This window comes from Oerskovia rustica (assembly GCF_014836555.1).
In the GTDB taxonomy this organism is placed as follows: Bacteria; Actinomycetota; Actinomycetes; order Actinomycetales; family Cellulomonadaceae; genus Oerskovia; species Oerskovia rustica.
Window position 1 is genome coordinate 7,051 of sequence record NZ_JACSQQ010000007.1, and the last position, 55,375, is coordinate 62,425.

Sequence of the window (55,375 nt, forward strand, 5' to 3'; positions counted from 1 at the left end):
CGCCCCCCCCCGCCACCCGGAACACGGGGACGTCAGGCGGTGCGGGAGACGTCCAGGAAGGACAGGCCCGTGACGGGGAGGGGCTTGAACCCGTCGAGCGCCGAGTCCTCCCACGCGCTGGGCAGCTTGCGGTGCAGCAGCGGGTACAGCGGGACCTCGTCGGAGAGGATGTCGTACACCTCGCCCCAGGTCTTCTTCTGCTTGGCGGCGTCCGGCTCGGCGGCGCCCTGGTCGAGCAGGCGCGTGACCTCCGCGAACTCGGGCGTGCTCGCCCAGCGGTAGCGCTTGACCGGCCAGACCGAGCCCGAGTACCACCAGCGCAGCAGCAGGTCGGGGTCGTTGCCGAAGACCGACGGGTCGCCGGGGGCCACCATGACCTCGAGCCCGCCGTCGTCGACCTTCTTGTACTGCCCGCCGGACTGGCCGATGTCCAGGGTCGTGGAGATCCCCACCGCGTCGAGGTCCTCCTTGATGAGCGGGGCGACGTCCTTGACCCAGCTCGTGTCGGTCGTCAGCAGCGTGATCGCCAGGCTGCTCACGCCCGCGTCGGCGAGGAGCTTCTTGGCCTTGGCGGGGTCGTGCGAGTAGACCGTCGAGGCCTTGACGTACGACGGGTGCTCCTTGTGCAGGAAGCTGGTCGCCGCGGTCGCGTTGCCGAGCAGGCCCGTGCTGATGATCTTGTCCATGTCGAGCGCGTGGAAGAACGCCTGACGCACGCGCTTGTCGGTGAACGGCGCCTTGGAGCAGTCGAACATCATGAACAGCAGGCCGAACGACTGGACGGACTCGACGGTCACGGCGTTCGCGAGCCGGTCGGCGTCGAGGTAGGGCACGTCCTCGATGGCCTGGACGCGGCCCGACTCGACCGCGGTCACGCGGGCGGCGGCGTCGGAGAGCAGGTTCCACGTCATGGCCTTGGCGAGCGCCGGGCGGGAGCCGTTGTAGGCGTCGAAGCGCTCGAACGTGATCTTGTCGTCGACCGTCGCGCTCGTGAGCTTGTACGGGCCAGAGCCCACGGGCAGCGAGTCGTAGGCCTTGGGGTCGGCCTCGACGATCGCCTTCGGGACGATCTTGACGACCGAGACGCGGTCGACGAACAGCCCGAACGGGTAGTTGAGCGTGAACGTGACGGTCTTGTCGTCCTTGGCGGCGACCGAGGCGAGGAACGGCAGGAACTGCGAGTAGAGCGAGGCGTTCGCCGGGTCGAGGACGCGGTTGAAGCTGAACACCACGTCGTCGGTCGTGACGGGGGAGCCGTCGTGGAACGTCGCGCCGTCGCGCAGCGTGACCTCCCAGGTGGTCTCGTCGATCTTCTTGGGCAGCTCCTTGCCGAGCGCGGCGTAGGGCGTGCGGGCTGCGGGGTCGAGCTCGACGAGGCCCTCGAGGACGTGCCAGTTGGCGGCCATGGTCACGGCGCCGGACGTCGTCATGGGGTCGAAGCCGGTCGACAGGGCGTAGGAGATGCCCGCCTCGATCGTGCCGTCGAGGTTGGGCTTGGCCCCGCCACCGGCGGGGGTGGTCTGCGGGTCGGCCGAGGTGGACGCGGGTCCGCCGCAGGCAGCGATCGTGCCTGCGATCACCGCTCCTGCGCCGATCACGCCGGCGAGCTTGAGGAAGCTCCGGCGAGAGGTGTCGGTCGCGTTCGTGCTAGTCGCCATCGAGGTAGCCATGAACTCTCCAGATATAGGACGTCTGATGTCTGACGCTGGTAGGGTTGAACCGTAGAGGCAATTTCTGAGGAGGTCAAGGCGCATGACAGCTACCGAGCCCGGGGGACATCTGGGCTTCGGAGGTCAGGGGGTGCGTCCCCCGACGACTACCGAACAGATCAAGGAATACATCCTGCGGGCACATCTGCGGCCCGGAGACCTGCTGCCGACCGAGGCCGAGCTCTGCTCGCTCCTCGGGGTCAGCAGGTCGAACGTCCGTGAGGCGATCAGGACGCTCGCGGCCCTCGACATCGTCGAGGTGCGGCACGGCTACGGCACCTACGTGGGCCAGCTCTCGCTCAAGCCGCTCGTCGAGGGACTCGTGTTCCGCGGGGTGCTGATCCCGGGCGACGACTTCTCGGCGCTGCGCGAGGTGGTCGAGGTGCGTCAGGCGCTCGACCTGTCGATGGCCGAGCAGATCGTCACCGAGATGGCCGGGACGTCGAACCCCGACCTCGAGAACCTCGTCGCCGCGATGGAGCGCAAGGCGCAGAAGGGTGAGGACTTCTTCGAGGAGGACCGGGAGTTCCACTCGCACCTGCTCGCGCACCTCGACAACTTCCTCGTCGCGCAGCTCGGCACCGCGTTCTGGGACGTGCACCAGGTGGTCTCGCCCAAGCTGGGCCTGCCGGCGCCCGAGCAGATCGACCTCACGGCGAAGGCGCACGGGGCGATGCTGCGGGCGGCCGAGGCGGGGGACGCCGACGCCTACCGGGCCGCGGTCGTCGCGCACTACGCACCGCTCCAGGACGCGCTCCGTCACGTTGCCGCCACGGTCGAGGCCGAGCGGGCCGCGGCCGCGACGGTGACGGGGCGGGGCGAACGTCCCGTCGCGGCCGTCGAGGCGGGCACGGCGTGAGGCGCGCGGTGCTGGCGCCGGGGTCGCGGGCCGTCCTGATCGGCGACTCGATCACGGACGCCGGGCGGCTCGCGGAGGGGGAGTTCGGTCTCGGGCACGGCTATGCGTCCCGGGTCGCCGGCGTGTGCGGGCGTCACGGCGTCGAGGTGCTCAACCGTGGCGTGAGCGGTCACCGGGTCGTGGACCTCCGAGCCAGGTGGGACGCGGACGTCCTCGCGCTCGAGCCCGACCTCGTGTCGATCAAGATCGGGATCAACGACACGTGGCGCCGGTACGACGCCGGGGACGTGACGAGCGCCGAGGCGTTCGAGGCCGGCTACCGCGACCTGCTCGACCGCACGAGGGTCGGTGCGCCGCGGGCGTCGATCGTCCTGGTCGAGCCCTTCCTGGTGCCGGTCCGCGCGGAGCAGTGGGGCTGGCGCGAGGACCTCGACCCCAAGATCCAGGTCGTGCGGCGGCTCGCGGGGGAGTATGGGCTGCCGCTCGTGGCGACCGACGGGCCGTTCGCGCAGGCCGTCGCGACGAGCGGGCTCGGCCCGCAGGCCTGGGCGTACGACGGTGTGCACCCCACCCCGGCGGGTCACGACCTGCTCGCGGAGGCGTGGACCGGCGTGGTGCGGCTGGGGTGAGGCTGTCGCCCGGCCCCCGGGACGTCGTCGTGCCGCGGTCGGGAGAGGCGCCTCCTGCACCCGGACGTGTGCAGTGCGCAACACGGCCGGCGTCCGGTCTGGCGAAGGCGCGGCCGAGGGGGGACACTGGTCCGTGAGTGTCCCTGGGGCACTCCCTGACCGTCGTCTTCCCGGACGCGCCCACGCTACGGACCGTGGGACCGGGACGAGGTACGGGATTTCCCCGCGCTGCTCGCAGGGCGGGGGGACCGCATGAGGTGTGCGGGAGGAAAGGGGCGTCGGTTGCCACTGGGGGCGGCCGACGCCTCCCGCACGTCCGGGGTCGTCCGGCGCGGTCGGTCACGGTCCGGATCCTGCGCGGTGCCCGACGGCGTCGCACCGGTTCGCGCACCTGGCAGCGGTCGGGCGGGCGCGACGGGAGTCAGCGCCGGGTGCGCAGCGTGACCATCTCGTCGATCAGGCCGAGGAGCTCGTCGATCGAGCCGGCCCGGTCCTGGCTCGCGGCCGAGGGGGCCTCGCCGCTCGCGAAGTGCTCGCTGGCCTGGGCGTACAGGCCGTCGCCGATGAGCATGATCGCCCGGGTGAGGACGGGGTCGCCGACGACCTCGAGCACTGCGCCGGTCCAGGCGTCGTGGGCGTCGTCGAGCGCGGCACGGGCCTGCGGGTAGCTGCCCTGGGCCAGCCGTGAGACGGCGACGTAGACGAGCTCGAAGCCGCTGTCCGAGTCGGCGGACGTCCGGATGAAGTAGTCGACGGGGCCGGCCGGCCACGAGCGCATGGTCTCGACGTCCGCAGCGGTCAGCTCGCGCAGGAGCCCCATGAGCCCTTCGGCGAGCGCGATCTTGGAACCGAAGTGATAGAGCAGGCCACCCTTGGAGACGCCGGCCTCCGCGGCGACGGCGTCGAGCGTGGCCGCGCGTTCTCCCTGAGTGACGAGAAGGGTGGCGAATGCCTCGAGGACCTTGGCGCGAGCGGCAGGGGGCGGCGGCATCTTGAAAGTGTACCGTCCGGTCGGTTACTGTACCGTCTGGACGGTTGGCAGTCCGGCGCCACAGCGCCGCCCCGACCGTCCTCGTACGTGAAAGGACTGCTCCCGTGACTCTCGTCCAGGACAACCGGACGCCCCGGGACCCGAACGGCCCCCAGGGCGCCTCGACCAACCCCGCGACCTCCGGTACGCCGCTGACCCGCAACCGCCGGTGGATCGCGCTCGCCGTGCTCATGCTCCCCGTGCTGCTCGTCTCGATCGACAACACGGTCCTCACCTTCGCGCTGCCGCAGATCTCCGAGGCGCTGCGCCCCACGGGGACCCAGCTCCTGTGGATGATCGACATCTACCCGCTCGTGCTCGCCGGGCTGCTCGTCTCGATGGGCTCGTTCGCCGACCGCATCGGGCGGCGCAGGCTGCTGCTGGTCGGAGCCGTCGGCTTCGCCGCGATCTCGGTCGTCGCGGCCTACGCGCCCAGCGCCGAGGCGCTCGTCGCGTCGCGCGCCGGGCTCGGGTTCTTCGGCGCCATGATCATGCCGCCGACGCTCTCGCTGCTGCGCAACATCTTCACCGACCGCGAGGAGCGCCGGCTCGCGATCGCGATCTGGGCCGCGGGCTTCGCGGCCGGCAACGCGATCGGCCCGATCGCGGGCGGCTTCCTGCTCGAGCACTCGTGGTGGGGCTCGGTCTTCCTGCTCGCCGTCCCCGTGCTGCTGCTCCTCCTGGTCCTGGCACCGATCTTCGTGCCCGAGTCGAAGGACGCGAACCCCGGCCGGGTCGACGTCCTGTCGATCGTGCTCTCGATGGCGACCATGGCGCCGATCGTGCTCGGCATCAAGACGCTCGCCAAGTCCGGGCCCAGCGCGCTCGCCGTGGGTGCGCTCGTCCTCGGGGTCGTCGCCGGGTGGGTGTTCGTGCGTCGCCAGCTCGGGCGGCCCGACCCCATGATCGACGTGCGCCTGTTCCGCCGGGGCGAGTTCTCGGGAGCGGTCGTGATCAACCTGCTGTCCGTGTTCTCGCTCGTGGGTTTCCTGTTCTTCGTGTCGCAGGACGTCCAGCTCGTGATCGGACTGAGCCCCATGAAGGCCGGCTACGCGCTGCTGCCGGGGCTGGCCGCGATGATCGTCGCGGGCCTGCTCGTCGTGCGGGTCGTGCGCCGGGTCCGACCGTCGTACGTGGTCGCGGTCGCGCTGCTGTTCGCCGCGGCGGGCTACGCGATCGTGGCCCTGAGCGCGGGTGCGAGCACGCTCATGGTGCTCGTCGTCGCGTTCGTGGTCCTCGCGATCGGGATCGGCGCGGCCGAGACCGTGTCGAACGATCTGATCGTCTCGGCCGTCCCGGCCGACAAGGCCGGGGCCGCCTCGGCGATCTCGGAGACCGCGTACGAGGTCGGCGCCGTGCTGGGCACGGCCGTCCTCGGCAGCATCCTCACGGCGTCCTACCACCGCAACGTCGTCGTGCCCGACGGCGTACCGGTCGCGGACGCGACCGCAGCCGCCGAGACCCTCGGGGGCGCGACGCAGGTCGCCGAGACACTGCCGGCCGACCAGGCCCAGGCTCTGCTGGCCTCGGCGCACGAGGCCTTCGGCAGCGGCGTGGGGACGACGTCGTGGATCGGTTTCGGCCTCATGCTCGTGGCGGCCACGATCGCCCTCGTGGCGCTGCGCTCCGCGCGGGCGTGACATTCACCCGGATGCCGGCGAGCGTGCCCGCTGGCATCCGGGTGGCGGATCGGGAAGGGTGAGAGGTGATGAATCGCCCCCGTATCACCCCGCCCCGCTGGGTCCGACGCACGCTGGTCGGGCTCGCGCTCCTCGTCCCCTGCGTCGTCTTCGGCGTGACCACCGCGACGGCCGACCTCAGCCTGGGTCCTCACGAGGCGCGGTACGAGGTGACGACCGACAGCCTCGTCGTGGTCGACCTGGGGCCGCTCGGCACGCTCGAGATCGACTCGCCGCTGCCGGCCGGGCTGGGAGCCCGGATCACGGTCCAGGAGATCCCTGCGGACCTCACGGCGTTCGACCAGGCCACCACGATCGCCGCGCTCAGCCAGGACCTGCAGGGGTACCTGCAGTTCTTCAGCGGCCCGCAGACCACGATCGACCAGGTCGCCCGTGCGCTCGTGGTCGACGCGCTGGCCCGCACGGGCCTGGCGGTGCTCGTCGTCGCAGCGGGCGGTGCCGGTCTCTACCTCCTGCTCGGTCGCGGCCGACGCGTCGAGATATCCGACGCCCTCGCCCCGCGGACCTGGGAGCTCACCGCGGGCGTCCTCGTCGTCTCGCTCGTCGTCGGCGTGGTCTCGGCGTCGGGCGAGGAGACCGCGCAGACGGACTCGCGTCCCGCGTCCGCGGTCTTCGAAGGCACCCCGCTCGAGGGTGCCCGGATCACGGGGCGGCTCGCCGGCGTCGTCGACACCTACGGCGGCCAGCTCCTGAACGCCTACCGTGACAACGAGAAGTTCTACGCGGGGGCGAACGACGCGCTCGTGGCCGCGTGGGACGAGCGGGACGCGCTCGAGGAGGCTGCGGCCGCCCAGGCGGAGGCCGAGGCGCAGGCCGCGCGGGACGCGGCTGCCGAGCCCCCGGCGGAAGGGGGCCTCGGGGTGGACGGCCTCCCGGACGACCCTGCCGGCGCGGAGGGCGAGGGTGCGGACCCGACCGGGGAGACGCCGTCGGGCAGCGCAGCCGAAGCGACCGCCGGGGAGACCGACGACCCGGCACGCCGCGCCGGCACCCCCGGGCCGACCGAGGCGCCGTCCGCGACCCCCGAGGACGAGCTCGTCTCGATGCTGGTCGTCTCCGACCTGCACTGCAACACCGGCATGACCCCGCTCATCAAGACCGCGGGTGTCCGGTCGGGGGCGGACATCGTTCTCAACGCGGGCGACACGACCATGAACGGGACGAGCGTCGAGCAGTTCTGCGTGAACTCCTTCATCTCCGCCGTGCCCGACGGCGCCACGATGGTCGTCGCGGACGGGAACCACGACAGCGTCGAGACCTCGGCGCAGGAGCGCCGGCGAGGGGTCAAGATCCTCGACGGCGACGTGATCGAGGTCGACGGCGTCCGCATCCTCGGCGACCGCGACGCGCTCGAGACGCGGATCGGGGCGGGCTCCAAGGCGTCCCGGCCCGAGACCCCGACCGAGCAGGCGGAGCGGCTCGCCGAGACCGCGTGCTCGGCGAAGGACGGCGTCGACCTGCTCCTGATCCACACCCCGCGCATCGGGAACGAGTCGCTCGAGTCGGGGTGCGTCCCGCTCCAGGTCTCGGGCCACACGCACCGGCGCAAGGGGCCCGAGCAGTTCGGGCTCGGCATCCGCTACGTCAACGCGAGCACCGCGGGTGCAGAGTCCGGCGAGCCGACGGTCGGGCCCCTCAAGGGAGTCGCCGAGATGACGGTCCTGCGCTTCGACCCGGTCGCCCGGGAGTTCGTCGACTGGCAGCTCGTGCAGGTCTTCCCCGACGGCAGCGCCCAGGTCTCGGCGCGCGAGCCGTTCCCCGTGCCGGCGACCGAGGAGGTCCTCGAGGGGGTCGACGGCACCGAGGGCACCGACGGGGACGTCGTCCCCGACGGCACCGAGGAGGGGGACGGGTCGGGCGACGGGAGCGGGGGTGAGGGCGCCGGGGAGCCCGAGCAGGACCAGGGCGCCGTCGTGCCGGACGCCCTGATCGTCGGTGCCGGGTCCTCGGCGAGCGGGAGGAGGTGAGGGACCCGTGAGCGATCCCGCCGGACCGGGTGAATCGGACCCTCGAGGTCCGGACGGTCGTGAGCGGCACGGCAGAATACGGGGCATGAGCAGAGGTGCCCGGTGGATCCTCGTCGCGGTCGTCGCGGCGCTGGCGATCGTGCTCGCCGGGCCGTACGTCGTGACGCGCATCTCCGCGGGCAACCCGCCGCCTCCGCTGGGCCTGCAGACGCCGGGGGAGAGCGCGCCGCCGTCGGAGTCGCCCGATCCGGGGCCCTTCGACCCGGACGGCACGTGGGTCGTGAGTCCCGGCTCGCAGGCCGGGTACCGGGTCGACGAGGTTCTCAGCGGTGAGAAGGGCACGGTCGTGGGCCGTACCGAGGCGGTCGGCGGCTCGCTCGTGGTCACCGACGGCGAGCTCGTCCGGGCCGACGTCACGGTGGACACGGCATCGATCGCGAGCGACAGCGTGGTGCGTGACGACGCGTTCCGGCGCCTCCTCGAGACCGACGTCTTCCCCAACGCGGTGTTCATCCTCACCGAGCCGGTCGACCTCGCGGGGATCGAGAACCGGGGCGAGCCCCTGACGGTCAAGGCCCGGGGAACCCTCACGATCCGCGACGTGACCGAACCCGTGACCGTGACGCTCGAGGCGCGGCGCTCGGGCGACGGGGTCCAGGTGAGCGGGGCCATCCCGGTGACGTTCGCCGACTACGGCGTGCACGTGCCGGAGCTGCCGTTCGTGACGCTCGACCCGACGGGCACCGTCGAGATGCTGCTCCAGCTCGAACGCGGTGCGCCCGCGCAGACCCCCGCGCCCTGAACCGCCTCCTGGACTCGCCCGGCCGGGCGTCCCCGCGCATCCCGCGGGAAGCGGATCCGGGCTCGAACGTCAGCCCCCGGTACTCGACGCGGAGCCCCGTCCACGGTTAAAGTTCGGTATGCCGAACTTTCAACTTCGCACAGGGGTGAAACCCCTTCTCGGAGGACTCGTCGCACTGCTCCTCGCCACGGGCTGCGCGGTCGACCCCGCCCAGGGCGAGCCTGGCCCCGAGGAGAGCCTCGTCGCGGGGGCGAGCGACGCCGTCGGGCGGCTGCAGGTGCTGACCACCTTCACCGTCCTGGCCGACATGGCCCGCGAGGTCGGCGGGGAGCACGTCGAGGTCGCGTCCCTGACCAAGGTCGGCGCCGAGATCCACGGCTACGAGCCCACGCCCGCGGACCTGCGCCGCGCCGCGAGCGCGGACCTGGTCCTCGACAACGGGCTCGGGCTCGAGAAGTGGTTCGAGCCCTTCGTCGCGCGGCTCGACGCCCCGCACGTCACGGTCTCCGAAGGCGTCGACGTGATCGAGATCGGCTCCGGGGCGTACGACGGGCGCCCCAACCCGCACGCCTGGATGTCACCCGTCAACGGCGCGATCTACGCGCACAACATCGGCGAGGCCTTCGCGACGGCAGACCCGGCGAACGCGGCCGACTACCGCGCGAACGCCGCCGACTATGCCGAGCGCATCGAGGCCGTGGGTCGCGAGCTCGCGACCGAGGTCGACCAGGTCCCGGCCGGCTCCCGCGCGCTCGTCACGTGCGAGGGGGCCTTCTCCTACCTGGCGCGCGACGTCGGGCTCGACGAGAGGTTCCTGTGGCCCGTCAACGCCGACCAGCAGGGCACGCCGCAGCAGGTCGCGCGCGTCATCGACTACGTCCGCGAGAACGACGTGCGCGCCGTGTTCTGCGAGACCACGGTCTCGGCCGCAGCCCAGCGGCAGGTCGCGGCGGAGACGGGCGCGACGTACGCGGGCACGCTCTACGTCGACTCGCTGTCCCGGCCCGACGGCGCCGTCCCCACCTATCTCGACCTGCTCGCCCACGACGCGCGCGTCATCAGCGCGGGGCTGCGGGGCGGGTCGTGACGACCGCTCGCCGGGCGACCGTGGGGGAGACCCCCGGTCCGGCCACCAGCCGGCCCACCACCCGACCCGACACCCGACCCGACACCCCGGAGCCGCACATGGACCCCACTCCCGCCCTCGCCGTCCGCGGTCTCAGCGTCCGGTACCGCGAGGTCCTCGCGCTCGAGGACGTCGGTCTGTCGCTCGCTCCCGGCACCGTGACCGGGCTGATCGGGGCGAACGGCTCGGGCAAGTCGACGCTGTTCCGTTCCGTCATGGGCATGACGCGCGGCAACGGCGTGACCCAGGCCGGGGACGTGCGGATCTACGGCACGGACGCGGACGCGGCGCGCAAGGACGGGCTCGTCGGCTACGTTCCGCAGTCCGAGGACGTCGACTGGGCGTTCCCGGTCGACGTGCGCGACGTCGTGACCATGGGGCGCTACGGAGGGCTCGGGCCGACGCGCCGGGCGCGTGCCGGGGACCGCCGGGCCGTGGCCGACGCCCTGGAGCGCGTGGGGCTCGCGGACCTCGCGCACCGTCAGATCGGTCGGCTGTCCGGGGGGCAGCGCAAGCGGGTCTTCGTCGCCCGCGCGATCGCCCAGGGTGCGCGGCTGCTGCTGCTCGACGAGCCGTTCGCCGGCGTCGACAAGGTCTCGGAGGCGCAGATCACCGCGGTCCTGCGGAGCCTGGCGTCGGCCGGCTGCGCCGTCCTGGTCTCGACGCACGACCTGTCCTCCCTGCCGGACCTCGTCGACGACGCGATCCTGCTCCAGCGCCGCGTCATCATGACCGGTCCGCCCGACGTGGTGCTGCGCCCCGAGAACCTGGCCCGCACGTTCGGGATCGACCCGCTCGCGGCGAGCCGGGGCTCCGCGACGACCGAAGGAGCCACGCGATGAACCCGCTGGACCTGCTCGCTGCCGCGGGGACGTGGCTCGCTGCGCCCCTCGAGTACGAGTTCGTGCAGCGCGCGCTGCTCGTCGCGGTCGTCGCGAGCATCGTGTGCGCGCTCCTGAGCTGCTGGCTCATCATGATCGGCTGGTCGCTGCTCGGGGACGCGGTCTCGCACGCCGTGCTGCCGGGCGTCGTGCTGTCCTACATCGTCGGGGTGCCGTTCGCGGTGGGCGCGCTCGTGTTCGGGATCGGTGCCGTCGCGCTGATCGGCACGGTCCGGGACACGAGCAGGCTCAAGGAGGACGCGGCGATCGGCGTGGTCTTCACGACGCTGTTCGCGATCGGGATCGTGCTCGTCTCGGTCACGCCGAGCCAGATCGACCTGGGCCACATCCTGTTCGGCAACATGCTCGGCATCACCGACACGGACCTGTGGCAGGTCGTGGTGCTCGGCGCGCTGACGACCGTGGTGCTCGTGCTCAAGCGGCGGGACCTGACGCTCTTCGCGTTCGACCCCGTGCACGCGCACGCGGTCGGCATCTCGCCGCGTCGCCTGTCGGCGCTGCTGCTGGGCTCGCTCGCGCTGACCGTGGTGGTCGCGCTCCAGGCGGTCGGCGTCGTCCTCGTCGTGGCCCTGGTCATCACGCCGGGGGCCACGGCCTACCTCCTGGTCGACCGCATGTCCCGCATGCTCGTGGTCGCGCCGCTCGTCGCGGTGGGCTGCGCGGTCGTCGGGATCTACGCGAGCTACTACCTCGACACCGCGAGCGCCGCGACGATCGTCGTGGCACAGGGTGTCGTGTTCGCGGTCGCGTACGTGGTGCACCTGGCGCGCCGCCCGCGCGTGCAGGCCGCGGGCCCGACGGCGGAGAGCGAGCCCGCGGAGGTGGTCGCCGGGTGAGGGGCCGGGCCGGCGGTTGCACCGGGCCGGGGGCCGGAGCGTGCGCAGGCGTCCGGACCTCGGTCCGCCCGGCCCCGCGGAGGGCCGTGAAATAGAGTGAGCGCCGTGGACCATCCCCTCGACCTGACCTCCGTCGCCCAGGACTACCTCAAGGTGGTGTGGTCGGCGCAGGAGTGGTCCGACGAGCCCGTGACCACGAAGCTCCTCGCGGACCGCCTCGGCGTCGGGGCCTCGACCGTCTCGGAGACCGTGCGCCGCCTGTCCTCGCAGGGCCTGCTGGTGCACGCGCGCTACGGCGCGATCGAGCTCACGGACCTGGGTCGTTCGCACGCGGTCGCGATGGTGCGGCGGCACCGCATCCTCGAGACGTACCTGGTCTCGGAGCTGGGGTACTCGTGGGACGAGGTCCACGACGAGGCCGAGGTCCTGGAGCATGCGGTGTCGGACCTCATGCTCGACCGCATCGACGCGTTGCTCGGCCACCCGACGCGCGACCCGCACGGTGACCCGATCCCGACCGCCGCGGGACACGTCCCGCGACCGGCGGCGGTCCGGCTCTCGGAGCTCGACGCGGGGGCGTGCGCGGTCGTCGCGCGGATCTCCGACTCGGACCCGGACGTGCTGCGGTACCTCGCCGAGCTGGGTCTGGGGCTCGACGCCGAGGTCTGCGTGCAGGAGCGGCGCGAGTACGCGGGCACCATGGCCATCACGTGGGGGAGCGACGGGAGCCCGGTGCACCTGGGGCTGCCGGCGGCGTCCCGCGTGTGGGTCGTGCCGCAGGCCCTCGCCGCGGGACGCACCCCGGTCTAGACTGGCGTTCTTCCCGCATCATGCTGCCGACGGCGTCAGCGAACGGCTCGAATCGATTCGATCCGCAGCAACCTGCCCGTGAACACCCTCGAAGGGGTCCCGCCTTGACCGTCGACAGCACCAGCGCGCCCGGCCCGACCGACACTCTCGACGCGCCCGCCCCGGGCGGCGTGCGACGTCGTCGGGCGGGCGGCGCACGCCGTGGTCCCCGGACGGCCGGGCTCGCGCTGCTCGCGCTCGCCGCGGGCGGCTTCACGATCGGCACGACCGAGTTCGCGACCATGGGCCTCCTGCCCGACATCGCCGCAGACCTCGGTGCGACCATCCCGGTCACCGGGCACGCCATCACGGCCTACGCCGTGGGCGTCGTGGTCGGCGCGCCCCTGCTCACCGTGCTCGCCGCGCGCGTCTCGCGCAAGAGGCTGCTCATCGCGCTCATGCTCGCCTACACGCTCGGCAACGTGCTCTCGGCCGCGGCCCCCAGCATCGAGTGGCTCATCGCGGGCCGCTTCCTCGCGGGACTGCCCCACGGCGCGTTCTTCGGGGTCGGGGCCGCCGTCGGCGCCGCCGTCGCCGGACCTGGGCGACGCGGCCACGCCGTGGCCATGATGATGACCGGCCTCACCATCGCGAACGTCGTCGGCGTGCCGCTGTCGACGTTCGCGGGCCAGCAGCTCGGCTGGCGTGCGGCGTTCGTCCTCATCGGCGTCCTGGGCGGCATCACGCTCGCGGCCCTGTGGCGCTGGGTCCCCGCCGGCGCGGGCGACACCGGGTCGAGCGTGAGCCAGGAGGTCGCCGCGCTGAGGAACGGCCCGCTGTGGATCAGCTTCGTGGGCGGCGCGATCGGCTTCGGCGGCATGTTCGCCGTCTACTCCTACGTCGCACCCACCATGACCGAGGTCACGGGTCTTGCGCTCGGAGTCGTGCCCGTGGTCCTCGCGATCTTCGGCCTCGGCATGACGCTCGGGACGATCGTCGGCGGACGGCTCGCCGACAAGGACGTGCTGCGGACCGTGTGGATCGGCTTCGGCTCGACGGCCGCGGCTCTCGTCGCGTTCGCGCTCACGGGCCAGAGCCCGGTCCCGGCCGTCGCGTCCCTGTTCCTGCTGGGCGTGACGTCGCAGATCCTGGGTCTCGCGCTCCAGACCCGGCTCATGGACCTCTCGCCCGGCGCCCCGTCGCTCGGGGCCGCGCTGTGCCACTCGGCTCTCAACGTCGGCAACGCCAACGGCGCGTTCCTCGGCGGCCTCGTCATCGCCGCGGGCTGGGGCTACCTCGACCTCGCGTGGACCGGCCTCGTGCTCACCCTCGCCGGCCTCGCGATCATCGCCCTGTTCGGGCGTCAGCGCGTCGTGCACGTCCGCGAGGACGCGCACGCGGAGCCGTCGCAGGCCGACAGCGCCTGATCCGGCTCGACCCTCCGCGGAGGGTCGAGCCGTCGCTCACCCGTGGGGGACGCCTCAGCCGTTGAGGCCCAGCCCCTTGCGGCCCTTCGCGAAGTAGGCGATCGGACCCACCCAGTTCGCGAGCATCGCCACGCCCCATGCGAGCTTCGAGCCCTCGACCTCGTCCGCGGACCGCCTGGCCAGGTCGCGGTAGCCCGCGACCGTGAGCGTGACCTGCACGATCGAGGCCACCACCATCACAGCCCTCTTGCGACCGCTGAACTCGCTCCACGACTTCTTGTGCGCCATGAGCACCCCTCCCGTGTCGGTACGTCGACCTGTGCCCACGACGCTACGCGTGCTCGACCCGACGCGCTCGGTGCGGGGCAGCGGGCGCGCGTGTACGTGGTGCGTTCAGCCAAGCCACAGAGATCGCCGGTACCTTGGGCCCACCTGTGTGCCGGAAGTGCACGCGCAGACCCTTCAGGAGCGGTTCGTGAGCGAGAGCCCCACCCGTCCTTCCCGTACCGGGCGCACCCCGGGCGCCACCGGCGAGTCCGCCGACCTCCTCAGCCCGGACGAGGGGGGAGGCCACCCGGTCCCCGACGGTGACCCCAAGAACCTCACCCCCCGCGCGTTCGGGTGGGTGCTCCTGGTCGCCGGCGCGGTCGGGCTGGTCGGCGCGGCCTGGCTCGCGATCGAGCGCTACCTCAAGCTCATCGACCCGAACCACGTCGCGGCGTGCTCCCTCAACCCGTTCCTCGACTGCGGCCCCGCGATGGCCTCGTGGCAGGGGGCGCTCCTCGGGTTCCCCAACCCGTTCCTCGGCGTCGCGGCCTTCCCCGTCGTCATGACGATCGGCGTCGTGGTCCTCACCGGCGCCCGCCTGCCCCGCTGGTTCTGGCTCACCATGCTCGCCGTCACGACCGTCGCGATGGGCCTCATCGTCTTCCTGGTGTGGACCAGCCTGTACGTGCTCGTCGTGCTCTGCCCGTTCTGCATGGTCGTGTGGGCCGCGACGCTGCCGATCTTCTGGTTCCAGGTGGTGCACGCCGTCCAGGAGGGGTACCTCAAGGTCTCCGAGGGGGTGCGCCGCGTGATCGTCGACAACAAGGGGACGCTCCTCGCTGTGCTCTACGTGCTCCTCGTGGCCTGGGTCTTCCTCGAGATGGGCCCCACGATCGTCGAGTACCTCCAGACGGTCTGACCGGCAACCACCGGTGCCCACCCGCCCCGGGGGCGCCCCCGGGGCGGACGGAGCCCCCGGCGCCGCAGGTGAGCGGCGCCGTCGGGCCGGGTGGGACGTGGGCGTCCAGCCCGTGCCCGCCTGCCGGACGACGCCGCGCCGAACGGTAAACTCGCGGGGTGAGCACGCCTGAGAACCCCGCCCCCGAGAACCCCGCCGAGTCCGTGCACGACGCCCCCGCGTCCTCGCTCGAGACGACCTCCCACCGCTACACGCCCGCCCTCGCGCAGGACATCGAGCTCCGGTGGCAGGACGCGTGGGAGGAGCGCGGCACGTTCTGGGCGGCCAACCCCTCGGGGCACCTTACCGACGGCGACGGCAAGCACGCCGACGGGCGCTCGCCCTACTTCATCATGGACATGTTCCCGTACCCCTCGGGCGCGGGGCTGCACGTGGGGCACCCGCTCGGGTACATCGCGACCGACGTCGTCGGGCGCTTCCGGCGCATGTGCGGCGACAACGTCCTGCACGCCCTCGGCTACGACGCGTTCGGCCTGCCCGCCGAGCAGTTCGCGGTGCAGACCGGCCAGCACCCGCGCGTCACGACCGAGGCCAACATGGCCAACATGAAGCGCCAGCTGCGCCGCCTGGGACTGGGGCACGACTCGCGCCGGTCGTTCGCGACGATCGACCCGGAGTACGTCCGCTGGACCCAGTGGATCTTCCTGCAGATCTTCGAGGCCTGGTACGACGAGGACGCCGTGCGTCCCGACGGCGGAACGGGCCGCGCGCGCCCCATCACCGAGCTCGCGGCCGAGTACGCCACCGGCACGCGGGCCGTCCCCGGCCACCCCGAGGGCACCCGCTGGGCGGACCTCGACCGCGCAGCGCAGCGCGCCGTGATCGCCCCGCAGCGCCTGGCCTACGTGTCCGAGTCGCCCGTGAACTGGGCGCCGGGCCTGGGCACCGTGCTCGCCAACGAGGAGGTCACGTCCGACGGTCGCTCCGAGCGCGGCAACTTCCCCGTCTTCCAGCGCAGCCTGCGCCAGTGGAACATGCGCATCACCGCGTACGCCGACCGCCTGGCCGACGACCTGGACCTCATCGACTGGCCCGAGAAGGTCAAGTCGATGCAGCGCAACTGGATCGGTCGCAGCGAGGGCGCGAACGTGCGCTTCGCGATCGACGGTGCGATCGGCGGGAGCAGCTCCGTCGGTGACGTCGAGGTCTTCACCACGCGCCCCGACACCCTGTTCGGCGCGACCTTCATGGTCGTCTCGCCCGAGCACCCCCTGCTCGACGAGGTCCCGGCCGAGTGGCCCGACGGCACGCGCGCCGTCTGGACCGGCGGTCACACGACCCCGATCGACGCCGTCGCCGCCTACCGCAAGGAGGCCGCGGCCAAGACTGCGGTCGAGCGCCAGGCCGACGCGGGCAAGAAGACGGGCGTGTTCACGGGCCACCTGGCCGTGAACCCCGTCAACGGCACGCTCATCCCCGTGTTCACCGCGGACTACGTCCTCATGGGCTACGGCACGGGCGCCATCATGGCCGTCCCCGGCGGCGACGAGCGCGACCACGCGTTCGCCGAGGCCTTCGAGCTGCCCGTGATCCGCACGGTCGCGGCCCCCGAGGACCACGAGGGCGCCTGGACCGGCGACGGCGAGATCGTCAACTCGTCCAACGACGAGATCTCGCTCGACGGTCTGAGCGTGCCCGACGCCAAGCGCGCCATGATCGAGTGGCTCGAGGCCAAGAGCATCGGCACCGGCACCATCACCTACCGCCTGCGCGACTGGCTCTTCAGCCGCCAGCGCTACTGGGGCGAGCCGTTCCCCATCGTCTACGACGAGAACGACCAGCCCATCGCGCTGCCCGACTCGCTGCTGCCCGTCAACCTGCCCGAGGTCCCGGACTACTCGCCGCGCACCTACGAGCCCGACGACGCCGACTCCTCGCCCGAGCCGCCGCTGGGCCGCAACGAGGACTGGGTCAACGTCACGCTCGACCTGGGGGACGGCCCCAAGACCTACCGCCGCGACACCAACACCATGCCCAACTGGGCCGGGTCGTGCTGGTACTACCTGCGCTACCTCGACCCGGCGGACACCGAGCACATGGCCTCCCCGGAGCTCGAGAAGTACTGGACCGGCCCCGGGCACAACGCCACGGCCGGGCCCGCGGGCGGCGTCGACCTGTACGTGGGCGGCGTCGAGCACGCCGTGCTGCACCTGCTCTACGCGCGCTTCTGGCACAAGGTACTCCTGGACCTGGGGCACGTGACCAGCACCGAGCCGTTCCACAAGCTCTTCAACCAGGGCTACGTGCAGGCCTACGCCTACACCGACTCGCGTGGAGCGTACGTGCCCGCGGAAGAGGTCGTCGAGGAGAGCAGCGGCGACGAGGTCCGGTACCTGTGGAAGGGCGAGCCCGTCAACCGTGAGTACGGGAAGATGGGCAAGTCGCTCAAGAACGTCGTGACGCCCGACGACATGTACGAGGCCTACGGCGCCGACACGTTCCGCGTGTACGAGATGTCCATGGGACCGCTCGACCTGTCGCGCCCCTGGGACACGCGCGCCGTCGTCGGCTCGCAGCGCTTCCTGCAGCGGCTGTGGCGCAACGTCGTGTCCGAGGACTCGGGCGAGACGACGGTCTCGGAGGAGCCCGCGGAGGTCGCGACCCTGCGCCTTGTCCACCGGACCGTCGCCGACGTGCGCGTCGAGATGGAGCACATGCGCTCCAACACGGCGATCGCCAAGCTCATCGCGCTCAACAACCACCTCACGGGGCTGGACCGCGTGCCGCGCGAGGCGATCGAGCCGCTGATCCTCATGGTGGCGCCCATCGCCCCGCACATCGCGGAGGAGCTGTGGTCGCGGCTCGGCCACCCGCGGTCGCTGGCTCACGAGCCCTTCCCGGTCGCGCTCGACGAGTACCTGGTCGAGGACACCGTGACGTGCGTCGTGCAGGTTCAGGGCAAGGTGCGCAGCCGGCTCGAGGTCCCGCCGTCGATCGGTGACGACGAGCTGCGTGAGCTGGCCCTGGCCGACGCGAACGTCCAGCGCACGCTCGACGGGCGGGGGATCCGCACGGTGATCGTCCGCGCGCCGAAGCTGGTGAACGTGGTCCCTGCCTGACGTCGTCCGCGTACCGCCACTGAGGGCGGAGCTCCAGCGAGAGCTCCGCCCTCAGGCGTGACCGGGCCAGGTCGTCAGCGGACGACCGTCCACTCGCTGATCTGCGAGACACCTCCACCGACCGGCTCCAGCCGGAGAGGTCCCGTCAGTGCGACACTCCCAGGGGTCCGGAGAGACACGTAGGTCCAACCGCTCGTCGCCGAACGCCCGTCGATCGTCCCCAGGCGCGTGCTGCCCAGATGGACGGCCATGACACCCACCGTCGGCCCGGTCTTCACCCGGAGGCGGACGATGCGCCCGGTCTGCACCTCGTACGACCGTGCCGGCATGCCGCCCTGGTAGATCGACGCGACGATCTGCGGCCCCGACGTCCCGGTCGCACCGGACCTGATGTCGGCGTGGAGGAACTGCACGCTCGACGCGACGTTGGTGCACACCATGGTCGACCACGCGCCGACGTTCCCGGCCTTGTCACGCGCTCGGACGCGGAAGCACGCCTGGTCGCCGAGCAGCAGGTCCACCTGCAGCCGCGTCGCCGTCGTGGTCTTCCAGGACGGACCAGGGCTGGTCCAACTGGACAGGGCGCCGTCCCGGCCGAGGGTGCGGCGCAGCTGAACCTCGTACGACGCGACGCCCACGTCGTCGGTGCCGGCGAAGGAGAAGGCCACCGGAACCGTGGCGTCGACCGCGGCGGACGCGTTCTGTGCGGCGGAGACCGAGAAGTACCGGGGCACGGTCGCGGACGTGATCGTGGGGAGCGTGCCGTCGACGAGCGAGCAGCGCGAGGAGGAGTACGCGCTCAGGTTCCCCGCCAGGTCGCGCACCCGCACGGCGAAGCACACCGTGTCCCCGGACGCGGCGGAGACCGCGAAGGTGGTCGCCGTGGTCCGCTGACCGTCCCGGGGGTACTGGTACGGGCCGGGCACCCCGCCACGTGGGGTGACCCGGTAGCGCACGTCGGACGATCCGATGCCCCCCGCGTCGGTGGCGCTCCAGGTGAGGGCCGGCCTCCCCGTGCCCTCGACGGCACGGACCGTCGCCGGCGCGGACGCCTTGACCACCGGTGCCGTGCCGTCCACGTCGGCGCACTGCTCGGCCGACCACGCGCCGACGTTGCCCGCACGGTCGACGGCGCGCGCCGAGAAGCATGTGCGCGAACCTGCGAGAGCCGTCACGGTCCGGCTCGTCCCGGTGTTCCCGCTGTTCTCGGCCAGGTAGGTGCCGAAAGTGGTGGAGCCGGCCGGTCGTGAGCGGTATCGCACCTCGTACCGGGCGATCCCGCTCGCCAGGAACACGGGGTCGGTGTCAGGGTCGACGCTGGTGAGATGGACCGTCACCTCCAGGGTCGCGGAGACCGCGTCGGTGCTCACGGTCGTCGTGGGAGCGGTGACGTCCGTCCGGGTTGCTCCTTCCGCGGTCCACTGCGTGAAGTCGACGACGCGTACGGTGCCCGAACCGTCGACGTAGGCCGCAGCGCGTCGGGAGTCGTCGAGGTCGATCCCGGGGAGGCTGCTCGTCCCGAGGACCCGACGGGAGCCGTCGAGGATCGAGATCGCGACGAGATCGCTCGTCTCGGCGCCAGGGTGTCGTTCGAGGCCGAGGACGAGCCCGGCTGCGGCCGACGGGTCGGTGAGCGGAGCGGGCCCGGCAGCGAGCCGCACGGGGCGGTACGCATCGGCCTGGTCGAGTGCGTAGACACCCTCCGGGCACGTCACGACCAACCACCGCCCGCCGAGGTCGTCGGTGACCGCTGCTTCCGGTTGGTCGCACGTGATACCGCGCCCGAGGGTGTCCGTCCACGGGTCGACGTCCGACACGACCTTGTATCCCCCCAGCAGCCTGGCTGCTCGCGTGCCGTCGACGACGAGGGTGGTCGCCGGCCTCCCCGTCAGCACCAGCGAGACGGCGGCGCCGCTGACCGACTTCTGGACCTGCACCCCGGAGGGGGCCGCGGGAACCGACACGAACGAGCCGGAGCCGCCGAGCCGGGAACCCGCAGGGACGTCGCGCTTCCCGCCGCCGTCCGCACGCCAGGTGAGGACGTCCACCCCTCGTGCGGGGTCGTGGGTGTGGACGACGTCTCCCTCGGCGGCGACGAGCGACCCGGTCAAGGACTGGGATCCCCACGCCTCCGACCAGGTCGGCGGGGTCCCTGCCGGGACCCGCGGGGCTGTCAGGATCTTCGGACCGGTCGGGCTCTGCACCTCGACGACGACCGAGGTGTCCGTCAGGGCGACGCGTCGCACCGGGCCGGGGAGGCCCGGTGCGCTCTCGTCGCTCGGTGCGGCGCCGACGGTCACCGGGTCCGGGACGGGGGGTGCGGCCACGGCGGGCGCACCGGCCGGTGAGATGAGCGCCAGGGCGAGCGACACGGTGACGAGCCGTTGCCGTACCCGGCGGGCCGAGGGCGAAAGGTGTGACGACAAGGTGCTCCCCAGATGGAATCCACGTCGAGCGTCCTCGCGCGACGCGCCAGAGTGTAGTACCTCGTCGAGGGCACACCGCCCGGTGCCGGGCGGGTCAGCGGCGCCGCGTCCCGAACACCGTGCGCGTGATCTCGCGACCGAGCTGCGTCGCCATCGACCCCAGGAGCTTGTCGAGGCTAGAGGACGTGGTCGACCGCCGTGCCGTGCCGGTCCGCGAGCCGCCTCCTGAGCCACCTCCCGAGCGGGCCGCGTCCCGTTCGAGCGTGGCGCGCATCCTCTCGAGCTCGTCGGCCTGCTTCTTGGCAGCCTTGTCGGCCTCCTTCTGTGCCGCCTCCTGCTCCTTGGCCTGCTTCTCGGCGAGCTCCGCCTGCTCGGCCGCGGCGTGCTGCGCGGCGATGCGCGCGGTGAGCAGCTCGTACGCCGACTCGTTGTCGACCGCCACGCCGTATCGCGCGGCGAGCGGCGAGCCCGCGACGATCCCGTCGATCACGGCCTCGGGTGCGGGTTCCATCGACGACTGCGGCGCGCGGACCCGCGTCCACGCGACCGGTGTCGGGGCGCCCTTCTCGGTCAGCACCGTGACGACGGCCTCGCCCGTCCCGAGCGACTGCAGCAGCTGCTCCAGGTCGTAGGGCGACCGCGGGAACGTCCGCACGGCCGCGCGGAGGGCGGCGGCGTCGTCGGGCGTGAAGGCGCGCAGCGCGTGCTGGACCCGGTTGCCGAGCTGGGCCAGGACGTCGGCGGGCACGTCCTTGGGGCTCTGCGTCACGAAGAACACGCCCACGCCCTTGGACCGGATGAGCCGCACGGTCTGCACGACCTGCGCCACGAACTCCTTCGTCGCGCCCGTGAACAGCAGGTGCGCCTCGTCGAAGAAGAACACGAGCCGGGGCTTGTCGAGGTCGCCGACCTCGGGCAGGTCCTGGTACAGGTCGGCGAGCAGCCACATGAGGAACGTCGAGAAGAGCGCGGGACGGTCCTGGACGGCGGGCAGCTCGAGCGCCGAGATCGTGCCGCGCCCGTCGGCCGCGACGCGCAGCAGCTCGGTCGTGTCGAACGCGGGCTCGCCGAAGAACACGTCCGCTCCTTGCGCCTGGAGCGTCACGATCTCGCGCAGGACGACACCTGCCGTGGCGGCGGACAGCCCGCCGATGCCCTTGAGCTCGGCCTTGCCCTCGTCCGAGGTGAGGTACGCGATGGTCGACTGCAGGTCCTTGAGGTCGAGCAGCGCGAGTCCCTGCGTGTCGGCCCAGTGGAAGATGAGCCCCAGGCTCGACTCCTGCGTGTCGTTGAGCCCCAGCACCTTGGAGAGCAGCAGCGGCCCGAAGTCGCTCACGGTCGTGCGGATCGGGACGCCCTTGCCGAGCCCGCCGAGCGAGTAGAACTCGACCGGGTACGTGGTCGGCTCCCAGTCCTGCCCGATGCTCGCGGTGCGCTCGAGGATCTTCTCCCCGCTCGCGCCAGGTACTGCGAGCCCCGACAGGTCGCCCTTGATGTCCGCGACGAACGTCGGCACGCCCGCGTCCGAGAGTCCCTCGGCCATGCCCTGCAGCGTCTTGGTCTTGCCCGTCCCGGTGGCCCCGGCGACCAGCCCGTGCCGGTTGAGCATGGCGAGCGAGAACCCGACCTGGACGTCGGCGCTCGGCACGGGGTCGCCGCCTGCCGTGCCCGGCGCCTCGAGCAGCGCACCGAGCGCGAGCGTGCCGCCGCGGTAGGCGTAGCCTGCGGCGACCTCGGCGGGGTAGCCGTCCAGAGGGCCCGACGGAGGAACCTGCGCGGGAGGTGCGGCTGCCGGAGCAGCGGTGGCAGGGTCTGGCGTGCCCGACGGCGCCGCGTCGGCGGGTGCGCCGCGCACCTCTGCGCCGGGCCCGGCGGGCGAACCTGCGACGGAGTCCCCGGCCGTCGCGGCCTCGGCGGCCTCGAGCGCGGCCTGCGCCGCGGCGGCCCTGGCCTCGGCCGCCTCGGCGGCCGCCTGCGCGGCGGCTGCCTTCAGGGCGGCGAGCTCTGCGGGGGAGGGGGCTGCGTCGTCGGGCATGTCTCGGATACTAGGGCGGTGTCCCGGTGAGCGCGCGGCGCAGGATGCGACGTCCTGCGCACGCCACGTAAGGTGTCCCGAAGATGAGTCCTGCGAAGCCTCCGGCCGTCCACGTCGTCACGGACTCGACCGCCTCCCTCCCCTCCGGTGACCTCCCGGCGCTGTCCGTGGTGCCCCTGCACGTGCTCGCCGGGGACGAGGTGTTCCTCGAGGGGATCGACGTGTCGCCCGACGACGTCGCGCACCGGATCGGTGCGGGCGAGCGGGTGACGACGTCGCAGCCGACACCGCACGCCCTGGTCACGGCCTACGAGGCGGCGGCGCGGGCCGGTGCGCGGTCGATCGTCTCGATCCACCTGTCGGGCGACCTGTCGGGCACGGTGCACGCGGCCGCGCTCGCGGCGACGCGCTCCCCGGTGCCGGTGCGGGTCGTGGACTCGCGGACCGTCGCGATGGGCCTCGGGTTCGCCGCGCTCGCGGCGGCCGGCGTCGCGGTGTCCGGCGGGACTGTCGACGAGGTGGCCCGCCGCGCGATCGCGGTCGCGGACTCGAGCCGCGCGATCTTCATGGTCGAGTCGCTCGACCACCTGCGCCGCGGGGGCCGCCTGGGCGTGGCGGCCGCGACGCTCGGCTCAGTGCTCGGCGTGCGGCCGCTGCTCGCGGTGCGCGACGGGCGAATCGAGGTGATCCAGAAGGTCCGGACCCGCGGTGCGGCGGTCGACCGGCTGATCCAGGTGGCGGTCGACTCGGTCGAGCGTCGGTCCGATCCCGAGCTCGCGGTGCACTACCTGGGCGACGACGGCGCTGCGAGGGACGTGGCCGACCGGCTGTGGGACGAGACCGGCGTGCGGGCGGCGGTCACGCCCGTGAGCGCGGTCGTCGGGGCCCATGCGGGACCGGGTGTGCTGGCGATCGTCGTGGCGGACCGCGCACCGTAGGTCGTTCCTCATGGCCGGCCGTGCACAGGTCGACCCGCGGTGCGTCGTGTCCACAGCGTCGGCCCGCTGCTCCGCGGGTGGCGTGGACAGGCGCATAGCGTGCCCGCGTGACCTTCTCCCGGACGCGCCCGCCGACCGCCGACGACGACCTGCCCCGCCCCGGCGGAGGGGATCGTCTGCGGCGGTTGCGAAGCGTCGACCCGACCCTCGACCCGGGGTCGAGCGACGACGCCCCGCAGCCCTCGACCTCACGTCCAGGGTCGCCCGTCGCGGGGGAGGAAGGCCTGTCGGACGAGCCGGTGCCACGGCACGGTCCGCTGCACGCGGTCGCCGAGGCGTACACGGCGGCGAACGGTCACCCGACGACGCACTCGGGGTTCGAGCACGTGCCCGACGGCGGCCCGCGCCGCTGGTCCGTCGGGGCCAGGACCGCGGTGGTCGCCGCGGTCACGGTGCTGCTGCTCGCGACGGGCACCGGGGTGTGGACCCTCGCCGACGGTGACGACCTGCGTCCGGTGGCGGCCCTCGGTGCCGCGATCCCCGGTGCAGGGGCCGGCGACTCCCGGGGTGACGGCGACGGCCCTGCAGCGCCTGCGGACAAGGACCCCGCCGGAGCCGGCCCCGGCACCGCTCCCGTGGACGCTCCCGGAGCCGCGGACCCTGCGCCGACGGTGAGCGACGTCGTCGTGCACGTGGTCGGGGCCGTGGCCGCGCCCGGGCTCGTGAGCGTGCCCGAGGGCTCCCGTGTCGCGGACGCGCTCACCGCAGCCGGGGACGCCACGCCGGACGCCGACCTCGCAGGGGTCAACCTGGCCCGCGAGGTCGTGGACGGCGAACAGATCGTCGTGCCGAGGCCGGGCGAGGCCGTGATCGCCGCCCCGGAACCGGCGACCGGGGGCGGGACGTCGAACGGCCCGGTCGACCTCAACGCGGCCGACGAGGCCGCGCTCGACGGACTGTCCGGGATCGGTCCTGTGCTCGCGGCCCGCATCGTCGAGTGGCGCGAGGCGAACGGCCCGTTCACGACCGTCGAGGAGCTGGGGGAGGTGAGCGGGATCGGGGACGCGCTGCTCGCCAGGCTGCGCGACCAGGTGAAGGTCTGAGACGGTGCGCGACGACGCGGACTTCCCGGCTGTCCCGTCGGCCGGGCGGTCCTCCGGTCCGTCCGACCCACCGTCACCGGGCGACCCGGCGCGTCCCCCACGGGCGACCGCGACGGACCTCCGGCTCGTGCCCGCGGCTCTGGCAGCCTGGGGGAGCGCGTGGTGGCTCACGGCGACCGAGCCCGGGGCCGCCCTGGCGGGGACCGTCGTCGGCACGGCACTGATGGCTCTTCTCGGGGCGCTGCTGCTCGTCGACCGTCGCCCGCGCCGAGGCCCTGCCACCCGCGTCCCGGCGCTCGGTCCCCCGAAGCCCCGAACCCCGGAACCCCGAACCCCGGGACGCCGGTGGCTCGCCCAGTGCGCCCTGATCGTGGCCTGCGTGCTGGCCGTGCTGGTCGCCGGGACGGTGCACCTCGTCGCACGGGACCGAGGAGGTGCCGCCGACCTCGCCGCCCAGGGCGCGACGGTCGAGGTCGTGGGGCGAATCGTCGGCGAACCGGTGACGGTCACGAACCCGTGGTCAGGGGCGGCGGACTCGGTCCGCACCACGCTGGCCCTGGACGCGCTCGAAGGTCGCGGCGCCGCGGCCCCCGCTGGAGGACGGATCGACGTCCTCGCAGGCCTCGCCTGGGGTGACCTGGCCTACGGGAGCGAGGTCCGGGCTTCAGGCAGGCTGCTGCCTGCCGACCCCGGGGACAAGACCGTGGCGACGCTCGTCGCGGCCGGGCCCCCCACGGTCACGGGCGCACCCGTCCCCGTGCTGGGCGTCGTCAACACCTTGCGGGCCGACCTCCTCACGGCCTCCGACGGGCTGCCTGCCGATGCGCGGGCGCTGCTTCCCGGCGTCGCGGTCGGCGACACCTCGCGCATCGACGACGAGCTCGACGAAGCACTCAAGGCCACGGGGCTGACCCACGTGACCGCGGTCTCGGGCGGCCATTTCGCGATCGTCGTCGCGACCGTGACGGCGCTGTGCGCCACGGCCTGCGCGCCGCGTCAGGTGCGCGTGGTCGTGACGGGCGTGGTCATGGCGGGGTTCGTGCTCTTGGTCCACCCCGACCCGAGCGTGCTGCGCGCGGCGACGATGGGCGCGGTCGGGCTCGTGGGGATCGGGCTGGGTCGGCCGTCAAGGGCTCTCCCGGCGCTCGCGGCCGTCGTCGTGGTGCTGCTCGTGCTGGACCCGTGGCTCGCGCGGTCGTACGGGTTCGTGCTGTCGAGCGTCGCGACGGCCGCCCTGGTCCTCGGGACCCAGCCCGTCGCGCGGCGCCTCACGCCGTGGATCGGCAAGGTGCCCGCGTTCGCGCTCGCCGTCCCGCTGACGGCGCAGCTCGCGTGCGCGCCGGTCCTCGTCCTGCTGGACCCGTCGGTCGCGACCTACGCGGTACCGGCCAACCTGGTCGCCGCCCCGGCGCTCGTCCCGGCGACCGTGCTCGGGGTGCTCGCGACCCTCGTGGCGCCGTGGTTCCCGGGGGCCGGGGTCGTGCTGGCGTGGCCCGCGGGGTTGGCGTCGTGGTGGATCGCCGCGGTGGCGCGGTTCTTCGCCGACCTCCCCGGGGCGCGGCTGCCGTGGCCGGGCGGGGCCGGTGGCGCGGCGGCGCTCGCGGTGCTGACCGTCGGCGGGCTGGTCCTGGTGTGGCGCTGGCGGTGGGTCGCCGGCCTGGTCGGGGTACGGGTTCCGTGGAGCCGCGGGAGCGGGTGGCCGCACACGTGGCGCACGGCCGTGCGAGCGAACGTGCGGGAGGCCTTCGTTGCCCGACGGCGCCGCGCGACCCTGCGCCTCCTGGTGGCCTGGGCGGTGCTCGCCGCCCTGGCCGCCGGATGCTTGGTGTACGCGTGGCCGCGGTGGATCGCCCGCGCAGGTCGTGACGTGCCGGCCGACTGGGCGGTCGTGGCGTGCGACGTCGGCCAGGGCGACGGGCTGGTCGTCCGCACCGGTGTCGGGCGCGGCCTCATGGTCGACGTCGGGCCCGCAGGGGACGCCGCGGGGACCTGCCTCGACGAGCTCGGGATAGAGCGCCTCGACCTGCTCGTGCTCACGCACTTCCACGCCGACCACGTCGGCGGGCTCGACGCCGTGCTCGACGGGCGCCAGGTCGCCCGGGCGCTCGTGACCGGCCTCGGTGACCCCGCCGACCAGGCCAGGTGGGTCCTCGACGACCTGAGCGACCGAGGGGTACCCGTCGAGGTCGCCGGGGCCGGGACCGGCGGCGTGCTCGGCGACGTGTCGTGGGAGGTGCTGCAGGCCGGGCAGGGCAAGGTTGCACCGTCCACCCAGCGAGGGCGCCCCGCCCTGGCCGAGGCCGACGGGGGAGCGAACGACGCGAGCATCGCCCTGCTCGTCACGACTCCTCAGCTCACGCTCGTCGCGCTCGGCGACCTCGAGGACGGTGGGCAGGAGGCCCTCGACCGAACCCTGCGGTCCCGCGCCGGCGGTGCCGAGGTCGACGTCGTCAAGGTCGCGCACCACGGGTCCCGCGTCCAGTCGATCGGGCTCGCGGCGACCCTGAGCCCCACGGTCGCGATCGTGAGCTCGGGCGAGAACACCTACGGCCACCCGACGGACACCGCGCTCGACCTCTACGAGAGCGTCGGCGCAGCAGTCCTGCGCACCGACCGGTGCGGGACGTTCGCGCTCGTCGTGCGCGACCGGGCGCTCGCCGTCGCGGGCTGCGAGGACGGCTGACGGGACGGGCTGAGCCGCTCGGGTTGCGGACCATGCGGTTGCCGCTGCTCGACCATGCGGTTGTCGTCCGGCCTCCGGCCGATCGCGACGCCAACCGCATGCTCGGCACCGGGATGTGCCCGGGGTGGGTGGGCCGTGGGATCGTTGTGCCCATGGCTGCCGCTCCTTCCCGCACCTCCGCCCGCCCGTCCGCGACGCTCGCCTGGAACGCGGTCGAGCTCGCGCCCGTGGTGCTGGTGCAGGGGCCCGAGGGGCTCCTCGCGGAGCGCGCCGTCGACTCGTTGCTCGAGCTCGCCCGCGCCCGCGACCCGGAGGCGGAGAAGTCGGAGATCGAGGCGGCGACCTACGAGTCCGGCATGCTGACGGTCGCGGCGAGCCCGTCGCTCTTCGGCGAGCCCAAGTTCGTGGTCGTGCGGGGCGCGGAGGCCGCGGCGGATGCGCTCATCCCGGACGTCGTGGACTACGTGGCCTCGCCGGACCCGGACACGACCGTCGTGGTCGTGCACGGCGGCGGGGTGCGGGGAAAGAAGATGCTCGACGCGATCCGGGCGTGCGGAGCCCCCGTCGTGGCGTGCGAGGCCATCAAGAAGGACGCCGACAAGCTCTCGTTCGTCGCCGCGGAGTTCAAGGCCGCGGGGCGTCGGGCGGACGCCGGCGCGGTCAAGGCGCTCGTCGAGGCGCTCGGCAACGACCTGCGCGAGCTCGCGAGCGCCTGCGCCCAGCTCGTCGCCGACACGACGGGCACCATCAGCGCCGCGACGGTCGACCGGTACTACGGCGGCAGGGTCGAGGCCACGGGGTTCCGGGTCGCCGACGCCGCCGTCGCGGGCAAGGCCGGCGAGGCCGTGTCGTTGCTGCGGCACGCGCTCGCGACCGGGGTGGACCCGGTGCCGCTCGTCGCGGTGCTCGCGATCAAGCTCCGCACGCTCGCCAAGGTCGCCGCGATGCGCGGCCGCGGGGGAGTCTCGGCCAAGGACCTGGGCCTCGCCCCCTGGCAGATCGACCGTGCGAAGAAGGACCTGTCGAGCTGGACCCCTGAGGGGCTCGCGGCCGCGATCACGGCGGTCGCACAGGCCGACGCCGAGGTCAAGGGCGGTGGCCGTGACCCGGTGTTCGCGGTCGAGCGTGCGGTGCTGACGATCGCCGGGGCGCACGGCTCGGGACGGTGAGCGCCCAGGGACGCGCGGTGCCGGGCCAGGACACGGGCACTGGCGTGCGGGTCCGGCGCGCGACCCAGGAGGACCTGGAAGCGGTCGCCCGGATCGAGAGTCGCGCCCGTCGTGGCACGGACCGGGACCAGCTCGTGCTCGCCCTGACCGACCCGGAACGGGTCGTGCTCGTCGTGAACGCGACCAACGTCGCCTCGCTCGCGCTCCACGAGGGCGCCGGCTTCCGTGAGGTGGCGCGGGCGGCGTCGTTCCACACGATCCGCTTCACGGGCGGCAGCGGAGTGCTCCTGCGCGCCGAGCTGGGCGCGGGCCGCGCCTGACGGCACCGACCCGCCCCGTCCCCGGACGCACGAGAGGCGCTGCCCCGTGGAGGGAGCAGCGCCTCTCGACGTTCACCGTGCGGCCCGAGGTGGATCAGGGGCGACGCACAAGGTCACGCGTGGAAGGGAGTGTCACGCTCAGAGAGCGTTGACGGCCTTCGACAGAGCCGACTTGCGGTTCGCAGCCTGGTTCTGGTGGATGACACCCTTGGAGACTGCCTTGTCGAGCTTCTTCGACGCGGTGGCGAGGGCGCTGGCAGCGGCCTCCTTGTCACCGGCGGCGACGGCCTCGCGAACGCGGCGAACGTTCGTCTTGAGCTCCGACTTGACGGCCTTGTTGCGCAGACGAGCCTTCTCGTTCGTCTTGATGCGCTTGATCTGAGACTTGATGTTTGCCACGTGTGGACTTTCTGGTGTGTTCGCCGAAGCGATCGAATAGGTCGTAGAGGGCGATTCCAGCTCCGGGACTGGGGGTGGGGAACCCTTGGAGAGGAGCTGGAACTGTGCCCGCCGACCTGGGCGGACACGCAGCCACCAAGACTACCAGCCGACCGTGAGATCGGCCAGAATGCTCACCTCCGGCCCGGCACGGCTCGTCATCGCCCGTCATCCCGCCCGTACAGGTGACCACGAGGACCGCCTGCGCGAACGGGCTCAGCCCTGGATCCGGCCCATCTCGCGGACGATCGTCTCGAACGTGCGGCGGTCCATGACGGCGCCCTCGCGGCGCACCGCGCCGGGGTCGACGCGGATCACCCGGTCGAGGCGCACCTCGCTGTCGCGGCCGCGGGAGTCCCACGGGCCCGAGCCGATGTCGAGCCAGCGCCGCCCCCAGCGTGCCTCGTCGGCGGCGTCGCGCGAGTGGTCCTTGCTCGAGAGCATGGTCGCGAGCAGCCAGTTGCCGTCGCGCCCGACGAGCAGCACGGGCCGGTCCTTGCCCTGGGAGAAGTCCTCCTCGTAGGGCACCCAGGTCCACACGATCTCGCCGGGGTCCGGGTCGCCGTCGAGCTGGGGGGAGTACTCGGCCCGCACGCGGCCCGTGAAGTCGCCGGGGTAGGTGTCCGTGGGCTGGGGTCCGCGCGCGGTCGCGGTGGCCGCGGCGCTGCCAGGCCTGCGGGTGCCGGCCTGCGGTCCGGGCTTCGGCGAGCGGGTGCCCGACGCCGTCGCTCCCGTCCGCGGACGCGGCGCCACCCCGCGCGGGGTGCCCGCCGCCGTCGGGCCGGAGGACTTGCGGGGGGACTCTCGGCCGTCCGCCCCGCCGGCCGGGCGGGACGAGCCGCCGAGCGCGCCGAGGATCGCGCGCGCCGCGTCCGTGAGCAGGGAGATCCACTTGTTCTGAGCCACGCCCGCAATCTACCCGGACCGGCCGCGGCCGGTCCGGGGTGCGGGCCCTGCGGGTCCGGCCGCCCGGGGCGGGTGAGCCGCGCGCGTGCGGGGTCGTGGGACAATGGTGGTTGCTGTCCGACCCTGCGTGCGACGACCAGCGACCTGCCGGGCGCGTCCCGGCGGCTCACGCTCCGTCGTCGAGCACCGATCCGCAGGGGCGGGCGCCGTCCGCCGCCCCGTCTTGACCCACCACAGGAGCGCACCCCAGTTGTCCCCGATCCCCAGCGCCCAGCTGAGCACCCGCATCCAGCCCGCGGCGACGCCGCCCGAGCTGCTGCGCAACTTCTGCATCATCGCGCACATCGACCACGGCAAGTCCACGCTGGCCGACCGCATGCTCCAGCTCACCGGCGTCGTCGACGCGCGCGCCATGCGTGCGCAGTACCTCGACCGCATGGACATCGAGCGCGAGCGCGGCATCACGATCAAGTCGCAGGCCGTGCGCATGCCGTGGGCCGTGCGCGAGGGTGACGACCCGGACGACCAGTCGGCCCCGCTGGTGCCCTACGCCCTGAACATGATCGACACGCCCGGGCACGTCGACTTCACGTACGAGGTGTCGCGCTCGCTCGCCGCGTGCGAGGGGGCCGTGCTGCTCGTGGACGCGGCGCAGGGCATCGAGGCGCAGACCCTCGCGAACCTGTACCTCGCGATGGAGAACGACCTCGCGATCATCCCCGTGCTCAACAAGATCGACCTGCCGGCCGCGCAGCCCGAGAAGTACGCCGAGGAGATCGCGGGCCTCGTGGGCGTCGACCCGTCGACCGTCCTGAAGGTCTCGGGCAAGACGGGCATGGGCGTGACCGAGCTGCTCGACCGCATCGTCCAGGAGGTGCCGGCCCCTCAGGGGGACGCCGACGCCCCGGCGCGCGCCATGATCTTCGACTCGGTCTACGACACCTACCGCGGCGTCGTGACCTACGTCCGTGTGGTCGACGGCAGCCTGAACCCGCGCGAGAAGATCGTCATGATGTCGACGCGCGCGACGCACGAGCTCCTCGAGATCGGCGTGAGCGCGCCCGAGCCGCACCCCACCAAGGGGCTCGGCGTGGGCGAGGTCGGCTACCTCATCACGGGCGTCAAGGACGTGCGCCAGTCCAAGGTCGGTGACACCGTCACGAACGCGGCCAAGCCTGCGGAGGACGCGCTCGGCGGCTACAGCGACCCCAAGCCCATGGTGTTCTCGGGCCTGTACCCGATCGACGGTTCGGACTACCCGGTCCTGCGCGACGCCCTGGACAAGCTCAAGCTCAACGATGCGGCGCTGAACTACGAGCCCGAGACCTCGGTCGCGCTCGGCTTCGGGTTCCGTGTGGGCTTCCTGGGTCTGCTGCACCTCGAGATCGTGCGCGAGCGCCTCGAGCGCGAGTTCGACCTCGAGCTCATCTCGACCGCCCCGAACGTCGTCTACGAGGTGACCCTCGAGGACCGCTCGGTCATCACGGTCACCAACCCGAGCGAGTTCCCGGGTGGCAAGATCGGCGAGATCCGTGAGCCGATCGTCAAGGCCACGATCCTGTGCCCCACCGAGTTCATCGGTGCGGTCATGGAGCTGTGCCAGGGCAAGCGTGGCGTGCTGGGCGGCATGGACCACCTCTCGCAGGACCGCGTCGAGCTGCGGTACACGCTGCCCCTCGCGGAGATCGTGTTCGACTTCTTCGACCAGCTCAAGTCCAAGACACGCGGCTACGCGTCGCTCGACTACGAGCTCTCGGGCGAGCAGGCGGCGGACCTGGTGAAGGTCGACATCCTGCTCCAGGGCCAGACGGTCGACGCGTTCAGCGCGATCGTGCACAAGGACAAGGCGTACTCGTACGGCGTCATGATGACGGAGAAGCTCAAGGAGCTCATCCCGCGTCAGCAGTTCGAGGTCCCCATCCAGGCGGCCGTGGGTGCTCGCGTGATCGCGCGCGAGACCATCCGTGCGATCCGCAAGGACGTGCTCGCCAAGTGCTACGGCGGTGACATCAGCCGTAAGCGCAAGCTGCTCGAGAAGCAGAAGGAGGGCAAGAAGCGCATGAAGACGATCGGTACGGTCGAGGTCCCCAAGGACGCCTTCATCGCGGCGCTGTCCTCCGACGGTGCGGGCAGCAGCGGCGGCAAGGACGCGAAGGACAAGTCCAAGAAGTGATGTGCTGCTCTTCTCGTGAGCGCGTGGCCCTCGATGTGCTGGGGGCCGCGCGCTCCGCGGCGTCCGGGGTGCGGGCATGAGCCCGGCTCTCCCGGACGGCATCCCCGTGCCCGACGACGGCGCTCTCCCTGCGTGGGTGGGTGCTGGTCCTGCTGGGGTGGTGCCGGACGACCACGCGGGTCGTGACTTCGGCGTGTACCTGCACGTGCCGTTCTGCACCGTGCGATGCGGCTACTGCGACTTCAACACGTACACGGCGTCCGAGCTGGGCGGTGGCGCGAGCCAGGCGTCCTACGCGGACACGGCGCTGCGGGAGATCGACCTCGCCGCGCGGGCCATGGAGCGTGCCGGGTTGGCGTCGCGCCCGGTCTCTACCGTGTTCGTGGGCGGCGGCACCCCGACGCTGCTGCCGGCCGGCGACCTGGCGCGCATGCTCGCGGGCGTGCGCGACGCGTGGGGTCTTGCCCCGGGCGCCGAGGTCACGACCGAGGCGAACCCCGACTCGGTGACCCCGGAGTCGCTCGCCGAGCTCGCGGCGGCGGGCTTCACGCGGGTGTCGTTCGGCATGCAGTCGGCCGTGCCGCGCGTGCTCGCGACGCTCGAGCGCACGCACGACCCGCGCCGCATCCCCGACGTGGTGCGCTGGGCGCGCGACGCGGGGCTCGCGGTGTCGCTCGACCTGATCTACGGGACGCCTGGCGAGAGCCTGGACGACTGGCGGACGAGCCTCGAGGCCGCGCTCGCGACGGGCGTCGACCACGTCTCGGCGTACGCGCTCGTCGTGGAGCAGGGGACGAAGATGGCCGCGCAGGTGCGCCGTGGGGACATCTCCTTGCCGAGCGAGGACGACCAGGCCGAGAAGTACGAGCTCGCGGACGAGCTGCTCACCGCGGCCGGGCTGGAGTGGTACGAGGTCAGCAACTGGGCCCGGCGGGCACCGACCGGCGACGGCTCGGTGCCGGGCGAGGCGGTGGCGGACCCGGCGTTCGTGTGCCGTCACAACCTGGCGTACTGGCGGGGCGAGGACTGGTGGGGGATCGGCCCCGGGGCGCACTCGTACATCGGAGGGGCCGCGAACCGTACAGACGATCCGGAGGATTCCGCGGACATCTCCGACGGCGTCTCCGACACGGCCGACGACGCGGCCGCGCCTGCGCCGGGCGGCCGTGAGGGCGTGCGATGGTGGAACGTGAAGCACCCGCGACGCTACGCGGCGATGCTCGAGGCGGGCGGCAGCCCGGCGGCCGGACGTGAGCTCCTGACCGTCTCGGAGGCTCACCTCGAGCGCGTCATGCTCGGTGTGCGACTGCGTGAAGGACTGGACCTGAGCGTCCTTACCGAGGTGGGTCGGCGCAACGTGGCCGGCATGGTCGCGGCGGGCCTCCTCGACGGAAGAGCGGCGATCCGAGGCCGCGGGGTGCTGACCCTGCGGGGACGGTTGCTGGCGGACACGGTGGTACGGGAGCTGACTGACGGGTGACGACGGTAGGACAGTCGGCTCGGGCGCAGGCCGGAGCAGCCAGGACCTCGACCGACCGCGTCGACGTGTGGCAGCGACTGCGACCTGCTGACCTCGACCTCGACTCGCCGGACAGGTCCCTCGTCGGGCCCCCGCCGCAGAGCCCACCGGCTCCCGGTCGGTACCGTCCGTCACGACCGGTGCGACCGACCGTCCGGTACCGGCGGATCGCCGGGCTCGACGGGTTGCGTGCGCTGGCCGTGCTCTCGGTCATGGTCTTCCACTTCGCCCCGCAGGTCCTCCCCGGCGGGTACGTGGGCGTCGACATCTTCTTCGTGCTCTCCGGGTTCCTCATCACGACGCTCCTGGTCCGCGAGTTCCGGGCGCGGCGGGCCGTGTCCCTGTCCCGGTTCTGGGTCCGACGAGCCCGCAGGCTCCTGCCGGCGCTGGGCCTGGTCGTGCTCGTGTGCACGGCCGCCGCGGGGCTGGTCGGGGGCGATCTCCTGGTGGGGATCGGGGCGCAGGTGGCAGGGGCCGCCACGTTCACGAGCAACTGGGTCTACATCGCCCAGGGCAGCACGTACTCCGGGGGACTGGCGCCCCAGATCTTCGCGAACCTGTGGTCGCTCGCCGTCGAGGAGCAGTTCTACCTGGTGTGGCCGCTCGTGGTCCTCGCGGTGCTCGCGCTGCGGATCACCCGGCGTCGGGCTCTGGTCCTGGCGGGGGTGCTCGCCGTCGGGTCCGCCGTCGCGATGGCGGTCCTGTACTCGCCCGGCACGGACCCGACCCGGGTCTACTTCGGCACCGACACCCACCTGTTCGGGCTCATGATCGGTGCCTTCCTCTCGTTCTGGCACCTGCGCACGGGGCGTCCGACGCTCGTCCGCGAGGCGCCGCGGACCACGACCCGCAGGGGAACCCTGTTCGTCGTGGGCGCGGGGATCGCGGGCGCGGCCGTCCTGGTCGTCGCGATGCTCTGGATGCCGTGGGACGACGGCATCACCTACCGGGGTGGACTGTTCGTCGTGTCGCTCGCGACGGCCGGGGTCGTCAACCTCGTGCTGCACGCACCGGGCCTCGGCAAGCAGCTGGACCGGGGGCCGGTGGGCTGGGTGGGCGCGCGCTCGTACGGCCTGTACCTGTGGCACTGGCCCGTCTTCGTCCTGGCCGCAGCGCTCGCCGGAGGCGGCGGGCTGTACGCGAGCCCCGGACCGTGGGTCGCGCTCGCCGCGACGGTCGTGACGTTCGGTGCCGCAGCGCTGTCGTACCGGTACGTCGAGCGTCCCGTCATGGGGCGAGGCCTCGGGGGGTACGTGCGGACCGTCGTGGCGTGGCTCCGCCGGGGTGCGTCGGGCCGCAACCCGTTGCCGGTCCGCGGGTGGCTCACGGTCGGCGGGGTCGTGGTGGTCGTCGGGCTCGCGGTCACGGGCTTCGTGCGCGCCCCGGCGATCTCCTCGGTCGAGGCGCAGATCCGCGCGGGCGCGGAGGTCGCCGCGCTGACCCAGCAGCCTGCCGGTGAGGCGCCTGCGGCACCGGCTCCCGACGCGGCGCCCGTGCCCGCGGAGCCCGCGCCGGAGACCCCGGCCGTGGCCCCGACGTCTCCACCCGGCGACCAGGTCACGATCATCGGCGACTCGGTGACGTTGGCGAGCGCGCCCGCGCTGACGGCGGCCCTTCCCGGCGTGCTGATCGACGGTGCCGTGGCCCGGCAGATGAAGGACGCCGTCGGCCTCGTCGAGGCCGTCCGCGCGGCCGGGAACCTCCGGCCCTACGTCGTGCTCTCGCTCGGGACGAACAGCACGGTCGACGCCGCGATGATGGACAAGGTCCTCGCCGCGATCGGTCCAGACCACACGGTCGTGCTCGTCACGGGGTACGCCGACCGGTCGTGGGTGCCGGTCACGAACGCCGAGCTGGTCGGCGCGGCCCAGCGCCACGGGAACGTCGTGGTCGCGGACTGGAGCGGCGCGATCTCGTCCCAGCCCGCGCTGCTCGGACCCGACGGCGTGCACCCGACCTCCGAAGGGACGTCGCTCTACGCGGGGGTCGTCTCGGGTGGTCTCGCGCAGGCGGTCGCGCTCCGCGGACCCTGACGTCTCACCGGTGTCGTCCGAGGAGGTTTCAGGCGTTCCACGCTTCCTGTGGCGGGAATGGCCCGAACGCCCCATCGTGGAGGGTGATCTGTGAAATGTTCGATCGTCACAGTCCGTTCACAGTGTGGCTTGCCGCACCCCGCCGACCCGAGGGATCACGATGAGCGACAACACCGCAGGCGGGCCGCCGCCGGAAGAGAACGAGCCGACCCCGCAGAACCCCTCCGCGAGCACACCGGACCCCGGTGCCGCCGCGCAACCGCCCTCCGAGCCCGTCCCCCCGAGCCAGCCCCCGGCTCAGCCGCCGGTGACGCCGCCCACGCAGCCCCCGGCCCAGCCGACGCCGCCCGTGCAGCCGACGCCGCCCGCGCAGCCCGGGCCTCCGGTCGCGCCGCCGTACGGCGCCCCGACCCCGCCCCCCGCGCAGCCCTACGGCGCTCCCGCCGGTGGGCAGCAGCCTCCGTACCCGCCTCCGGCAGGTGCCTACCCGCCGCCGGCCGGCGCGTACCCGCCTCCCGGCCAGCCTGCGTACGCGGGGGCCGCGGCGTTCTCGGTGGGTGACGCGATCGGCTTCGGGTGGAAGAAGTTCTGGGCGAACCCGGGACCGTGGATCCTCGCGGCCCTGATCTTCCTGGTGATCAACGCGATCTTCAGCTGGATCTCCGGCGGCTTCGACAACTTCACGGACTACCGCACCGACGGGTTCTCGGACACCAACATGGCCGAGGCGCTGGGGCTGAGCTTCGTCAGCGTCCTGCTGACGATCGTCGGCGTGATCATCAGCTACCTCATCGCCGCGTTCTACTCCCGCGGTGCTCTCGACGAGACGCAGGGGCGCAAGCCCGACGTCTCGGCGTTCTTCCGGATCGCCAACGTGGGCAACGTCCTGCTGGCCGCCTTCCTCGTGGCCGTCATGACGATCATCGGCACGATCCTGTGCATCCTGCCCGGCATCGCGGTCGCGATCTTCTCGGCGTTCGTCTACTACTTCACCCTCGACAAGGAGCAGGACGCGATCACCGCGATCAAGTCCAGCTGGTCGCTCGTCGCGAAGAACTTCGGGTCGGTCTTCCTGCTGCTCCTGGCGCTCTTCGGGATCAACATCCTGGGCTTCCTGGTCTGCTTCGTCGGCCTGCTGGTCACGATCCCGCTGTCCTACATCGCGGTCGCGTACGCCTACCGCCGTCTGGTGGACGAGCAGCCCGTCTGACCTCCGCACAGGTCCCGACGACGGGGCGTGCCGCACCTCCACCTCGGGTGTGCGGGACGGCCCGTCGTCGTCTGCGCACGTGCCGTGCTGGCTGTGCGCCGGGTGCCGGCCAGGTGAATCGGCCCGCTCGGGGGACGGGCACGGTGGCCGCAGGTGTGCCGGACCGGCTAGCGTGAAGCGCCCGGTCCGTCCTGAACGGTCCGGTCCGTCCGTAGAGAGGCCCCGATGAGCAGCCAGAACCCTTCCGACCAGGTCCCTGACTACGGGCAGTACGTGCCCCCGACGGACCAGCACGGCACGCCCGGAGCCCAGCACGGGCAGCCGGGCCAGCCCGGCCAGCAGGGGTGGCCCGGTCAGCAGCCCCCCTACGGTCCTCCCGCGGGTCAACAGGGTCCGTACCCGCCCCAGGGCCAGTACCCGCCGCCGGGCTACCAGGGCGGCCCGGCCGCCCCGCTGTCGCCCGCCGACACGAAGACCTGGGCGAGCCTGTCCCACCTCCTGGGTGGGATCCTCGGGTTCCTCGCACCGCTCGTGATCTGGCTCGTCTTCCGCGAGCGCAGCCACGTCGTCGACGCCGAGGCCAAGAAGGCGCTCAACTTCCAGATCCCCGTGGCCCTCGTCCTGCTCGCCGCGAACTGGGTGCTCCCGGGCTTCCTGTCCGGTCTGGTCGTCCTCGGCGTCTGGGTGGCGTCGCTCGTGCTCGGCATCATCGCGTTCCAGGCCGTCAGCAACGGCCGTCCGACCAGCTACCCGATCGACGTGAAGATCGTGAAGTAGCGCAGGTCGCCGCACGTCGAGAGGGGGCGTCCCAGGCAGACCTGGGCCGCCCCCTCTCGGCGCGTCGCCGCGGGCGCCGGACCCTCAGTCGGCCGTCACGAAGTCGATGAGCTCCTCGACGCGGCCGAGCAGTGACGGTTCGAGGTCGGCATAGGTACGCACGGTCCCGAGGATCCGCTGCCAGCCGCGGGCCACGTCGGCCTGCTCGCTCGCCGGCCACCCGAGCTCGCGCAGGATGCCGCGCTTCCACTCGGTGCCGCGCTCGATCACGGGCCACGCGTCGAGGCCGACGCGCTCGGGCCGCACGGCCTGCCACACGTCGACGTAGGGGTGACCCAGCACCATGACCGTGCCGGGGCGCACGCCTCGCAGGGCCTCCGCGACCAGGCGCGTCTCCTTGCTGCCGGGGACCAGGTGGTCGACCAGGACGCCCACCTTGCGCTCCGCCGTCGGGCCGAAGTCCTCGAGGGCTTCGCTGAGGTTGTCGACGCCGTCGAGCAGCTCGACCACGACCCCCTCGATGCGCAGGTCGTCGCCCCACACCTTCTCGACGAGCTCGGCGTCGTGCTTGCCCTCGACCCAGATGCGGCTGCCGCGTGCGACGCGCGCCCGGACGTTCGCGACCGCGCGCGAGCCCGAGGCGGTGCGCGTCGGGGCGGCGGGCGCCGTCGAGGTCACCGGGGCGGTCAGCTCGACGGGCTCGCCGTCGACCCAGAAGCCCGGGCCGAGCGGGAAGGTGCGCCTGCGACGCGCGCGGTCCTCGAGGACGACGACGTGCATGCCGCCGGACTTCTCGACCCGCACCACGGCGCCGACCCAGCCGGTCTCGACGTCCTCGACGACGAGCCCGCGCTCGGCGGGCTGCGGGCGGGAGACCGGGCGCCGGCGGTGGGGGACCGGGGCGGGGGTCGCGCTGGACAGGACGTCGGAACCGTAGCGATCGAAGCTCACCGACGTCACCCTAGGCGCTCGTCGCCCTCTCGCCCGGAAGGGGCGCGCGGTGACCCGTGAGGTCGTCACGGGCCGGTCCGGGCGAGGTCGCTCGCCGGGTGCGGGCCCACGTGCCGTGGTACGACTGGCCGGTGAGCACTTCGAACGGCCCCGCCGCGCCCGACGCCCAGCGGTGGCGCGTCCTGGGGCTGTGCCTCGCGGTCGGTTTCATCACGATGCTCGACGTGTCGATCGTCAACGTCGCGCTCCCGTCGATCGAGAGGGCGCTCGACGCGGGCCCGACCGAGCTGCAGCTCATCGTCGCGGGCTACACCCTCGCGTTCGGGCTCGCGCTCGTCCCGGCCGGCCGCCTGGGCGACGCGGGCGGGCGTCGCACGTTGTTCATCGTCGGCCTCGTGGGCTTCGCACTCACGAGCCTCGCGGCGGGCCTGGCACCGAACGACGAGTGGCTCGCGATCGCCCGGCTCCTGCAGGGCGTGAGCGCGGGCATGCTCAACCCGCAGGTCATCGGGCTCATCCAGCAGATGTTCTCGGGGTACGAGCGCGGCAAGGCGTTCGGCATGTTCGGTGCGACGATCGGCGTCTCGACGGCGCTGGGTCCGCTCCTGGGCGGGCTGATCCTCCAGGTCGCGGGCGAGGAGAACGGGTGGCGGTGGATCTTCGGGATCAACGTCCCGATCATCGCGGTCGTGCTGCCCCTGGCGATCAGGTTCCTGCCCGTGACGGTGCGCAGGCCCGGCCCGCGCAGGCTCGACCCCGTGGGCCTCGTCCTCATCGCGGTCGCGACGGTCGCGGTCATGCTGCCGTTCGTCACGACGTCGGGCCAGGACGACGACCCCGGCCGCTGGTGGTGGCTCGCGCTCGGGGCGGTCGCGGTCGTCGCCGCGGTGTTCTGGGAACGGCGCTACCAGCGCACCACGGGCGCCCCGGTCCTGGACCCGCGAGTCCTGTCGCTCACGTCGTTCCGCAACGGCACGCTGCTCGGCATCACGTACTTCGCGGGATTCACGGGCATCTTCCTCGTCGCGACGCTGTACCTGCAGAACGACCTGCACTTCACGCCGCTGCACGCGGGGCTCATCGGGATGCCGTTCGCGATCGCGTCGGGCGTGGCGTCGTGGCTCGCGGGCCGCGGGGTCGCGCGCTGGGGCCGACCGCTCGTGGTCGCGGGCCTCGTGGTGGTCCTCGTCGGGCTCGGGGGCGTGATCCTCGCGATCCGCGCCACGGGGGACGACTCGTCGGCCGCGGGCTGGGGCATCGCCCTGACCATGATGATCACGGGGATCGGCAGCGGGACCGTCATCTCCCCGAACCAGACCCTGACCCTGGCCCGCGTCCCGGTCGAGCTCGCGGGCGTCGCGGGCAGCATGCTCCAGCTCGGGCAGCGCGTGGGATCGGCCATGGGCATCGCCGTGGTCCTCTCGACGTACTACTCGCTCAAGGCGGGCGGATCGACGGGAGCCGTCGCGGCGAGCACCGCGATGCTCATCACGGTCGCCCTGGTCGCGGTCTCGCTCGTGGTCGCGGTCGTGGACCTGCGGTCGCGCCACGCGCACGCCACGCCCGCAAGGTGACGTCCACGACGTGAGCGGCGCCGTCGGGCACCGTGCCGGGGCGGCGGCGGGGGTGAGGCCCGGCGAGAGCCTCGGGCCCGACGGCGGAGCGCGGGCCGCGTCGTCGGCTGCGGCCATGGCCAGGGCGCGGTCGGGAAGACCCCGTGAGGACCCTGTGCACGTCGCGCCCCACGCCTCCCGCGACCGCGTAGAATTAGCACTCGACGGTGGAGAGTGCGAGAACGCGCGACGATCGGGAGGTGGCCATGAGCGAGGAACGACGGCTCGACGTGCTGCGTGCGATCGTCGAGGACTACGTCCTGACGAGGGAGCCGGTGGGATCCCGGGTCCTGGCCGAGCGGCACCGCCTGGGCGTGTCCCCGGCGACGATCCGCAACGACATGGCCGCGCTCGAGGAGGACGGGTACATCGCCCAGCCCCACACCTCGGCCGGGCGCATCCCCACGGACAAGGGCTACCGCCTGTTCGTGGACAGGCTCTCGACGGTCAAGCCTCTGTCCTCGCCCGAGCGGCGGGCGATCGAGACGTTCCTGTCGGAGGCCGTCGACCTCGACGACGTCGTGGCCCGCGCGGGGCGTCTGCTCGCTCAGCTCACGGGCCAGGTCGCCGTGGTGCAGTACCCGTCGCTGCGCCGTTCGGGCCTGCGGCACCTCGAGCTCGTGCCGGTCGGCGACCGACGGCTGCTCGTGGTCATCATCACGGACACGGGCCGCGTCGAGCAGCGCACCCTCGAGGTCGCGCAGGCACCGGACGAGGCCACGCTCGCCGAGCTGCGCTCGCGGCTCAACGCCGTGGCGGCGGGCAAGCGTCTCGCGGAGCTCGGCAAGGGCTTCGCCGACGTCGCGCAGGAGTTCCGCCCCGAGCACCAGGACCTCGCGCGCTCGCTCGCGCTGCTCGTCGAGGAGACGCTGTCCGAGGAGTCGGAGGAGCGCATCGTGCTCGCCGGCACCGCCAACCTGGCCCGGGTCGGCATGAGGTTCGAGCACGCGCTGCGACCGGTCCTCGAGGCGCTCGAGGAACAAGTCGTGCTGCTCGGGTTGTTGACCGAGATGGCCGCGGAGACCGGGGTGAGCGTGCGCATCGGTCACGAGACGCAGCTCGAGGGGCTCGCGGAAACCTCGGTCGTGACGAGCGGATACGGTAACGAGGGGGACTCGGTCGCGCTGATCGGCTCGATCGGACCGACCCGCATGGACTATCCCGGGACGATCGCCTCGGTCCGCGCGGTCGCGCGGTACCTGTCGCGCGTCCTGACCGCATGAGTTCGGTTCTTGCGCCGGCGGGCGCCGCGCCGGGTCCTTCGACCCTGGTCGTCACCGCACGGTGTTGTCGGAAGTCGCCGATCCTGGATCGGCGTGCGCTAGTAGAGAGTGACCTGTGAGCGACTACTACGAGATCCTGGGCGTGCCCCGGGACGCGAGCCAGGACCAGATCAAGAAGGCCTACCGCAAGCTGGCCCGTGAGCTGCACCCTGACGTCGCGGGCGAGGCCGCCGAGGACAAGTTCAAGGACGTGTCCCGCGCCTACGAGGTGCTGTCCAGCCCGGACAAGCGCCAGCAGTACGACCTCGGCTCGGACCCGTCGGCCGCCGGCGGGGGCATGGGCGGAGGCTTCGGCTTCCAGGACATCTTCGAGACGTTCTTCGGGGGAGGCCAGGCGCAGTCGGGACCCATCCCGCGCGCACGCCGCGGCCAGGACGCCCTGGTGCGTCTCGACATCGACCTCTCGGAGGCGACCTTCGGGGCGCGCCGCGAGCTCCAGGTCGACACCGCGGTGATCTGCGGGACCTGTTCCGGCTCGTGCTGTCGCCCCGGCACGTCGCCCCGCACGTGCGACGTGTGCAACGGCCGTGGCACGGTCCAGCGCGTGGCGCGTTCGTTCCTCGGCCAGGTCATGACGACCGCCCCCTGTGCCGCGTGCCAGGGCTTCGGCACCGTGATCCCCGAGCCGTGCGCCGAGTGCGCGGGCGAGGGTCGCGTGCGCAGCCGTCGCACCCTGACCGTGAACGTCCCCGCGGGCGTCGACACGGGCACCCGCATCAAGCTCACGTCGCAGGGCGAGGTCGGCCCGGCCGGTGGCCCCGCGGGCGACCTGTACGTCGAGATCCGCGAGCGCAACCACGAGGTCTTCGTGCGTCGCGGCGACGACCTGCACTGCACGCTCCAGGTGCCCATGACGGCTGCGGCCCTCGGGACGGTCCTGGAGCTCGAGACCCTCGACGGCCCGCAGGAGATCGACCTGCGCCCCGGGACCCAGCCCGGGCAGATCGTCACGCTCAAGAACCTCGGCGTCGGCCACCTGCACACCGGTGGTCGCGGTGACCTCAACGTGCACGTCGAGGTCCAGGTCCCGACGGGCCTCGACGAGGAGCAGGAGGAGCTGCTGCGCTCGCTCGCGAAGGCCCGCGGCGAGGAGCGTCCGGACCCGCGCCTGTCCGCCGCGCACCCGGGAGTGTTCTCCCGCCTGCGCGACAAGCTCTCGGGGCGCTGACATGAGCGCGCCGGTCTTCCTCGCGGAGGCGAGCAGCTCGTCGGAGAGCGGGGCCGCGGGTGGCCTCGCGGGCTTCCCGGCGGGTTCGCTCTACGTGCTCGACGGCGCCGAGGGGCGCCACGCGGGCGTCGTCCAGCGGCGCGGGGTCGGGGAGGCGGTCGACGTCGTCGACGGCGAGGGCCTGCGCCTGCGGTGCAGCATCGAAGGTGTCGAGCCCTCCGGGGTCCACCTGCGCGTCCGTGAGGTCGTCGAGGAGCCCGCACCCGACGTCGTGGTGACGCTGGTCCAGGCCCTCGCGAAGGGCGACCGCGACGAGATGGCGATCGAGGCGGCGACCGAGGTCGGCGCCGACGCCGTGGTCCCGTGGCAGGCCGAGCGGTCGATCGTGGTGTGGCGTGGCGACCGCGCGGCCAAGTCGCGCGCCCGCTGGCTCGCGACCGTGCGCGCCGCGACCAAGCAGGCGCGGCGTGCCCGCCTTCCCCGGGTGGACCTCGCGATCGACACGCGCGGGCTCGTCGAGCGCACGCGCCAGGTCGTCGACGCGGGCGGTGCCGTCATCGTGCTGCACGAGGAGGCCGTCGTCCCGCTCGCCGAGGTGGCCCTGCCCGTCCCCGCGTCCCAGGACGTGGCCGCGGCGGGACGAGCGCCCGAGGTGCTCGTCGTCGTCGGGCCGGAGGGCGGGATCTCCGAGAAGGAGGTCGAGGCCCTGGCCGGTGCCGGTGCACGCACCGCGCGCCTCGGCCCGCACGTGCTGCGGACCTCGACGGCGGGCCCGGTCGCGATCGCGATGCTCGTCCAACGGCTCGGCCGGTGGGGCGCGGCGGACGACGAGCGGTGACCCCGCACGTGGTGGGGGCGCACCGTCCGCCTCCCGGGCCGTGCCGGCGAGCCGGGGGTAGCCTGCCGTCATGACCAGCAACGACACCTCGCGCCCGACCGACCCGGACTGCCTGTTCTGCAAGATCGTCGCAGGCGAGATCCCCGCGACGATCGTGGCGACCACGGACCAGGCCGTGGCGTTCAAGGACATCAACCCGCAGGCCCCGCTCCACGTCCTCGTGGTGCCCCGCGCGCACCACGGCGACATCGCGCAGCTCGCCGCCGCCGACCCGGACCTCCTCGCGGGGGTCGTGGCCCTGGCCGACGAGGTCGCGAGCGAGCAGGCCGACGGGCAGTTCCGGCTCATCTTCAACTCGGGACCGCGCGCCGGGCAGAGCGTGTTCCACGTCCACGGGCACGTCATCGGCGGCACCGCGCTGGGGTGGAACCCGGCCTGACCGCAAGGACGCTCGTCCGCCCGGTCCTGCGGGCCGCCCGGTGCGCCCGGTATTCGCCCTGACCCGGGCGGACACGCTCGATATCATGGACGCACCACGAACGACCAGACCTGCTGAAGGAGTGCCGCGGCGCAAGCCGGCTCATGCCATCTTCGACACCACCCACACCGAACGGCCCGGCGGCCGCGCACCCCTCCGGGACCCGGGTCGAGCACCGTATCGTCGTGCCGTCCCACGTGCCGATGGTGGACCTGCTCGGCAGCGGTGACGTGGTCCTGCGAGCCATCGAGTCCGGGTTCCCCACGATCGACGTCCATGCCCGCGGGAACGAGATCGCGGTCACCGGCCCCGTCGGCGACGTCGCGCTCGCCTCCCGGCTGCTCGACGAGCTCGTCGAGGTCGTCGAGTCCGGCACCCGCCTCACGCCCGACGTCGTGACGCGCTCCGTCGCGATGCTCACCGCGGCGACCGCGGCCCGCCCGGCCGAGGTCCTGACGTTCAACATCCTCTCCAGCCGTGGCCGGACGATCCGTCCCAAGACGGTCGGGCAGAAGCGCTACGTCGACGCGATCGACGCGAGCACCGTGACGTTCGGGATCGGCCCCGCCGGGACCGGCAAGACGTACCTCGCGATGGCCAAGGCCGTCCAGGCGCTCCAGGCCAAGCAGGTCAGCCGGATCGTGCTGACCCGTCCGGCCGTCGAGGCGGGGGAGCGGCTCGGGTTCCTGCCCGGCTCGCTCTCCGAGAAGATCGACCCGTACCTGCGCCCCCTGTACGACGCGCTGCACGACATGATCGACCCCGAGTCGATCCCCAAGCTCATCGAGGCCGGGACCATCGAGGTGGCGCCGCTGGCATACATGCGCGGTCGCACGCTGAACGACGCGTTCATCATCCTCGACGAGGCGCAGAACACCTCGACCGAGCAGATGAAGATGTTCCTGACCCGTCTCGGCTTCGGTTCCAAGATGGTCATCACGGGCGACGTGACGCAGGTCGACCTGCCGGGTGGGACGCCGTCCGGGCTGCGGGTCATCGAGGACGTCCTGACCGGGGTCGACGACGTCGAGTTCTGCCGGCTGACCTCGACGGACGTCGTACGGCACCGCCTCGTGAGCGACATCATCGACGCCTACGCGCGCTGGGACGTGAGCACCGCGCGCGACGGCGGAGGCCACGCGCACGGCGCCGGGCGCGGCGGCACGGCGCGCCGTGAGCGACCACGAGACACACGAGACCAACGAGAGCAAGGGGCACGCTGATGAGCGTCGAGATCAACAACGAGTCCGGCTACGAGGTCGACGAGGCGGAGTTCGCGGCCCTCGCGCGCTACGTCCTGGACGCGATGCACGTCCACCCCCAGAGCGAGCTCGGCATCCGGTTCGTCGAGTCCGACGTCATGGCCGAGCTGCACGTGCGCTGGATGGACGAGCCCGGCCCCACGGACGTCCTGTCGTTCCCCATGGACGAGCTCCGTCCCGGGCGCGACGGGGACGTGACCCCTGCGGGCGAGCTGGGCGACATCGTGCTGTGCCCCGAGGTCGCCGCGCAGCAGGCGGTCACGGCCGGCCACTCGACGGCCGAGGAGATGCTCCTGCTCACGACGCACGGCATCCTCCACCTGCTCGGCTACGACCACGCCGAGCCCGAGGAGGAGAAGGAGATGTTCGCGCTGCAGCGCAAGCTGCTCCTGACCTTCCTCGCCAGCCGATGACCGAGGTCCCCGTCGCGCTGCTGCTGGTCCTCGCGGTCGTCGGAGTCCTCCTCGCGGGGGCGCTCGGCGCGGGCGAGGCGGCGGTCATGCGTGTCACGCGTGCCGCGGTGGGCGAGGCAGCCGCGGAGGTCGAGGGCGCCACCACCGGCACGAACGGCGGTGGGGCGGGCGGCCCGCTGCCTCCGCGCGTGGTCCGGGTGCGCAGGGTCCAGGCGCTGACCGAGGACCCTCCGCACACCGCGGCGTCGCTCGCGTTCCTGCGCGTCGTCGCCGAGATGCTGGCAGCCTCCTGCGTGACGCTGCTCGTCCTGGCGTGGCTCGACGACTGGTGGCAGGCGCTGCTCGTGGCCCTGCTGTTCGCAGTCCTCGTCGCGCTGGGCTTCGCCCGGGTCGCGCCGCGCGCCCTCGGGCGCCAGCACCCGGTGCGGGTGCTCGTGGCCCTGTCGGGGATCCTGACCCCCGCGGTCGCCCTGACGGGCTGGCTGGTGCGGGTCACGGCATCGCGGGACGAGGCCGACGGGCCGTACGAGCGTGAGCTGCGGGACATGGTCGACCGCGTCAACGAGTCCGAGATCATCGAGGAGGAGGAGCGCGAGATGATCCGCTCCGTCTTCGAGCTCGGTGACACCCTCACGCGCGAGGTCATGGTGCCCCGCACCGACATGATCACGACCCCGGCGTCGACGCCCCTGTCCAAGGCGCTCGCCCTGTTCCTGCGCTCCGGGTTCTCGCGGCTGCCGGTCACGGGGACGTCGGTCGACGACCTCGTGGGCGTCGTCTACTTCAAGGACGTCGTCAAGGTCGTGCACGCCTCGCCCGAGGCGGCGTCGCGCCGCGTCGAGGACGTCGCCCGTCCGGCGATCTTCGTGCCGGAGTCCAAGCCGGTCGACGACCTCCTGCGCGAGATGCAGGCCTCGGCGTCGCACATCGCGATGGTGGTCGACGAGTACGGCGGCGTCGCGGGCCTCGTGACGATCGAGGACGCTCTCGAGGAGATTGTCGGGGAGCTGACCGACGAGCACGACCGGTCCGGCCCCGAGATCGAGGACCTGGGGGACGGGACGTTCCGGGTGCCCGCCCGCCTGCCTCTCGACGAGCTCGGAGAGCTCTTCGACCGCGACATCGAGGACGACGACGTCGACACCGTCGGGGGCCTGCTGTCCAAGGCGCTCGGCAAGGTCCCGCTGCCCGGGTCGGCCGCGGAGGCCCAGGGCGTGCACATGACGGGTGAACGCGTCGAGGGGCGCCGCAAGCAGCTCGCGACCGTGCTCGTGAGCGCCGTCGTCGCCGACCGCGAGGACCCGGACGCCCCGGGGGCGTCGTCGAGCAACGAGGTGCGCGAGCGCACCGAGCCGCGCGAGCGCGGCCACCGAGACCACCAGACGACCCCCGAGCGCGCCGAGCGTGCCGGGCGGACCAGTGACACCCCGCGTCGAGCGGGAGAGTCGAACGAGAGAGAAGCACACCGGTGACCCAGAACGACCACGCAGCAGCAGAGCACAAGGCCGGCTTCGCGTGCTTCGTCGGACGGCCCAACGCGGGCAAGTCCACGCTCACGAACGCCCTGGTCGGGCAGAAGGTCGCGATCACCTCCGGGCGACCGCAGACGACCCGTCACACGATCCGCGGCATCGTGCACCGCCCCGACGCACAGCTCATCCTCGTGGACACGCCCGGGCTGCACCGTCCGCGCACGCTCCTCGGCGAGCGGCTCAACGACCTGGTCCGTGAGACCCTCGCCCAGGTCGACGTCATCGCGTTCTGCCTCCCGGCGGACCAGAAGGTGGGGCCGGGGGACAAGTACATCGCGGCCCAGCTCGCGGAGCTCATGAAGGGCCGCCGCCCGACCCCGGTCGTCGCCGTCGTGACCAAGGCCGACCTCGTCGACCGCGAGACCCTGACGAAGCACCTCCTCGCGGTGGACCAGCTCGGCGAGTGGCAGGACATCGTGCCGGTCTCGGCCAAGGACGGTTTCCAGGTCGAGACCCTCGAGGAGGTGCTGATCAAGCACCTGCCGCCGGGCCCTGAGCTGTACCCCGGTGGCGAGCTGACCGACGAGCCCGAGGCCGTGATGGTCGCCGAGCTCGTCCGCGAGGCGGCCCTGGAGGGCGTGCGCGACGAGCTCCCGCACAGCCTTGCCGTGGTCGTCGACGAGATCGTGCCGCGGGAAGGATCGGGGAACCCGGAGACGGGTCGGCCGCCGCTCCTGGACGTCCGGGTCAACCTCTTCGTGGAGCGTGACAGCCAGAAGGCGATCATCATCGGGCGTGGCGGTTCGCGCCTGCGCCACGTCGGGACCGAGGCCCGCAAGGGCATCGAGGCGCTGCTCGGCGCGCGCGTGTACCTCGACCTGCACGTCAAGGTCGCCAAGGACTGGCAGCGCGACCCCAAGCAGCTGCGCCGGCTCGGGTTCTAGGGTGTACCCCCGTCCCACGTCGGGCCGTTCCCAGGGCGGGTGGCCCCGCTCGCGCGAGACGATGCCGTCGTGATCTTCCGTACCGCGGCGACGAGCGCCGCCCTCGCGATCGGCCTGGCCCTGGTGGGGGCCGTCACCGGACCCCAGTGGTCGCCCGTGCCGGTCACCGACCATCTCGAACCCACGACGTCGGACACGACGATCGGTGGTCAGGGGCCCGACGTCCAGCCGGTGGGGACGTACGAGGTCACGGAGACCCCGGTCGTCATCCGGCTCGACGGGACGAGTGTCGACGGGATCGTGCGCGAGCCGGTCGACGCCCCCGAGGGGCGCCCCGGGGTGGTGTTCCTCCACGGTGCGGGGACGGGGGCTGCGGACGAGGCGTTCGTCGACGTCGCGACCCAGATGGCGAGCGCCGGCGTCGTGACGCTCGTGCCCTCCAAGCGGCTCGACACGTACACGACGCGGCACCGCGACTACGTCGGCATGGCGGCGGACTACCAGCGCTCGGTGGACCTCCTGCGCACCCGGCCCTCGGTCGACCCCGAGCGGGTGGGGCTCTACGCCGAGTCGGAGGGCACGTGGATCGCACCGGTGCTGGTGGACCAGGACCCGGACGTCTCGTTCCTGGTCATGGTCTCGGCGCCCGTGGTGCCGCCGCGGCAGCAGGCGGGCTTCGCGGTCGACTCCTACCTGCGCAACACGGGGGTGCCGCAGGGAGTCTTCCGGGCGATCCCCCGAGCCGTGGGCATGGAGATGCCGGGCGGAGGGTTCGAGTACGCCGACTTCGACGTCACGCCCTACCTCGCGCGCCTCGACGTGCCGACCCTCGTGGTCTACGGCACGGCGGACCCGTCGATGCCGGTCGAGCAGGGCGCGCTGCGCATCATCGCGGAGGCCGGTGCGAACGGGAACCACGACGTGACGGTGCGCTACTACGAGGGCGCGAACCACGGGATCAAGATCGACGACGTCCTCGTGCCGGAGTTCGCGCGCGACGTCTCGGCGTGGGTCCAGGGACTCATGGGCACGGCGGGCGCCGCCCCGACCGTGGCGGGCGGCCAGCCGAACCAGCTCTACCTCGCGTCCGCCGTGCCCAACCCCCGGTGGTACGGGAACGGTGACATCGTCATCGGGTTCGTGATCGTGGGTGGTGTGCTCCTCGTGGTCGGTCCGCTCATGTGGCTCGTGACGGGCGTGGCACGCAGGCTGCGCCGCACGCCGCGTCCGGCAGGACGGCTCGCCGCGGGTCTTCGATGGCCGCTCGTGGGTCTCGCGGCGGGGTCCGTCGCGACGATGGTGGGCCTCGTCGTCTACCTGGTCTCGGTCGCGAGGCTCGCGCTGGACTACCGGACGGACGCGTGGGTGGTCCAGGGCGGATGGGTCGCGGTGCGTCTGCTGGGCCTGGCGACCGTCGTGGCGGCGGCGTTCATCATCAACCGCCTGTCGGACCTGCGGACGGCGCGCAAGGCGGTCGACGCCTCGGGCGGGGGCGTCGTGGTGCGCCCGGCGACCGGCGTCGGCGCCCGCACGACGCTGTGGGCGACCGTCGCGGGGTCGACGATCCTGCTCGTGACGCTGGCCTACTGGGGCGTGTACCAGCTGGGCATCTGATTCTCGGTCGTCGGCGCCTGGGGTCGTCCCGGCGCTTAGGGTCGTCCCATGGGACGACGTTCGCGGGGCACGGCCAGGTCGAGCGTGCGCGTCTTCGCGATCGAGGAGGTCGACGAGGACCTGAGCGGGCTGGACGGGCCCGGCCCGCGGTCGCACGGCGACGTGCCCGACGGTGCGTCGCCCGTCCAGGGGGCGGCCGTCGGCCGGGTGTCGCAGGTCGGCGCCGGTGACGAACCGCGCGTCGGCGAGCGGCCCGCCCGTCGAAGGTGGTCGCGCAGGGCACGCCTCCTCGTGGGGGCAGGGGCGTCTGTCGTCGCCCTCCTCGCCGTCGGAGGGGTCGTCCGTGGCGAGATGAACGAGTCTGCGCGCGTCGAGCGGGTGGTCGCCGCCGGGGGGATCAGACCGCTGGGCCCGGAGGTGGGAGTCCGGTGGCGGATCGAGCCGAGGTCCTCGGGCGACGACGGCTCGGGATGGTGGTTGTCACCCGTCGTGGTGGACGGGACGCTCGTCGCGCCCGGTAGCCCTGCGGTCGGGTACGACCCGACGACCGGGCGGGAGCTGTGGCGCGGTGCGCCCCGGCCGGCGTCGGACACGGCGCGGGTCACGACCGGGTGCACCGGCACCGGGACGTGGGAGGCGCAGGAGGACCCGTTGGTCTGCACGACGTTCGAGCTCCGGTCGGTCCCCACGGACGGGGCGACGTTCGAGCAGTCCCTCCCGGTGCGCATCGACGTCATGGTCGCCGCGACGGGGGAGCTCACGGGCTCCCGCACGTTCCGCGAGGGGACGCAGGGGGCGGCCGTCTTCGACGACGGCGTCGCCTCGGTCAGGTGGGGGGACGGCGGGCACGTGGTCGTCGACCTGGAGGACCTCGCCACGGGAGAGCTGCGGTGGTCGCGGGAGATCGACGAGGACCGCGGGAGCGGCCCGGGTGAGGACTACCTGGGACTGCAGGACGGTGGGTCGGTGCTCATGGTCGCGGTCGCGGGCCGCCTCGTGACGCTGGACGCGCAGGGCCGGACCGTGGACGAGGCCGAGGACTCGTGGACCAGCCCGTTGCGGGGAGGGCTCGCCGTCGTCCAGCATCCCGACGGCGCCTCGACCGTCCTCGATCCCGACGGGGCGGAGCTCTTCCGCACCCGGGGCACCGTCCAGGAGTTCGCCGTGACGGACGGAGGACCGTCGCGGGTGTTCCTCGTCACGGAGGGCGGCGGTCTCATGGACGAGTCCGGGAACATCGAGCCGCCGCGCACGACCGCCCTCGATGCGGCGACCGGACGGACCCGGTGGAGCGTCGACGGGGTCAGTGCCCCGGTCGCCCAGGTGGGCGAGGTCGGGATCCTGTCGGAGGCAGGTCGGCTGCGGGGGGTGGACCTGGGCTCCGGGAGACGGTTGTGGGAGTCCTCCGACCTCCTGGCCTACTCGTCGGCGTACACCGACGGGACGGACCTGTACCTCGTGGGGACGAGCGCGGGGGGCGGGACCCGGATCACGGCGGTCTCCGTGGACTCCGGGCAGGAACTGTGGTCGAGCCACCTCACCGATCTCTTCGTGTGGGGGGCCAGCGCGCGTGGGACGCTCGTCGTCGCGACCGACGACGGCACCCTGCTGGGCATCGGCTGACGGCCCGCCGGAGCTCCAGGTCGCGCGGACGGTCCGGCGCCATGTCGTGGCGCACCGCCGAGGTGGCGGCACCCCGCCCCGCCCGGGCGACGCATCGGGACTACCGTGGAGAGGTGGCTCCACGACGTCGTGAGCATGATGCCCACGCCGTCGAGCTGGTCGAGGTGGCCGAGCTCGACGACGACTTCGACGCGGGGCCGGCAGGGGCCACCGGACGGACGACGGGGAGCGGCGGAGCGCACCCGGGAGGCACCGCGGCCGGAAGGGCGGGGGCAGGCTCGTCGTCGGTCGGCGCCGGGCGGCCGCCGGGGGGAGCCGACATACCCGGCGCGCACGGCAGGACGAGGGGCCGGCCCGTCCGCGTGGTCCTCGCCGTGGTCCTCCTGGGCTGCGGCGTGGGGGCCTCGCTCGCGGTCGGGGCGGTACTGGAACGGGCGCGGGCGGACCGGGTGGCCGCGCAGGCCGGAGGGCTCTGGCCCGTCGCCTCCGAGCCTGCGAGCCTGTGGCGGGCCTCGACCGGTGAGGGGCTCCCCGCGGCCGTCGACGGGCAGGTGGTGCTCACCGGAGCGGAGGGGGCGGTGACTGCCCGGGACGTCACCACGGGCGACGAGCTGTGGACCGTCCACCTGCCGCCCGGGCCCACGACGTGCGGGCCAGATCTCCTCGACCCTGCCGTGCAGGGTTCGCCGCTCGTGTGCGTCACGGACCGGGGGGCGCCGGTCGGTGCCGGTCGGAGCGACGACGGGTTCCCGTTCCTCGTCTCGGTACTGGACCGGACCGGGCAGGTCGTCGGGTCCCGGGCGCTGACCGCCGGCGTCGAGGCGGCCGCACCGCTCGCGGGAGGGCGCGTCGCGACCGCTGCTCGTGGGGCGGACGGCGTCGTCGTGACGTGGGAGGGCGCGCTCGACGGTGCCGTCGAGCGGGTCCGCACCGTCGGTGTGGCGCCGGCTCCCGTGGACGCGGTCGGGTCCACGGGGGCCGAAGGGACCTCCACAGCAGACGCGCCCGTCGCGGACGTCGGCCTGGTCGTGGCGCGCGGTCTGCTGCACGTCCGTTCCGGCGACGTGTCGGAGACCTTCGACGCTGCGGGGGACTCGTCGGCAGAGTTCTCCAGCGCGCAGGCGCGCGGATGGTTGCGGGAGCGCGGCCTCCCGGGAGGCTCGTCGGCCAGGGTGGTCGACGACCGCCGGACCGGGCAGGAGGACCGCGTGGACGTGGTCGGGCCCGACGGTCGGCAGAGGTTCAGCGTGGCCGGGGAGCCGTTCGTGCCCCAGGTCACCGACGGCGGCCCTCCCCAGGTGCTCGTGGTCCGGATGCCCGGGTTCACGGGGTACGACGCGACCACGGGGCACCGTCTGTGGCATCGGGAGGAGTGGCCCGAGGTGCTCTGGCTCCAGACGGACGACGTCGTCGTGATGGAGTCGGGGTCGCGGCTGCTGGCGCTCGAGACCAGGACGGGCCGCGAGGTGTGGCAGCGCTGGTTGCCGACGGAGATCGTCCGGGTGTTCACCGACGGGGACTCGGTGCTGCTCGCGACGGTCGGCGACGTGCCCGGCGGGACGGACGGTGCCTCGACGAGCGTCGTGTCCGTGAGTCTCTTCGACGGCCGCACCGAGTGGCGCCGGACCCTCGACGGGGAGTACCACGAGGTCGTCTCCGCACAGGGGATGCTGTTCGCCCTGACGAGGACCGAGGTCGTGCGTCTGGGTCGTGGGACGCGCAGGTACAGAGTGGGAGACTTGAGCCATCGGTGATCTACCGGTAGAAACTGACGGGGCCGTCGTGGCCTGATCCGGCGCTCGACCGACACCGAGCCCGGGGTGATCTGTAGGGAGAACGCGATGACCAACGAGACCGACCCTGGGCCCGGCCCCGATCAGCAGCCACGCACTCCCGCCGGAGGGGCGCAGAAGGCTCCGTCGTCGGACGGGTCCGTGAAGGTGTCCGCCGCCGAGCCCGCAGGTGGTGCCGAGCAGAAGCCGGGACCGGCTGCCGGGAGCAACCCGTTCGTCGGTATCCCCGTGAGCGACTACGTGCGGGACGGCGTGGCGGCGCTGCTCCTGTTCGTCTCGCTCACGATGCCGTGGGACGCCGGGCACAAGGCGTCGGACAAGATCGAGGTCATCCTCGTCACGGTCGTCTCGCTCCTTTCGCTCGCCCTCCCGTACCTGGCACGGACCGGCGCTCTGCCGACGACGTGGACGGTGCACACGACCCGCCTCGCGCGTCTCGTCGCGAACGCCCCGTACGTGCTCCTGGCCGCGGTCTACGTCGTCCTGGACCTGGTGAACCGGTCGGTCGACAACGGGTGGGGTGGCGTCGGGACGGCGCTCTCGCTCGGCCTCGCGGGGGCGCTCCTGGCGGCCCAGCCGCGGCAGGCCGAGCTCGGCCCGGTCGAGCAGGACGCGGCGGTGTCGCGGCTCTGGTCGCTCGTGCTGACGGTGATCGCCGGTGTGGCGGTCGTCGGGGCGCTGGTCGCCTTCCTCCTCACCTTCTCCCTGGGGGTTCCCGTCCTGCTGGTGCTCCGGTTCCTCGTCGCCGGGGCCGTGACCGTGGCGCTCGTCGGGTGGCCCGTGTGGGGGATCCTGCGACGTGACGAGGCCTGGCGCCTGGTGCTCGTCGGGCTGGGTGTCGCCCTGGTGGTGCTGTTCGTGCTCAACACCAGCAACCTGCTGGTCAGCTTCGACTCCTTCGCGCTCGGGCAGTTCGGGCTGCTGCTGGTCCCGGCCGCGGCAGCGGTCGCGGCCTCGCCCGCCCTCGCCCGCACCACCGCATCGTCGTCCTCGCCCGTCTCGACCTGGGTCGCGGTCGCGGTGCACGCGCTCGACCTCGTCGTGGTGGTCGCCGTCGGGACCGCGCTGTCCGGTGTCCTCACCCTCGCAGACGGCGGTCGGGGCTCGATCCTGATCCTGTCGATCGTGTTCGGGCTGCTCGCCGCGGGCGCCGCGTTCGTGGCCCGTCGGTCGCTCGCGCGTGACGCGGTGGCCGGGCGGACGCTCGCCCTGGGCGCGGCGGGCGTCGTCGCGATCCTCGGCATCGTCCTTCTCATCGTCGCGACGAACCAGCCAGGTACGGGCTTCGGGACCTCGCTCCTGCTGCTGGCCTACGGGCTGCCGCTCCTCGTGGTGTTCGCCCTCACGGTCCCGGCCGAGGTCAGGACCCATTTCGCGGAGAACCGGCCCGCGTCGCCCGTCGGGTCGGACGCCGCGCCGAGCGCGTACGTCTGGCAGCCGCCCGCGCCGCGCCCGGCGCGTCCCAAGCCTGTGCCGGAGCCCGTCGCGGGCCCGTACGGCAGCGGCAGCTATGCGACCGGCCCGGACGGCTACGGTCCCGAGGCCGGCGAGCAGGAGCCCGATCCGGTCGCAGCCCCGTCGTCGCGCCCGACGCCCGCCCAGACGCCGGTGCAGGCCCAGCCGCAGCAGGCTCAGCCCGTGCAGCAGGTCCGCTACCAGCCGAGCCAGGGGCCGACGCAGCCCGTCCGGCAGGACCCCCAGCCGCAGCCCGCCCGCCCGGTCGAGCAGTACCAGCCGACGCAGGTCCTGCCGGCTCAGGGCGGCTCGTCGTCGCACCCCGTGCAGCCGGTCGTACCCGAGCGCTCGGGCTACGCGGCCCGGCCCGGCTACGCCGCACAGTCCGTGGGGGACACCGCGGTCCTGCCCCCGTACCAGGACCCGCAGCCGGTGGGGTTCAGCGCTGCTCAGGCGCTGGACCCGTCCACCCCGCTCGAGGTGCTCGCGCAGATCGTCCAGGAAGCACCGCACCTGCGGCCCCAGGTCGCGGCGAACCCGTCGACGTACCCCGCGCTGCTCGAGTGGCTCGGCAACCTGGGCGACCCGGCGGTCGACGCGGCGCTGCGTTCGCGCCGCTGACCGCCCTGGTGGTCTCGCCGTGAGGCGGGCCGACGG

General features: G+C 73.0%; 43 protein-coding genes. 35 read left to right on the forward strand and 8 right to left on the reverse strand.

Annotation, left to right across the window (positions count from 1 at the left end; translation table 11 throughout):
• Positions 1 to 32: 32 nt before the first annotated feature.
• Complete coding sequence (locus tag H9652_RS05465) at positions 33 to 1,658, reverse strand: ABC transporter substrate-binding protein (protein WP_225227789.1); 1,626 nt, start codon at positions 1,656 to 1,658, stop codon at positions 33 to 35.
• A gap of 94 nt (positions 1,659 to 1,752) precedes the next feature.
• Between H9652_RS05465 and H9652_RS05470 the strand changes: the two genes are divergently transcribed.
• Both H9652_RS05470 and H9652_RS05475 read left to right on the forward strand, forming a co-directional pair.
• Positions 1,753 to 2,568: a FadR/GntR family transcriptional regulator gene (locus H9652_RS05470; RefSeq protein ID WP_191795359.1), complete on the forward strand. Its 816-nt coding sequence runs from the start codon at positions 1,753 to 1,755 to the stop codon at positions 2,566 to 2,568.
• Positions 2,565 to 3,197, forward strand: a complete 633-nt coding sequence (locus H9652_RS05475) for an SGNH/GDSL hydrolase family protein (protein WP_318243993.1) — start codon at positions 2,565 to 2,567, stop codon at positions 3,195 to 3,197. The genes H9652_RS05470 and H9652_RS05475 overlap by 4 nt, the downstream gene beginning before the upstream one ends.
• Before the next feature lie 421 nt (positions 3,198 to 3,618).
• On the opposite strand, the gene H9652_RS05480 is transcribed toward H9652_RS05475, so the two are convergent.
• The gene (locus H9652_RS05480; RefSeq protein WP_191795360.1) at positions 3,619 to 4,188 is read right to left on the reverse strand and encodes a TetR/AcrR family transcriptional regulator; all 570 of its coding nucleotides are present in this window, start codon (positions 4,186 to 4,188) and stop codon (positions 3,619 to 3,621) included.
• A gap of 104 nt (positions 4,189 to 4,292) precedes the next feature.
• Between H9652_RS05480 and H9652_RS05485 the strand changes: the two genes are divergently transcribed.
• From H9652_RS05485 to H9652_RS05520, 8 genes are all read left to right on the forward strand, one after another.
• Positions 4,293 to 5,867, forward strand: coding sequence for an MFS transporter (locus H9652_RS05485; protein ID WP_404821997.1), 1,575 nt, complete (start codon positions 4,293 to 4,295; stop codon positions 5,865 to 5,867).
• Between the two features lie 68 nt (positions 5,868 to 5,935).
• Positions 5,936 to 7,894, forward strand: coding sequence for a metallophosphoesterase family protein (locus H9652_RS05490; protein WP_191795361.1), 1,959 nt, complete (start codon positions 5,936 to 5,938; stop codon positions 7,892 to 7,894).
• An 85-nt stretch (positions 7,895 to 7,979) separates the two neighbouring features.
• On the forward strand, positions 7,980 to 8,696 hold the full coding sequence (locus tag H9652_RS05495) for a YceI family protein (RefSeq protein ID WP_191795362.1): 717 nt from the start codon (positions 7,980 to 7,982) through the stop codon (positions 8,694 to 8,696).
• A 145-nt stretch (positions 8,697 to 8,841) separates the two neighbouring features.
• Positions 8,842 to 9,783, forward strand: a complete 942-nt coding sequence (locus H9652_RS05500; protein ID WP_318243994.1) for a metal ABC transporter substrate-binding protein — start codon at positions 8,842 to 8,844, stop codon at positions 9,781 to 9,783.
• A gap of 98 nt (positions 9,784 to 9,881) precedes the next feature.
• A complete protein-coding gene (locus H9652_RS05505) occupies positions 9,882 to 10,664 on the forward strand; it encodes a metal ABC transporter ATP-binding protein (protein WP_191795364.1) in 783 nt (260 codons plus the stop codon).
• Positions 10,661 to 11,560, forward strand: coding sequence for a metal ABC transporter permease (locus H9652_RS05510; protein ID WP_191795365.1), 900 nt, complete (start codon positions 10,661 to 10,663; stop codon positions 11,558 to 11,560). Before H9652_RS05505 ends, H9652_RS05510 begins: the two co-directional genes overlap by 4 nt.
• 105 nt (positions 11,561 to 11,665) lie before the next feature.
• Positions 11,666 to 12,370: a metal-dependent transcriptional regulator gene (locus tag H9652_RS05515; protein ID WP_318243995.1), complete on the forward strand. Its 705-nt coding sequence runs from the start codon at positions 11,666 to 11,668 to the stop codon at positions 12,368 to 12,370.
• Positions 12,371 to 12,540: 170 nt separating this feature from the next.
• A complete protein-coding gene (locus H9652_RS05520) occupies positions 12,541 to 13,776 on the forward strand; it encodes an MFS transporter (protein WP_318244006.1) in 1,236 nt (411 codons plus the stop codon).
• Between the two features lie 54 nt (positions 13,777 to 13,830).
• On the opposite strand, the gene H9652_RS05525 is transcribed toward H9652_RS05520, so the two are convergent.
• On the reverse strand, positions 13,831 to 14,064 hold the full coding sequence (locus tag H9652_RS05525) for a PLDc N-terminal domain-containing protein (protein ID WP_191795368.1): 234 nt from the start codon (positions 14,062 to 14,064) through the stop codon (positions 13,831 to 13,833).
• Between the two features lie 187 nt (positions 14,065 to 14,251).
• On the opposite strand from H9652_RS05525, the gene H9652_RS05530 reads away from it, so the two are divergent.
• Together H9652_RS05530 and leuS are read left to right on the forward strand one after the other, a co-directional pair.
• A complete protein-coding gene (locus H9652_RS05530; protein WP_191795369.1) occupies positions 14,252 to 14,962 on the forward strand; it encodes a vitamin K epoxide reductase family protein in 711 nt (236 codons plus the stop codon).
• Between the two features lie 203 nt (positions 14,963 to 15,165).
• Positions 15,166 to 18,081 carry a leucine--tRNA ligase gene (gene leuS / locus H9652_RS05535; RefSeq protein WP_191795460.1) on the forward strand — a complete coding sequence of 972 codons (2,916 nt, stop codon included), beginning with the start codon at positions 15,166 to 15,168 and terminating at the stop codon, positions 18,079 to 18,081.
• Positions 18,082 to 18,155: 74 nt separating this feature from the next.
• Here the strand turns inward: leuS and H9652_RS05540 are convergent, their stop codons facing one another.
• The gene (locus H9652_RS05540) at positions 18,156 to 20,453 is read right to left on the reverse strand and encodes a fibronectin type III domain-containing protein (RefSeq protein ID WP_191795370.1); all 2,298 of its coding nucleotides are present in this window, start codon (positions 20,451 to 20,453) and stop codon (positions 18,156 to 18,158) included.
• Between the two features lie 148 nt (positions 20,454 to 20,601).
• A complete protein-coding gene (locus tag H9652_RS05545; protein ID WP_191795371.1) occupies positions 20,602 to 22,542 on the reverse strand; it encodes a helicase HerA-like domain-containing protein in 1,941 nt (646 codons plus the stop codon).
• An 83-nt stretch (positions 22,543 to 22,625) separates the two neighbouring features.
• Here H9652_RS05545 and H9652_RS05550 point away from each other — a divergent pair, with 83 nt between their 5' ends.
• From H9652_RS05550 to H9652_RS05570, 5 genes are all read left to right on the forward strand, one after another.
• Positions 22,626 to 23,480 carry a DegV family protein gene (locus H9652_RS05550; RefSeq protein WP_191795372.1) on the forward strand — a complete coding sequence of 285 codons (855 nt, stop codon included), beginning with the start codon at positions 22,626 to 22,628 and terminating at the stop codon, positions 23,478 to 23,480.
• A 107-nt stretch (positions 23,481 to 23,587) separates the two neighbouring features.
• The gene (locus H9652_RS05555) at positions 23,588 to 24,583 is read left to right on the forward strand and encodes a ComEA family DNA-binding protein (protein WP_318243996.1); all 996 of its coding nucleotides are present in this window, start codon (positions 23,588 to 23,590) and stop codon (positions 24,581 to 24,583) included.
• Positions 24,584 to 24,710: 127 nt separating this feature from the next.
• Positions 24,711 to 27,266: a ComEC/Rec2 family competence protein gene (locus H9652_RS05560; RefSeq protein ID WP_318243997.1), complete on the forward strand. Its 2,556-nt coding sequence runs from the start codon at positions 24,711 to 24,713 to the stop codon at positions 27,264 to 27,266.
• Between the two features lie 152 nt (positions 27,267 to 27,418).
• Entirely contained in the window at positions 27,419 to 28,435 is a 1,017-nt protein-coding gene (gene holA / locus H9652_RS05565; protein ID WP_191795374.1) for a DNA polymerase III subunit delta, read from the forward strand.
• The gene (locus tag H9652_RS05570; RefSeq protein WP_191795375.1) at positions 28,432 to 28,755 is read left to right on the forward strand and encodes a hypothetical protein; all 324 of its coding nucleotides are present in this window, start codon (positions 28,432 to 28,434) and stop codon (positions 28,753 to 28,755) included. Before holA ends, H9652_RS05570 begins: the two co-directional genes overlap by 4 nt.
• A gap of 138 nt (positions 28,756 to 28,893) precedes the next feature.
• Here the strand turns inward: H9652_RS05570 and rpsT are convergent, their stop codons facing one another.
• Complete coding sequence (gene rpsT / locus H9652_RS05575) at positions 28,894 to 29,154, reverse strand: 30S ribosomal protein S20 (RefSeq protein ID WP_191788967.1); 261 nt, start codon at positions 29,152 to 29,154, stop codon at positions 28,894 to 28,896.
• A 255-nt stretch (positions 29,155 to 29,409) separates the two neighbouring features.
• Positions 29,410 to 30,099 carry a type II toxin-antitoxin system PemK/MazF family toxin gene (locus H9652_RS05580; RefSeq protein WP_191795376.1) on the reverse strand — a complete coding sequence of 230 codons (690 nt, stop codon included), beginning with the start codon at positions 30,097 to 30,099 and terminating at the stop codon, positions 29,410 to 29,412.
• Between the two features lie 250 nt (positions 30,100 to 30,349).
• On the opposite strand from H9652_RS05580, the gene lepA reads away from it, so the two are divergent.
• From lepA to H9652_RS05605, 5 genes are all read left to right on the forward strand, one after another.
• On the forward strand, positions 30,350 to 32,272 hold the full coding sequence (gene lepA / locus H9652_RS05585; protein ID WP_138824100.1) for a translation elongation factor 4: 1,923 nt from the start codon (positions 30,350 to 30,352) through the stop codon (positions 32,270 to 32,272).
• A 76-nt stretch (positions 32,273 to 32,348) separates the two neighbouring features.
• Positions 32,349 to 33,752 (forward strand): radical SAM family heme chaperone HemW, encoded by a 1,404-nt coding sequence (gene hemW / locus H9652_RS05590; protein WP_191795377.1) that lies wholly within the window; start codon positions 32,349 to 32,351, stop codon positions 33,750 to 33,752.
• A gap of 179 nt (positions 33,753 to 33,931) precedes the next feature.
• A complete protein-coding gene (locus H9652_RS05595) occupies positions 33,932 to 35,824 on the forward strand; it encodes an acyltransferase family protein (RefSeq protein ID WP_191795378.1) in 1,893 nt (630 codons plus the stop codon).
• 160 nt (positions 35,825 to 35,984) lie between these two features.
• Positions 35,985 to 37,034, forward strand: a complete 1,050-nt coding sequence (locus H9652_RS05600) for a DUF2189 domain-containing protein (RefSeq protein WP_191795379.1) — start codon at positions 35,985 to 35,987, stop codon at positions 37,032 to 37,034.
• Positions 37,035 to 37,259: 225 nt separating this feature from the next.
• Positions 37,260 to 37,811, forward strand: coding sequence for a DUF4870 domain-containing protein (locus tag H9652_RS05605; protein ID WP_191795380.1), 552 nt, complete (start codon positions 37,260 to 37,262; stop codon positions 37,809 to 37,811).
• An 84-nt stretch (positions 37,812 to 37,895) separates the two neighbouring features.
• On the opposite strand, the gene H9652_RS05610 is transcribed toward H9652_RS05605, so the two are convergent.
• Positions 37,896 to 38,762: a DUF3097 domain-containing protein gene (locus H9652_RS05610; protein ID WP_191795381.1), complete on the reverse strand. Its 867-nt coding sequence runs from the start codon at positions 38,760 to 38,762 to the stop codon at positions 37,896 to 37,898.
• 131 nt (positions 38,763 to 38,893) lie between these two features.
• Between H9652_RS05610 and H9652_RS05615 the strand changes: the two genes are divergently transcribed.
• From H9652_RS05615 to H9652_RS05675, 13 genes are all read left to right on the forward strand, one after another.
• Positions 38,894 to 40,336: an MFS transporter gene (locus tag H9652_RS05615; RefSeq protein WP_318243998.1), complete on the forward strand. Its 1,443-nt coding sequence runs from the start codon at positions 38,894 to 38,896 to the stop codon at positions 40,334 to 40,336.
• Between the two features lie 245 nt (positions 40,337 to 40,581).
• Positions 40,582 to 41,598: a heat-inducible transcriptional repressor HrcA gene (hrcA, locus tag H9652_RS05620; protein WP_191795382.1), complete on the forward strand. Its 1,017-nt coding sequence runs from the start codon at positions 40,582 to 40,584 to the stop codon at positions 41,596 to 41,598.
• A 115-nt stretch (positions 41,599 to 41,713) separates the two neighbouring features.
• Complete coding sequence (gene dnaJ, locus H9652_RS05625) at positions 41,714 to 42,826, forward strand: molecular chaperone DnaJ (RefSeq protein WP_030151645.1); 1,113 nt, start codon at positions 41,714 to 41,716, stop codon at positions 42,824 to 42,826.
• Position 42,827: 1 nt separating this feature from the next.
• On the forward strand, positions 42,828 to 43,664 hold the full coding sequence (locus H9652_RS05630) for a 16S rRNA (uracil(1498)-N(3))-methyltransferase (RefSeq protein WP_191795383.1): 837 nt from the start codon (positions 42,828 to 42,830) through the stop codon (positions 43,662 to 43,664).
• Positions 43,665 to 43,734: 70 nt separating this feature from the next.
• Positions 43,735 to 44,103 (forward strand): histidine triad nucleotide-binding protein, encoded by a 369-nt coding sequence (locus tag H9652_RS05635; RefSeq protein ID WP_030151647.1) that lies wholly within the window; start codon positions 43,735 to 43,737, stop codon positions 44,101 to 44,103.
• 143 nt (positions 44,104 to 44,246) lie between these two features.
• On the forward strand, positions 44,247 to 45,365 hold the full coding sequence (locus H9652_RS05640; protein ID WP_191795384.1) for a PhoH family protein: 1,119 nt from the start codon (positions 44,247 to 44,249) through the stop codon (positions 45,363 to 45,365).
• Complete coding sequence (gene ybeY, locus H9652_RS05645) at positions 45,365 to 45,817, forward strand: rRNA maturation RNase YbeY (RefSeq protein WP_030151649.1); 453 nt, start codon at positions 45,365 to 45,367, stop codon at positions 45,815 to 45,817. Before H9652_RS05640 ends, ybeY begins: the two co-directional genes overlap by 1 nt.
• Entirely contained in the window at positions 45,814 to 47,289 is a 1,476-nt protein-coding gene (locus tag H9652_RS05650; RefSeq protein WP_191795385.1) for a hemolysin family protein, read from the forward strand. The genes ybeY and H9652_RS05650 overlap by 4 nt, the downstream gene beginning before the upstream one ends.
• Positions 47,286 to 48,233 (forward strand): GTPase Era, encoded by a 948-nt coding sequence (gene era, locus H9652_RS05655; RefSeq protein ID WP_191795386.1) that lies wholly within the window; start codon positions 47,286 to 47,288, stop codon positions 48,231 to 48,233. Before H9652_RS05650 ends, era begins: the two co-directional genes overlap by 4 nt.
• Positions 48,234 to 48,302: 69 nt before the next feature.
• Positions 48,303 to 49,847, forward strand: a complete 1,545-nt coding sequence (locus H9652_RS05660; protein ID WP_191795387.1) for an alpha/beta hydrolase family protein — start codon at positions 48,303 to 48,305, stop codon at positions 49,845 to 49,847.
• Between the two features lie 48 nt (positions 49,848 to 49,895).
• Complete coding sequence (locus H9652_RS05665; RefSeq protein ID WP_191795388.1) at positions 49,896 to 51,470, forward strand: outer membrane protein assembly factor BamB family protein; 1,575 nt, start codon at positions 49,896 to 49,898, stop codon at positions 51,468 to 51,470.
• 113 nt (positions 51,471 to 51,583) lie between these two features.
• A complete protein-coding gene (locus H9652_RS05670; protein WP_191795389.1) occupies positions 51,584 to 53,224 on the forward strand; it encodes an outer membrane protein assembly factor BamB family protein in 1,641 nt (546 codons plus the stop codon).
• Between the two features lie 87 nt (positions 53,225 to 53,311).
• A complete protein-coding gene (locus tag H9652_RS05675) occupies positions 53,312 to 55,339 on the forward strand; it encodes a DUF7937 domain-containing protein (protein ID WP_191795390.1) in 2,028 nt (675 codons plus the stop codon).
• The last annotated feature ends 36 nt before the right edge of the window (positions 55,340 to 55,375 follow it).

What these genes read in the sequence shown, in the direction of transcription:
- H9652_RS05465 (WP_225227789.1), bottom strand. Translation starts at nt 1,658, where the DNA reads ATGGCGACTAGCACGAACGCGACCGACACCTCTCGCCGGAGCTTCCTC.
- H9652_RS05470 (WP_191795359.1), top strand. Translation starts at nt 1,753, where the DNA reads ATGACAGCTACCGAGCCCGGGGGACATCTGGGCTTCGGAGGTCAGGGG.
- H9652_RS05480 (WP_191795360.1), bottom strand. Translation starts at nt 4,188, where the DNA reads ATGCCGCCGCCCCCTGCCGCTCGCGCCAAGGTCCTCGAGGCATTCGCC.
- H9652_RS05490 (WP_191795361.1), top strand. Translation starts at nt 5,936, where the DNA reads ATGAATCGCCCCCGTATCACCCCGCCCCGCTGGGTCCGACGCACGCTG.
- H9652_RS05495 (WP_191795362.1), top strand. Translation starts at nt 7,980, where the DNA reads ATGAGCAGAGGTGCCCGGTGGATCCTCGTCGCGGTCGTCGCGGCGCTG.
- H9652_RS05505 (WP_191795364.1), top strand. Translation starts at nt 9,882, where the DNA reads ATGGACCCCACTCCCGCCCTCGCCGTCCGCGGTCTCAGCGTCCGGTAC.
- H9652_RS05510 (WP_191795365.1), top strand. Translation starts at nt 10,661, where the DNA reads ATGAACCCGCTGGACCTGCTCGCTGCCGCGGGGACGTGGCTCGCTGCG.
- H9652_RS05525 (WP_191795368.1), bottom strand. Translation starts at nt 14,064, where the DNA reads ATGGCGCACAAGAAGTCGTGGAGCGAGTTCAGCGGTCGCAAGAGGGCT.
- H9652_RS05545 (WP_191795371.1), bottom strand. Translation starts at nt 22,542, where the DNA reads ATGCCCGACGACGCAGCCCCCTCCCCCGCAGAGCTCGCCGCCCTGAAG.
- H9652_RS05550 (WP_191795372.1), top strand. Translation starts at nt 22,626, where the DNA reads ATGAGTCCTGCGAAGCCTCCGGCCGTCCACGTCGTCACGGACTCGACC.
- holA (WP_191795374.1), top strand. Translation starts at nt 27,419, where the DNA reads ATGGCTGCCGCTCCTTCCCGCACCTCCGCCCGCCCGTCCGCGACGCTC.
- hemW (WP_191795377.1), top strand. Translation starts at nt 32,349, where the DNA reads ATGAGCCCGGCTCTCCCGGACGGCATCCCCGTGCCCGACGACGGCGCT.
- H9652_RS05600 (WP_191795379.1), top strand. Translation starts at nt 35,985, where the DNA reads ATGAGCGACAACACCGCAGGCGGGCCGCCGCCGGAAGAGAACGAGCCG.
- H9652_RS05605 (WP_191795380.1), top strand. Translation starts at nt 37,260, where the DNA reads ATGAGCAGCCAGAACCCTTCCGACCAGGTCCCTGACTACGGGCAGTAC.
- hrcA (WP_191795382.1), top strand. Translation starts at nt 40,582, where the DNA reads ATGAGCGAGGAACGACGGCTCGACGTGCTGCGTGCGATCGTCGAGGAC.
- H9652_RS05630 (WP_191795383.1), top strand. Translation starts at nt 42,828, where the DNA reads ATGAGCGCGCCGGTCTTCCTCGCGGAGGCGAGCAGCTCGTCGGAGAGC.
- H9652_RS05635 (WP_030151647.1), top strand. Translation starts at nt 43,735, where the DNA reads ATGACCAGCAACGACACCTCGCGCCCGACCGACCCGGACTGCCTGTTC.
- H9652_RS05640 (WP_191795384.1), top strand. Translation starts at nt 44,247, where the DNA reads ATGCCATCTTCGACACCACCCACACCGAACGGCCCGGCGGCCGCGCAC.
- ybeY (WP_030151649.1), top strand. Translation starts at nt 45,365, where the DNA reads ATGAGCGTCGAGATCAACAACGAGTCCGGCTACGAGGTCGACGAGGCG.
- H9652_RS05650 (WP_191795385.1), top strand. Translation starts at nt 45,814, where the DNA reads ATGACCGAGGTCCCCGTCGCGCTGCTGCTGGTCCTCGCGGTCGTCGGA.
- H9652_RS05665 (WP_191795388.1), top strand. Translation starts at nt 49,896, where the DNA reads ATGGGACGACGTTCGCGGGGCACGGCCAGGTCGAGCGTGCGCGTCTTC.
- H9652_RS05675 (WP_191795390.1), top strand. Translation starts at nt 53,312, where the DNA reads ATGACCAACGAGACCGACCCTGGGCCCGGCCCCGATCAGCAGCCACGC.